This window comes from Sphingobacteriales bacterium (genome assembly GCA_016700115.1).
GTDB lineage: Bacteria > Bacteroidota > Bacteroidia > Chitinophagales > UBA2359 > UBA2359.
This window is the reverse complement of sequence record CP064999.1, coordinates 1,614,797-1,672,467: the sequence shown is the minus strand read 5'-3', so window position 1 is coordinate 1,672,467 and position 57,671 is coordinate 1,614,797. Positions and strand designations below refer to the sequence as shown.

The following is a 57,671-nucleotide window of genomic DNA, read 5'->3' as shown; positions in this document are numbered from 1 at the left end:
CAGTGTGTGGAGGTACTGTATTGCCCTATTCTCAACATTGTCAAGACGGACCGCAACTGGTACGCGAAGATGAAGATATTAAAAATATGGCAGACGGACGCGAGAAAGACGAGGAAATGATGCGCAAAATCTATTATTACACCGAAACTGGTAATGAAGATGCCGCATTCAATCTGCTTGAGGATATAGACAGCTACCTTACCAAACGTTTGCTGCTGCCTCAGTACCTGAAAGACAGTGTTTTTGAACAAGCGCAAAATCTGCTTAACGCCCTGCCCGATTCCCGCGAAGAGGAACAGCAATTTAAAGAACTGTATCAAATCTACAAAGAACTGTACGAAACAGGAAATACGGTATGGAGTTTAACTCCCGAACAGGAAAATACTGTGCGCAGTATCGCCGCTACCTATACCAAAACCTCTTTCGATGCCCGCAATCTGCTCTTGCTGCTTTATGGCGAAGAATATGTAATCCAACTGCCCTTGCTGCCCGAAGAAGCCGCTATGGAAGAACACTTGCAAAGTATAGCCATACAGTTCAAAGCTTCGGAACAAACCACGCCATTGGGCTATACCGTAAAAGTTTACCCCAATCCCGCAAAAGACCAGTTGTTCTTTCAACTGCCTTTTACACCGGATAAGAGTCCATTTAATTTGGAATTATTGGACTACACCGGAAAAATTGTAAATTCATTCAAAACAGAAGCCGGCAAAACTTTTGTGCTCGACTTACCGGCTTTATCGGGAGGTATTTACTTCTATCGTCTATACCAAAACGGAGCAGCTCTTGCTAATGGCAAATTTGTTGTAACACATTAAGTTTTGCTTTACAAACCTGTAAAAAACAATGTAAATATTTACAGGGTTACACAATCTTCAACCTTTTATAAAAAGGGTTAGCCTGCCTATACTTCATTTAATAAACTACACATGCGGACATATTGTCTGCATGTGTAGCTTAAAAAACAAAAACAATGAGAAGAATAATTTGTGTTACAATTTTAATTTTGCTTTCAGAAGTTGTAAATGCACAGAATAAGTACTTCGAAAGAAAAATCGATTGGGCAGATTTCAATAGTGGTCGAAAAGTGATAGAAAAGGATGACTTGTCATTAACCATAACCGGAAACTATCTAAATGTGAATGATTACCTATGGCACGGTTATTTTTTAAGAACCAATCAATATGGTGATACCCTGTTACTTCACATGTTTCCAGAGTTTGGCGACAGCTATTTTGGAAGTTTATTGCCAACAGAATATGGATATGCTATTAGCGGCTATATTTACCAAGATATAGCCGATGATTACTCCTACCGTGGCTTTCTATTACAATTAGACCCGGACGGAAACCAATTGCAATTTGACTACACCGGTACTCCTACTGATACTATGCCCTCCTATATTTATGACCTCATACGCACCCCCGACAACGGCTACCTGCTTGCCGGACACAAAATAAACGAATGGGTGTTTCCCTATTATTGGAAATTTTATCTAGTTAAACTCAACCAAAACGGCCAAACGGAATGGGAACGCATTTATGACAATTATACGTATAGCAATATATTCAGCAGCATAGTTCCTGCCGACGACGGGGGGTATTATTTTTGGGGCGTTGCCAATCTGGTACTTTTAGCAGGCGAGCAGGCAAGCGATTTAATACTTGCAAAAGTTGACGAACAGGGTATTATGCAATGGGATAGCATCTATAATTTAGAACCGCCTATTCATGGAACCACTACATTAACCAAATTATCTGACGGCAATTTGTTGGCCATAGCAGCTAGCGGCACGAATGGAGATACACAAAGGATTATTAAATTCTCGCTTTCCGGCGCTATTATATGGCAGGTAACATTTCCTGATTATGGATGTGGAATCAGTCAAGTTGTAGAATTACCCAACAGTGAGCTAGTGTTTACCAATTGCTATTATCCTGTCGGCATTTCACGCACAGATATGGCAATTTTCAAACTCTCTGCCAACGGTAGCCCTCGTTGGTGGCGACAATACGGCAACTCGGGTTTTCATGATTATGGCTACGATATCATACTTGCCCGCGATGGCGGTTTTGTGGTAACAGGTAGGCAAGATACCACGGGTGGATCATCTGTTTGGGTGGTACGTACCAACTGTATGGGTTTGGTCACTCCCTTACCCCAAGCCTCTTTCTCATGGCAGGCAGATGCCATAAACCCTTTTTCGTTGCAATTTACCAACCTCAGTCACTTTGTGTATGCCGACAGCATAGACGGCGGCAAATATATCTGGGATTGGGGGGACGGCAGCCCTCCCGTTACCTTCACCTCAGAATCATTTCAGGAAGTGTTTCACAACTATCCTGCCCCCGGCAGCTTCACCGTTACACTCACCGCCGTTGTTTGTCAGGATACCTCAATGGTGCAAGCCACAATCGAAACGTTATCCGGCGCAGGCGGCACAGTAGGTTTACCCACTAACCCCCAAAAGGAGGAACCGACCATCCTCATCTACCCCAACCCCGCCCAAAACACCCTAACCTTCAGCTATACCGATGTCTTAATGTCCCCTTCAGGGGATTTAGGGGTCTCAAAGGGCTGGGGGGTAAATCTAAAACTCCTCTCCCTAACCGGTCAAACCGTGCTTGAAACTACCCTTGTTTCGACAGGCTCAACAAGCCAAACCACCATTTCGGTTGCTCATTTGCCGGTGGGGGTGTATTTTTATGTGGTCGAGGATGACAGTGCAGTGTTGGCACGGGGGAAGGTGGCGGTGGTTGGGAAGTGAAAAGTGAAAAACTAAAAGTGAAAAGTGAAAAACCCTGTAAGATAGCTTTTTTTAAATCCTTATAGGTTTGCCAAACCTATAAGGATTGGCAAATACAGGCAATCAGAAAAAACATAGGATGTTTCGGAAACATCATAATGTTTAAAGAGTTTCAGGCAACCCATGTAAATTATTTTTCGTTAACAAAAGCAGGCATTTGATGCTAAAAAAACTTTTTTTCAAAAAAAATGAAAAAAAGTGCGATTTTAAGCTGATTTTTTTCTGTGAAAAGGAATAATATAAGTAAGGCACCAGATAAACTCTTTCCTGAGAGAAAGATAAACTTAAGATGATGCAGAATTTTAAACCAAAACATTTATTTTTTATGAACAAAAACAAAACTCCGTTTTTTCGCTTTTTAGCGATTGTTTGCATTAGTTTAATTTTTAATGGGGGGGGGTGAATAGCCTTTCTGCTAATAGTTGTCTTCCGGATGAAATTCCGGAATTAACAGTTATTTTAACTGTCGATAATGAGGACATACTCATAAATGAAGATTGTCCTTTAACTTGTGATTTACATGGAGATGGGTTTTTTACAACTAATTCCCTGGCAGAAACTGCTACAATAGGAAACGACCATCTTCTAGAGTTTCTTATATGTCCACAGTTTATTGTTCCAAATACCGCTTGTGATTTCTCTAATCTTGGCATTGACGGCTGCTGGCATTTTTGGGGTGGCGGTGTTACTCCACCTCAACCCCCATACCCAGTTCCCGTTAATTTAGATTGCTATTTTTCGCTTTCCGGAGATTATGTTATGTTGGTTAGAGCATGGACCGATTTTCCATTAGACGGCACACCTGATACTTTTGGTGGAGAAAGCGATACCGTTTGTATCAATGTTCAATTTAGTGAGGAATTGGAAGATTTTTCTATTTTCATAAACTCTGAAGCTCCTTATTGTATCAATGACACAATTATTTTTACTATACCCGAGTACATTGTCAATGTTGCCGATGATATAATTTGGGGAGTTTTAGAACCCGGCGCTACCATAGAAGATATTTTTAACTGTGACCCCATTGAAGACTGCGAGCAGTTTGAACTAATTCTCACAGAAGATGGCACTTATATCGTAACACTATATGTTTATTACGATGGAACAGAATGTCCTGATTCTGTTCAAATTAGTATCCCGGTAGAAGTAACAGACGACCCCTGCATTTGTATATCGCCGCAGGAGTTTTTAGTAAACCCCGATAGCCCCGGTATTCAAAATAACGAAGATACCGACTACCGCCCGGCTTATATAGCTACATCAGGTGTATGGACAGCTACCAGCAACCCTTTTATTACCGGTTATGGGTTGCCTTCCGGAGACGATTTATACCTGAATGTTGACCTCATCATTCCTGCGGGTGTAGCTCTGACAATTAGCCAAATGAACATTCATTTCGCGCCCGACCGAAGAATACTGGTGCAAAGAGGAGCTATCTTAAATTTAATAGGAACTGTCGAAAACCCTACGCGCTTATTTGGCTCCTGCGGCAGTATGTGGCAAGGCATACAAGTAGAAGGCACTCAAACACACCGGATATTTCTACCAGGCAGCTTTCCCTACAACTATGGCATACTCAATACCCGAAATGTGCATATTTATGATGCCATATTCGGCGTAACCAATACCAAACTGCCATTCATGGACGTAAATGAATTAGCCAACCAAATTACCTCACTCACTGCCAATCCCATCGTGCCGGCGGATATGTTGTTTGTACCTTCTATGGTAACATCCCTCCTTTACGTCGGCATCATATCAGATCCAGAGGCAATGGACTTTTCGGGCGGTATGCTCCAAATCAGCGATGCACAGTTTATTAACTGCCTGGAAGGCGTATTGATGCCTTGGTTTAAAGGAACCTGCAATGTAATACCCTCTGAATTCTGTGAAGGATTCATTCAATCATCTCAATTTACCTCTACCGGCAGTTTGGCTTACCCCTTTAATGACCCCGATCTTATTCAACGTACCGAAGCCGGTATTCATATATTATCCTACTTTCCACCTATAAACGAGCGGCTGAATATATCCGGCAACCGGTTTGACAACCTCAACTATGGCATCAGAATTGCCGGTACGGAAAGAACAGATATTGACCACAACCTATTTGACAATTGCTCTGTAGGTATCTCTATCCTGAACTACACCTATACCAGCCAGTACATGATTCAAGACATCAACATCACCCACAACGAGTTAGACAACTGCAATATAAACATGCAGATATCCCGAACCCAAGCACGTATTGTGGAAAATACCATCAACAACACTTATATACCTCCATCCGGTGGCTTAACAGACGCAAATAATATCGGTATATTTATTCAGGGTTCTAATGCACAAGTACTCAACAATACTATCAATTTTGTGCTTGCCGGCGTTGTTTTATTAAGCAATGATACCGATCCAATGTTGGTGAGTAACAATAGTTTCTACGCAAATGCCGTAGGTGTTTTTGCCTATGGCAATAACAGACATGTACAAATTTTATGTAACGATTTCGACATTTACGCCGTTGCAATGTATGCCCTCAACTACACCTCCTCAGTTCTGCTTTATCCCGATGAAGATGGATATTTGAGCGACCAAGGTGATTGTGATCCAGTAATACCCAGCCCTGCCGACAATTTCTTTGGGCAACTTTTAAACACAACAAGCTTGCATATTGTCGCCACCCCTTATCCTACTGCCTTTAATTTTATATATTGGTATCGAAACGAAACCGGTTTCGTGCCTACTATAACTGTGGGAGAGGTAACGCCCTTACCATGTTTTCCTTCTGGTGAACTACTACCACCCCGCGAACAATTATGCGGCATTATAGGGAGCGAAATGATAATGGAAGACGAGGAAATACGCAGCCTTAGCGATGAGGGTATCAAAAACTACGAGGCCATGAAAAAGGTATATTACTACGTATATGAGCAAAACGACACCTTAGCCGCCGAAGGGCTACTGGAAGACATACAGACCTATTTCGGCAACAGGCTGCTGCTAAACCACTACCTCATAAAAGGCAATTTTGTTGCCGCAAACAACATACTTGTCAACCTGCCCGATGAAAGAGAAGAAGAACAACGGTTTATACAACTCTACCAAATATACACGAATTGGCGACTTAGCGGACGTGATTTGTTCCAAATAACGACAACCGAAGAAGATACCATACGTCAGATAGCAGCTACCACTACACAAACCGCCACCGAAGCCCGCACCCTCTTATACCTGCTTCGAGGTGAGGAATACCCCATAGACCTGCCCCCCATAGCCGACCTTATCGACTCCACCCTGTTCCAAAATGTGCTAATCAATTTTAAAGGCAACACTACTGCCAATGCCACAGGGCAGACTAAAGTGGGTAAACCATATCCTAATCCTACAAATAGTGGTTTTAGTATAGATCACGATCTTGCCAAAGATGTTGATGCCCAACTTACCTTTTACAACCATGCCGGTAAATTGCAAGGGGTTTATACTTTAAGCGGAAACGGTGTATTTTCTGTTTCTACTACCGATTGGTTAAACGGTATGTACTTCTATCGTGTTACCACAGATAATGAGCCTCCCATTGCAGGGAAAATTGTTGTCTTGAAATAATTGTTTCACCTGCAAAAGTTCGTATTTGTTGAACAAATACGAACTTTTGCTTTAAAAAATACAACAGATGAAACAAGCAGTAGTTTTCATAGTAATATTATTGTTGCAAAGTAAGGCCTATACCCAAAGTAAATATTTTGAAAAGTTGTATAAATGGGAGGCGTTACAAGAACTAAGGAAGGTAGCATTATTTGATAACGAAATGATTTTTGCAGGGAATGCAAAGCCTGAAACAGGAGACTGGTTCGGTCAAATTTATGTAACTAATAATAATGGGGATACCCTGTTTGTGAAAAGTTTAACTAATTTGTATGGACATATTGGTTTTGTGGATTTAGTAGAGAAACAACAAGGCTGCCACAAATATAAGATAAGACGGTCGTGTTTTTTCTTCTATATTATAGATATTTAAGCGACATTGACCAAATCTGTTGGCATAAACCCGTCTGCGAATTGAGTATTAAAAATTGAATCGGGCGATTTTCGTACCAATTTAATAACTGTTTTGACCGTAAAACGCGTATTACAGAGTATTTTGAGGTCTAAAATGCTAAAGTTAGGGTTATTGTATTTAACCTGATATTGTGCCTGCAAAATTTTAGCCGTCAAGGTAGCGGTAAAGCATAGATTAACAAAATTGGTCAGATTTTTCGAGGTGTAGTTTTTGAAATCGGATAGTCCGAAAAATTGTTTGGCATCCCGAAAGTCAAACTCAATCTGAAAACGCAAACTATAATAATCTATCATAGTTTGCCAGTCGAGGTTAGGGTCGGTGGTGCAAAATTTAGAGAAGGCTACTTTTTGGGTTTTCAAATTGGTTATTTTTACTATCCCCACATTTAACAGGTTTTTGCTTAAGGATTTGTTGTAACAGGGCAGTTGCCATATCTGAGTAAGGAGACCATTTTCGGTTTTGGTGTCTTTCAGTTCTTGGTTATCAAGGTTGTTCAAATCTACTTTTTCTCCGTATTTTTTGGGTCTTCCCCGATGTTTTGGGGCTACTGGGTCTGAGTAGGCATAGACGAGGGCGGCATTTACAGGCAAACGGGTAATCAGGTGAAGTCCGGTCTTTGTTACCGCAGAGAAATAATCTGCCGAGGCATAAGCACAGTCTGCTACCATATAGGTCAGGTTGATGCCCGGTAAGCACGAAAGCAACTTGTTTAACAAGGCGGTGAATGCCCGAAAGGATGCCGTAGGATTGGGCTGCTTGGGTCGGTTTTTGCTGCCTTGCTTCCTGCCACGAACCAAACATCTGCCTTCGGCACTGCGCTGCTTGCCAGCTAATGCCTTCTTTTCCGTTCCGCTATCCGCTTCCTGTCCCCCTCTGTCTGTACGACTTGCTCTACCACCATCGGATATGATTTCCGTTTCCCCACAGCTATCAGAGAAGCACAAAAAAACAAATCCCGAATATGGGGCATTTCTGAATGCTGCTCCAAAACTTCGACAAACCATAGGTCTTGTCCCGACTTTTCCCTTCTACCACTTCGTCTATGGCTATAATATAATTCTCCTCCGGTTGATACACCCACTTCAAAAACAACTTCATACGAATGCGCTCCCACAGGTAGTCCTCTGACATAAAACGAAACCAAGTGCGAACAGAGTAGTTACTATAGCGGCATAAACTCCGTACACTTACTCCATATCGAATACACATAAAACAGTACAGAAAATCCCTTAATTGTAATATCTTTGCTACTGACAGGATGTCTTTATATAACTCTAAAGGCAGAATGTTGGGAGGCATATACTTTGATTTTGGGTTTGCAATTCGCAAAATTACAAAGATATCGCCTCCCTTCTTTTTTTTAATGTGTGGCAGCCATGTTGAGAGAAAAATAACCAATTTTTTTTTACAGGAAACATGACCCAACCTGTTGGAGGTGAAAGTCAACAAACACTCATGCTTACATGGGATAAAAATAACAATCAGGAAAGTCTATATTACATAGGCAATTCTGAGTCCAACTCTGTTGGTAGAGCAATAATTGTTGCGCCTGATAATAAAATAATTATAGTTGGTTCTTCAACTTTACAACCCTACGCTATTAAAATAGACAGTCTAGGCAATGTGGTATGGGAGCAGGTTTACGACAACTACCCGCTGCTCAACTGGCTAACCGATATTATACCCGTACCTAATGAGGCAGCCTTTTATGTATATGGTACCGTTGGCTACAATGCCTTTATGAGCGATTTGTTAGTAGCCAAGATAAGCGATGCTACCGGTGAAATGCTTTGGGACACCATATATGACTTCGGAACTACTTTTTGGGACGAAGACGGCAAAGATGTAAGTGGCAGATTGATTAGGAGTAAAATAGGAGGATACATTGCCGGCTCTGCATTAAATGGGTTTGCAAATAATTACTATAAAGGAAGTGTAATTAAATTCAATAACGATTTTACCATTGATTGGTATAACGACCAACTATTTGATGACTGTGGTGCGGCTACAATAAATGAATTACCAAATGGCGATATTATTACAAGTGGTTGTAACGACCCCTTGGGTGAGTATGCTCAAATGCAGATCATCAAATTATCGGGCGTAGATGGGGGCTTAAAATGGCGGCGCACCTACGGCGGCAGTTGGCACGACTATGCCTACGACCTTGCCCTTATGCCCGACGGCGGTTTTTTGGTAGCCGGGAGGCAGGATACCATCATACCCGGTGCTCCGGTTGGTCATGCCTCGGCTTGGTTACTCAAACTCAACTGCATGGGTCTGCTCACCGAGCCGGAGGCGGCTTTTACTTATGAGCCACAGGGTGGCAACGAAATACAGTTTACCAACCAAACCCTCTACGTCTATCCCGACAGCATAGACGGAGGCTACTACCGTTGGGATTGGGGCGACGGCAGCCCGCCTTACCTCTGTGGGCAAGGCTACGACCCTTGCTCCGGCAATATCCTGACCCACCAATACCCGGCTTCCGGCACTTATACCGCCACCCTCACTGCCATCGTCTGTTCAGACACTTCCATAGTACAGGCACAGATAGACACCGAAGGCGCAGGCGGCACGGTAGGATTGCCCCCTGACCCCCTAAAGGGGGAAAAAACCATGCTTGTTTATCCCAACCCCGCCACAAATACCCTCACCTTTCAACGGGCTTCAAAGTCCCCTTCAGGGGGCTGGGGGGTAGAGGGGGATTTAGGGGTAAAACTACTCACCCTCACAGGGCAAACCGTGCTTCAAACTACTCTCGGTGCTGGGGAAACGCATAAAACCTTTTCGGTGGCGCATCTGCCGGAGGGGGTGTATTTGTATTCCGTTGAGCAATCGGGCAGTGTGTTGGCACGGGGTAAGGTGGCGGTGGTTGGGAAGTGAAAAACTAAAAGTGAAAAGTGAAAAACCTGAAAGAGTTAATATGAATAGCCATTGCCAATTGCCAATTGCCAATTGCCAATCTGTCGTAGGCGTTGTAGATTTATGTAGTGAGTGGTTGAGTTCACCTCTTCGGAATCGTCAGGCCAAAAAAATGAACCAATCAAAAGTATGACCGTTACACTTGGCTTTCTACTTTTTTAAAAATCTGAGCATGAGCAGCCAGCCGGTCATTACACTTATTGAGGCGGCGATAATGGGCAACCGCACGTCAATAGAATCGAAAAAACCGGCAAGAATGGGTGGAACTGCCAACCCCACCGAAAGTACTGATTGGTTGATGCCCAACATTTTACCTTGCTCCCCGCGGGGGGCATTCTGAGAAACCAAAGAGGTGGAATTAGGGGCAGAAGAGCCTTGAAATAAGGCAATAAAAGGAGAAACTATATATAGTTGCCATCCATTTTGTGGGAGCAACATACAAAACAATGCGACAGCTAATCCGGGCAAACTGTAACGCAAAATTTGTTTTGAAGGAAATCGAACTGCAAGCCTGCGCACGACTATACCCTGAACCAGCGCAATACATAGCCCGATATAGGCAAAGTAGTTCCCGATTTCGGATTGGGTGTATGAGAAGCGTTTGACGAGATATACCTGAAAAAACTGGGTAAAAAAACTGAAGCCCAGATGATAGAAAAAAACGGCCGCAAACAAAGCTCGAATCCGCAAATCAGACAATGCCTGTTTCAGGTTATTGATTCCGGTAAAGGCATTGACAGGGCGGTGAACGGGCGATTCGAGTGTTTCCTCAAAGTTGCGAACCACAAGCCCGAAATTAACCAAACATAAAAAAGCAGCAAACAAAAACGGCGTATCATAATTGAACCAACTGACTAAGGAAGGGTCCGACAATTTACCGCCAATAAAAGGTCCGATGACAAACCCTACGCCAAAGGCAAGACCTATAAGTCCGAAATTCTTCGCCTTTGAAGAGTCATCGCTGATGTCGGCAATAGCAGCCTGAACAATTGAAATATTACCTCCCGAAAATCCGTCAATCAGGCGGCTTAAAAACAACAGGTATATGCTTTGCCAATAAATTCCAAGCGCGAAAATGAGATACCCGATCATTGAACCAACCAAAGACAACATGAGCAGTCGTTTTCGTCCGTATTTATCAGCCAAAGCCCCCAACATCGGACCTCCAAAAAAGGAGGCAACAGGATAGGAGGCAATTAAAAAGCCAAGCAGAATGGTTCGGAAAGATTCGCTATAATCGTAAGGTAAAACCCCCGATGCCGGGTTGAGCAACAAAGGGACCGTAACAGGCATGACAATTCCAACGCCAACGAGGTCGAGAAAAACGGTAAAAAAGATAGTCCCTAAAGATAGTTTTTTCCGGGATCTGCCATTTTCTTGCACAGGCTGCTGTATAAGGATGGTTAGAAGAGAAGCCGCACATAAAAAAAGCCTTGCAATTTTTTGGTTGCAAGGCTTTTGTGGTTGCGCCCCCTCTAGGACTTGAACCTAGGACACACGGATTAACAGTCCGTTGCTCTAACCGACTGAGCTAAGGAGGCTTGTTTTTTTGCGCTCGCAAAGGTAAATACTTCTTTTTTATGTACCAAGTTTGGGGCATAGTTTTTTTTGATTTTTTAAAAATCAGGGAAATGTCTTAATTATATACCCTTTCAGCCTGCTCAAGTTTCAAATAATAGTGCCATCTTTGCGCAAAATTTCGAAAAGTTATTCTTTAACTCCAGTAAGTCCTCTATGAGTTTATTAGTAGTAGGCTCCATGGCGTTTGATGCCATTGAAACTCCGTTTGGAAAAACCGATAAGATTATAGGTGGTGCAGCTACTTATATCAGTTTGGCGGCATCCTATTTTTGTCCCGATATTCGTATTGTTTCCGTTGTAGGAGATGATTTTCCACAAACTTTTATCAGCGATATGCAGCAAAGAGGCTGCCGTACTGACGGGCTTCAAATCAGACAAGGCGAGAAAAGTTTTTTCTGGTCGGGAAAATATCATTTAGATATGAACAGCAGGGATACCCTGATAACCGAATTGAATGTGCTGGCAGATTTCGACCCCGTTATCCCCGACAGCATCCAAAACCCCGATTATGTGATGTTGGGCAATCTGATGCCTGTGGTTCAAAGGCAGGTGATAGAACGCCTGCATAAACGCCCCAAACTCATTGCCATGGACACCATGAATTTCTGGATGGATTCAGCCATGGACGAATTGCTCAAAACACTATCTCTCGTTGACCTGCTCATTATCAATGACGAAGAAGCCCGTCAGCTTTCGGGTAGTTACTCATTGGTCAAAGGGGCTCGCAAAATTATGGAAATGGGTCCTGAATACTTAGTCATTAAAAAAGGGGAACATGGCGCTTTGCTGTTTCACCAAAACAAAGTGTTTTTTGCACCTGCCCTTCCGCTCGAAGATGTGTTTGACCCAACGGGTGCCGGTGATACCTTTGCCGGTGGATTGATGGGCTATTTGGCAAAATCGCAATATCACAATTTTGGCAACCTGAAACGCTCAATCATCTATGGCTCTGCGATGGCTTCTTTTTGTGTCGAAAAATTCGGAGCAGAGCAATTGCTTCATCTCGACAGCTCTAAAATTGAAGGACGGGTACAGGAATTTGTTGACCTGGTACAATTTGACATTGAACTGATTGCTTAAATTATTTATCCTCCCATTTTCGAAACCCGTCATTCGCATCAAAATTATGACTCTTCAGGTAAAAATAATCAATCAATCCAACAACCCGCTTCCGGCTTATGCGACTGCTGATTCGGCAGGAATGGATGTATATGCCTACCTTGTCGAACCGGTTGTCTTACAGCCATTTGACAGAGTACTTATCCCTACAGGGCTTTATATTGAACTTCCCAAAGGTTACGAGGCACAATTGCGTGCCCGAAGCGGAAATGCGCTTAAAAAAGGGCTGATATTGCCCAATGCACCGGCAACAATTGATGCCGATTACCGCGGTGAAATCGGGGTGATAATGGCTAATATTTCCCGGGAAACCCAAACCATCATGCCCGGCGACAGAATTGCACAAATGGTAATTGCCAAACATGAACAAGTTGAATGGGAACTGACTACCAATTTAAACAATACCCACCGGGGAGAGGGTGGTTTTGGAAGCACAGGGGGATAAATTCAAAGAAAAAAATTTGCTGAAACACAAATCATGTATCTTGTTTCAGAATAAAATCTGCATTTTAAAACAAACTTTATAATAAAACAGGCTAACCCGATTTAATTATCGCACAATTCAGTTACTATGAATATAATTATACCTATGGCAGGCAGAGGTACCCGATTGAGACCTCATACTATCACTATCCCAAAACCACTGATCCCTGTAGCCGGAAAACCGATGGTGCAGCGCTTGGTAGAAGATATTGTCGAAATGTGCAGTGAACCGGTTGACAATATCGGGTTTATCATTGGCGATTTTGGCACCGATGTCGAAAATCAGTTGCTGGATGTTGCTACCCGTGCAGGCGCAAAGGGACATATTTTTTATCAGGACAAACCTTTGGGAACCGCCCATGCCATTCTTTGTGCTCAAAGCATTATGAACAAAAACCTGATCGTAGCTTTTGCCGATACGTTGTTTAAGGCTAACATTAAAATAGATACAGCATCGGATGGAATTATCTGGACACACCGCGTTGAAGACCCGTCCAGGTTTGGAGTGGTTAAAATGAATAATCAAAATATCATTACCGAATTTGTTGAAAAACCCAGCACATTCGTTTCAGATATGGCCATCATCGGAATATATTATTTCAAGGACGGACAATATCTTCGAAACGAACTGCAGTATATCATTGACAACGATATTAAAGACAAAGGAGAATATCAGCTAACTTCGGCATTGGAAAACATGAAACAAAAAGGAACCCATTTTGGCATAGCATCAGTCGAAGAATGGTTAGATTGCGGCAACAAAAACGCCACTGTCCACACCAATCAGCGGATGCTGGAATTGCTCAAACTAAAAGGTGTCAACTTAATTTCACCCTCCTCTGTGTTTCACAATGCCAGTATCATTGAGCCATGTTATATCGGCAATAATGTTACCATCAACAATGCGGTAGTGGGTCCACATGTTTCAATAGGCGATGGCACTAAAATTGAACATTCAGTCATCAAAAACAGCATCATCCAAGACCAGACCACCATTAAATACAAAGTGATTGCCAATTCTATGATTGGTAATCATGTGCATCTTACCGGCCATTTTGAAGACCTGAGCATCGGCGATTATTCCACATCTGAATAATCAGATTTTTACGCGACAATATTTGTTGTATTTATATTTTTATTATCAACCGATTATTTGTAACTGAATTTTACAAGATAAGTCCAACCAAAAGGTTGATTTTCAGGATATCCGGTTCTGTTAACGGGGTAAAAAAATGCGGCCGGATAGGATTTAAGTCATAGTATCACAATAATTTAAGCATTTTTGAACCCCATAGCCTACATCCTGTTTTTATTTACGCAACAGGGGTTTTTGGGATTACCTGTGTCTTTGTACCAAGATTATGATTTTTAACGACTTTTTTCATGGATATCATCAAATCATTCCGTTTTCATTTTTACCTGTTGATGCTGCTCTCACTTGCCGTTATCGGAAGCAGCGATACTGTATTTGCTCAAAGTAAAAAAAACAAAGATAAAAAGTCGAAAACTGAAGGTGCTGACAATAAAAGCCGGCTTTCCGAAGCAGATCAACAAAAAGTGCAAAAATTGTTTTTTGACGGACTGACTGCCAATATCAAAGGAAATACCGAAGGGGCTGTACTGGCATTTAAACAATGTCTTATGCTGGACCCCAATCACGATGCAGCGATGTTTGAATTAGCGCGAATTTACTTCGAATCACAAGATCAGGAACAAACCTTGCTTTATGCCGAGAAGGCTGCAAAAACTGACCCTGACAATAAATGGTATCAAGCCCTGTATGCTGAAACCTTATCAGTTAACTCGCGGTTTGACGAAGCAGCAAAGATTTTCGAAACCCTGACACAAAAATTTCCTGCCGATTATGATTACTACTTCGACTGGGCTTATATGCTTATTCAGGCGGGAAAATATGCCGAAGCCATCAAGGTATATGATGCCTTAGAACAAAAAATCGGCACTCTTGAAGACATCAGTATTCAAAAGCAAAAACTTTATCTGCGAATTGGTCAGTTTGATAATGCAGTCCTTGAACTGCAAAAGTTGAGTAATGCTTTTCCCAATGATATGCGCTATTTGCTTACATTGGGTGAGTTGTATCTGTCAAACAATATGCCCGATAAGGCTTTAGAGGTTTATAACAACCTGCTTAAAGTATCGCCCGACAATCCCTACGCCTGTTTAGCGCTTTCCGACTATTATTATACCCAAAACAATGAGGAAAAATTTCTTGAATATCTCAACAAAGCATTAGCAAGTTCCGAGTTGCCAATAAACGCCAAGGTACAACGGTTAAGCCCGCTGGTTGAGCAGAAATCTGCCGATCCCGTCGGGAAAACACGTATTTTTAATCTCATCGAACTGGTCGTCAAAACACATGAAAGCGAGCCTTTAGCCCATATCTTATATGCAGACTTGCTCTATACCTACGACCAAAAAGCGGAAGCACTTAAAGAGTTTACCCGCGCCTCCGAATTGGACGGCAGCAATTTTGAAGTATGGTATCAAATGCTGATTCTCAACTATGAATTGCAAAATTTCACCCAATTGGCACAACTCAGCAGCGAAGTAATCGAATTGTTTCCCAATCAACCTTACCCCTATTACTTTAACGGCATAGCCAATTTGCAGGTCAAAAGTTACGAAAAAGCGGTGAAGTCGCTCAAACAGGGTACTCTGATCAGCGTAAATGACAATAACCTTACCGCTCAAATGTATTCGCTGCTCGGTTCCGTTTACAATGAAACCAAAGAATATGACAAGTCGGACAACAGTTTTGAAAAAGCGCTGAAGCTTACCCCGGACGATGCATTGATTTTAAATAACTACAGCTATTTTCTTGCCTTGCGGGGTGAACACTTGGACAAGGCTGCCGAAATGTCGGCCAAGTCTAACAAATCAGAACCTGCCAACAGCTCTTTTGAAGATACCTTCGCCTGGGTGCTTTATAAACAGAAAAAATATGCTGAAGCCCTGACATGGATAGAAAAAGCCCTGGTTAACAGTGGAACTCCCAACGCCACTTTACTGGAGCATTATGGGGATATTCTTTACCAGCTCAACGAAATCAACAAAGCAGTCGAGCAATGGAAACTGTCAAAAGATGCCGGTGGTAACTCCGGTTTTTTAGATAAAAAAATCAACGACCGCAAATTATACGAATAAGTACGCAGTAAACGTTTACAAACTTTTGAACACCATTAAAGTCTAATGTAAACGCCTTACTTTGGAGGGCGAAATCCTAACAAAATCAAATTTATGAAAACCCCTCTCCTGCCTGCCTTGATGCTATGGTTGATTGCCGCCATATTGCCGGCATGCACCCCGGCAAAAAAAATAAGCCGTATTCCGGATGTTCCTGTCGAAAATTCGGCATCCCTGGCCTTAGAGAACAAGCTGTTGGTCAATGAGCTTCAGGCAGATTGGTTTAACGCAAAAGCACAGATTGAAGCCAGACAGGGGAGTCAAACTCAGTCTTTTGGCGCAGACATCCGGCTAAAAAAAGATTCCCTGTTGTGGATGTCGGCCTATGCGAATATAGGAATTAAAATAGAGGTTGCCCGAATGTTGATTACTCCCGACTCAGTCAAGGTGATGGATAAGTTCAACAAACGGTATTATGTCAAAAGCATCGCCTATCTGGAAACACTCGTCGGGTATCCACTTGATTTTACCACACTACAACGCATCATTTTGGGCAACAAACTGCCCGTTTTACCGGAAACCCCTCAAGTAAGTACTTTGCCGGAAGGCGGATTTTGTCTGACTGACCAATCGGACAACCTGCAATATGCAGTATTTGTCGAACCTCAAAACTATACCATCACGAGGTTATTAGTTACCGACACTGCCAATAGCCGGAATTTATCTGTAGATTTGAGCAATTATCTGCCCGTCAGCAATAAACCTTTTGCCCATAACCGCACCGTAAAGATGGCTGCAACTGATATTTATGAGGCCAAAATAGAATTGTCTAAAATAAAGATCAACGAACCTCTTGATTTCCCATTTTCTATAGGCAATAACTATGAAATTATCCGGTAAAATATCTATTCCTTTTTTCTTCAGAGGCATTATATTCTTGCTGATTATTTTGTGCTTTTGCAGCTCAAACCTCCTGTTTGCTCAAAAAAACAACAAAGCATCGAGGACTGAACTGCAAAAAAAACGCAAAGTGCTTTATGAAGACATGAACAACACAAAAGATATTCTCCGGACAACGCGCTCGGAAAAGAAAGCATCCCTGAACGAGCTAATCTTAGTTCAGAAAAAAATTCAGAACAGGAATCAAATCATTTCCAATCTGGCAGAAAATTTAGATTTGCTGGACAACCGCATTGCTGACATCGAGTTTCAAATCGATTCGCTGGGAATTGCTTTAGAAGAGTTGCAGGAAGATTATGCCAAATCGGCCCGGAATGCCTATATCAACCGGAGCGATTATCATAAATTGCTCTTTCTTTTTTCGGCAAAAAACGTAAATGATGCCTACCGGCGAATGAAATATCTGGACTATTACCGCCAATTCCGGAAAGATCAGGTACTCAGTATTTACAGTACCCACGAAACCTTAAAGTTAAAATTGGCCGACCTTCAAAAAGAAAAAGATGAACATAGCCATTTGCTAAGTAGCCGGCAGAAAGAACGGGAAACTTTGGAAGCTGAAAAGGTGAATAAAGATCAACTTCTGAAATCGCTGAAAACCAAGGAAAAGCAAATGGAGCAAAAACTTCGCGAAAAGCAAAACGCCCTTGACGACCTCAATAAACAAATTAAATCGCTCATTGCTAAAGCTACTGCTACAAATCCCAAAGGGGCAACTGATGACAAAAAACTAAAATTAGACAACAGCCCAGAAGCACAAAAACTTTCGGCAACATTTGCCTCAAACAAAGGGAAACTGCCTTGGCCTGTTGAAAAGGGAGTTATCACCGCCAATTTTGGTACCAATCCACACCCCGTGCTTAAAAACATCACCACCACCAACAACGGTATAGACATTAGTACAGAGCCTAATGCTAACGTTAGGGCGGTTTTTGACGGGAAAGTTTCTAATATTTTGTTCAATCCTACTTTTCAATGGGCGGTTATCATCAAGCATGGAAACTATTTTACAGTCTATACCAACCTAAAAGAACCAACTGTCAATAAAGGCGATCTTGTAAAAACCAAGGAAACTATCGGAACGGTTTACTTTAATGAGGATGAAAACGAAGCTATAGTGCATCTGGAAGTTTGGGAAAGCAATAATAAAATGAACCCTGCTTCCTGGTTATACCGAAAATAATCCGGTGGCTTTATTACTTATCAGAGAATTGATTCTATACAAGACTTTTTATCAAAGCAACTGAAAACAGCCCTCTTTGGCTCTACACAAGACGATGGGAAACCCGTGCTAACCCCTGACTTCATAATTTTAGTTACTTTTGCACTCAATTACTATATTTCAATAAAACAAAGTTCATTAATGAAATCATTTCTTTCTTTTTCTGCCATCTTGTTCGTTGTTTCTATTCTGGCATCGTGTACTACGAAAACACCTGAAACCGAAATCAAAGATGGGAGCGATACTACAAAAACTGAAAACTCCGGTGATGCAAACAATGGCGTTCCTCCTCCGGCTGGAGTCAAATACGGTTATCTCAATTCAATACAATTGCTTTCGTTGATGCCTGAAACCGAAGCTGCTGATAAAAAAGTAGCTGATTTTACCAAAAAAAAGGAAGCTGCTTTTAAAAATCTGATTAACAAATACGAATCCCGCGCAAAAGAACTGCAATCACGTCAGGCAGATATTCCGCCAATTGAGATGGAAAAATACGGCAAAGAATTAGCCGACCTGGAAGAACAAATTCAAAGCATGCAAATGCGGGCAGAAGGGGAAATTGCCAACGAAAAAGACAAGCTATATGCCCCGATCCTGAACAAAGCCGATTCTGTCGTCAAACAAATCGGAAAAGAAAACGGCTATACTTTTATTTATGATGCCGCCGCCCTTTTGTATGCCGATACAACCCTGAATATTCTTCCTCTTGTAAAAGAAAGAATGGGCATCAAGTAATTTATGATAAATCCGGCTTCAGCCTGTAAAACGTTGTCGAATGACCAAAGACTTTATCCAAAGATAAAGATTCCCCAAATATGGAACTTTCCCGCTCCTTTTCTGTCCTGAACCGCCAGGAAACATTAACCAAAGTACAAACAACAAAGTACGATTTGTTGGTCATTGGCGGAGGCATTACCGGGGCCGGCATAGCCCTGGATGCTGCCTCGAGAGGGATGTCTGTTTTGTTGCTGGAAATGCAGGATTTTGCAGCAGGCACGAGCAGTCGCTCGACCAAGTTAATTCACGGCGGGCTGCGATATTTAAAACAATTAGAAGTAGGATTGGTGCGGGAAGTAGGACAGGAACGGGCTTTGCTTTTCCAGAAAGCCCCACATATAGTCCGGCCAAAAAAAATGCTCCTGCCCATTATCGAAAATGGCTCTTTGGGCATTAACGCTACTTCTTTCGGGCTGTATATGTATGATTGGCTGGCAGGTGTTGAAAAAGGGGAAAGGCGTAGTATGCACAACAAAGCAGAAACGCTGGAATTGGAACCCCTGTTGAACGAACATAAACTTTTGGGAAGCGGGCTATACTTTGAATACCAGACTGACGATGCCCGCCTGACTATAGAAACCCTTAAAACAGCCGTAAAATTTGGTGCTACCTGTCTGAACTACATAGAGGTAACCGGTTTTACCTACCATCCCGAATCCGGGCAGATTAACGGAGTTAAAGCCTTTGACAATTTGCGCCAACATGCCTTGACCGTTTCTGCTAAAAAGGTGGTCAATGCTGCCGGTCCTTGGGTTGATGCCGTTCGGGATAAGGACGAAAATGTTACCGGAAAACGGTTGCACCTTACCAAAGGAGTTCATCTTGTTGTACCTTATCACCGGTTGCCATTGAAACAGGCTGTTTATTTCGATGCACTTAGCGACAAGCGAATGATTTTTGCCATTCCACGAGGTAATACAACTTATATCGGTACAACCGACACCAGCTATACCGGAAACCTAACCCGACCGCAGGTCAACAAAGCAGATGTTGCATACATTCTGGAGGCAGTTAATTATATGTTTCCAACCGTACAACTTACTTTTAAAGATGTAGAGTCAACCTGGGCAGGGCTTCGACCCCTTATCCACGAAGACGGTAAATCTCCTTCGGACTTGTCCCGGAAGGATGAGATTTTTTATACCCAAAAGGGGCTGATTTCCATTGCCGGAGGCAAACTCACCGGTTTCAGAAAAATGGCAGAGCGCGTTGTTGATGTAGTAGTCAAAGAACTCTACAAAACTGAAGGCCGTTCTGTCAAAAACTGTATCACCAATACCATCACTTTGTCCGGTGGACATTTTGACCTGGCAACCAGTATTGAAATCTATTGCGACCATCTCTTTGCTGAATTTGCCTCCTCGGGCATCTCGCGCTCCCAGTTAGAATATTTGGTGGGGTTGTATGGATCCAATACTCCCATCGTATTAGATACTTTATCGTTGATTTCACGCACTAATACCAAAAGCCTTGCAGACAGGTTGCTGCTTGCTGAGTTGAATTATTGTGTGAATCATGAAATGGTAACCAATCTGAATGATTTCCTGATAAGACGGACCGGCAGGCTTTATTTTAACCGTCCTGAAACAGAAGATTCCGTTTTTATGCTGTTGGAAGAACTGGAGGACAAGCTTTTTCTTACCAAACAACAAAAACTGCGTTATTATCAGGAGTTTGAACAGGAGTTCAATGCCGTTGTTCAGTTCAAAGAAGAATCAGAAGCTCCTACAAAGCCGGTCTGAATGGCTGACCTTATATTTGGACAATGAGACTTTCAACAGCTTGTGTTAATAAATCCTTTTTGTCAAGCAGAAGTCCGCTATACCGGACGGCTTGTGTCATTGCATTTAGCAAATCGAATTTTTGTTGAGCAACACTGTAATATAAGCCTAATTCCATACTTCTACCGGCAAGATATTCCTGTTCGGTTTGACCGGGTGTGGGAACCAAAGCCGCTTTTTTACCAATTGCAGCCAAATCCATCAGCGTACTATATCCCGATCGGGCAATGACAACCTCTGACCGAAGTAACAACCGGTTAATTGCTTCCGTGGTCAAATGATCAGTCAGGTAAAGGTTGCTTTTACGATGCTCGTTGTTTGTTTCGGTCAACCCTCTGACAACTGCAATTGAATCTGTGGTTGAAGCAGCTTGTTTTAATACCATTTCTTCAAAAATTGTCCTTTGTGGTTCCGGTCCTGAAAGCACAACTGCCGCTTTAAAGATTGGCGCATCAACCGGCAAAGAAATGTCTTTCGACATACGGGAAAGCGGGCCGATAAAACGAAACCGGGCCGGTGATAAAGGGCGGGTATGTGAAAGATTGCCACTTAGATTTTGTACCGGATCCGGCAAATCAGGTATCCAGCAAGCAGAAAACCGCCGGATAAAAAACTGATTTAACTGCCACAACAAAGGAGACAAAAACCCTAAGTTGCCGGGAGTTTGTATAAATAACTGATGGGTTATAAATACAGACGGCTTACCTTTGAGGTAGCATCCGTAACGGTTATCGGATATAACCGCATCAAATCCAAACTTTAAGTCGTAGCGTTTCAGAGCATCTTGTTCGGCTTGAATCCGGGACAGTATTTTAGGTATCTGAACAGACATTGAAATAGCCATATTTCCCCCTTCAACAGGATAGGTAATGTCGTAAGACGGGAGTTCAATCACCGGTAGATGAGGAAATTCATGTCGGAGCAAAGCTAAAGACCTGCCATCGCCCCCGATGATGACCCGTACATTTCGGGACAACAATGCAGCAATGACCGGAACACATCGGGTCGCATGTCCTAATCCCCAATTGAGGGGGGCCACCAAAATAGTCGGTACCGGTTTAGTCAAAAAATGAGAATTTGAATAGGTACTGTTTAACCTCAATGACCGGACGTTTGATTGTTCGCCCTGTATAGTCTAATAAAATACCATCAGACTTGTCAATAATGGCAGTAAATTTGCAACACGCTTTAACCATTTTGTCAACTCACTTTACAATTTTTGCATGACCTTCTGCGTTACAATGCTCAAAGATAAACGGTAAAAACATTTTTATCAACCTAATAATTCTGTATATGATTTTGAAACCCAACTTTCGGTTTTGGCTATTTGTTTGCATCATTGCAATATTGGGATTGGCACAATCCTCCTGTAATGTTTTGAAAAAATCTAAATGTAAGGAATGTCCGGTTTTTTCCCAGCAAAATTCTATGCCCGAACCGAACCATACAGCAACTATATAGCCATTTTTTTACTGAGCATCCAATTACCTGTTTATATCTCCAAATCGAGCAAAACTTAACACATGAAAAACTTACGCATCCTCATAACCGCAATTTTACTCTGTAGTTTACTAAGCAGTTGTGCTGCCATGAAAAAACGCAAATGCGACTGCCCCAAATTTTCTGAACAGACTATTCCGGCTCAAAATCAGGACATTCCCTGTTAATCTCCGGCTTTGCTTCAAAATCACCTATCAAATTTTTCCCCTACTTCAATAATTTGGGGTAACCATACAATAACAGGTTTGTAGGGGCAGAGAGTGCTTTTTTCCAATCGGTTGTCTGTATTTCAAAAGCAACCACGCTGCAGGTAGGGACCTCGTCTTTAAAGGAATAGTTGGAAAACCGGCTTGCAAGTTCTGAAAAAGTGGGATTATGGCCAAACAGCATAACCGTCTGATACTGATTGGGCAATAGAAGGATAAAATCCAACAAGGGTTCGACGTGCATGGTAAAGGTATATAGCAAAGGCTGAACTTCAATGTTCTGCGAATTAAAACCCAATTCTTTTGCTATCAGTTGTGCAGTAGTCAAAGCCCGCAAAGCCGGACTGCTAATCATGGCATCAGGCATTAGGCCCTGATTGTGTAAAAACTGCCCCATTTTTGGTGCATCTCTTAATCCCTTGTCATTTAAAGGTCTTGACTCGTCTGCAAGACCGGGATGATCCCAACTTGATTTTGCATGGCGCACAAAATAGATCTGTTTCATACCAAAATGATTTAACCCGGTTAAAAACGTTGTCTGATTGCCTCAACGGGGTTCATCCTTGCGGCACTCAAAGCAGGAACAAACCCCGACAATACTCCGACAATTATGGACAACAGTAGTCCGGTTCTTACATTATTGATAGAAACGACCAACTTAAAACTTTCGATAAAACTATTGCCCACAAAACTTAGAATCCAAACCAGCAAAATTCCAAAAAGACCACCTATAATGCAAAGGAAAATGGCTTCTATCAGAAATTCAATCAAAATAAAGAAATTTTTTGCGCCAAGCGACTTTTTTATCCCGATGATACCGGTTCGCTCTTTGACCGACACAAACATAATATTGGCGATGCCAAATCCGCCTACTAAAATAGCAAAAATACCGATAAGAAAACCGGCAATGTTGATGACGGCAAAAACACTGTCAATCACCGAGGTAAGCAAACTCATTTGGTTGAGCGCAAAATTATCCTCTTCCCGCGGTTTCAGTTTTCGTTCTGCACGCAAAACGCCTCTCAAATCGTCCTTTAATTGTTCGAGAGAAACCCCTTCGGCAGCTTTTACAGCAATGAGTGGCATCATGCGCTCGTTGTTTGGGTCAACATAGCGCCGCATAAAATTGTAAGGAATAAATGCCACTTCGTCAAAACCATCTCCCAACAAACTTTTCCCTTCCCGTTTCAGAACCCCTACAACAGTCAGACGTTTGCCTTTCATTTTCACCTCCTGCCCGACAGCGTGCGCATAGTTTGGGAATAAGTTCTCGGCCAAAGTGCTTCCTAAAATAATGACATGACTTCCTTGTTGTGATTCGAAGGAAGTAAAAAAGCGCCCGTCTTCAAATTCAAGGTCGAAAATGTTGCCAAATTCATGGGTTCCGGCAGCCATAGGCACATTTTCAACAATATTATTCAGATGTTTGAGATCCTGCCCCTGAACAATTATTCTCAGGGTTACAGCTTCTGCCGAAGGCACTTTGCTTTCAATGGCCTTAAATTCATTCAGGTTAGGTATCGGTCGTCTGATATATTTCCACCAGTTCATCGAAGGGTCTTCGTCCCATGGGAAACGGTCTATAAAAACCACATCATTCCCCAGTCGCTGAAACGATTGTTTGATGTTACGCTGAACACTCTCCACCATCATTTGCACGGCAATGACACAAAAAATTCCAATAGTTATGCCTAATACCGATAAAAATGTGCGCAATCTGTTATTCCATAACTCCTGTAAGGCCTGTATAACAGCCTCGGTAAAAATTTTGAAGAAAACGAACACAGTGAAATGCTTTAATGGAAATATTAGTGTTAAAGCTGTCCAATTGTTTACAAAAATAACAGCTATTTATCTCTAATCGGCATAAAAAAGCTATTTTTGCCCTCTTTTTAAACAAGGCCATACAAATTAGAAAACCTTTGACTAAACAGAGTTGTTTTGTCCGATAGATTATTATCAAACGCAAACCAACAATATAAACTTCCTTTTTCTTAAAATATGAAACTATCCGAATTTAATTTCAATTTACCTAAAGAACTAATTGCGCAGTATCCTGCTGAAGTAAGACACGAATCACGGTTGATGGTAGTTAACCGCAAAACCGGCACCATCGAGCATCGCATATTCAAGGATGTGCTCAATTATTTTGACGACGGCGATGTCATGGTCATCAATAATACCAAAGTGTTCCCTGCCCGTCTTTACGGAAAAAAAGAAAAAACAGGTGCAAAAATCGAAGTCTTTTTACTCAGAGAACTCAGCCCTACCAATCGCCTTTGGGATGTGTTGGTTGACCCTGCCCGCAAAATCAGAGTAGGCAATAAGCTATATTTTGGTGATAATGACGAGTTGGTTGCTGAAGTGGTTGATAATACTACTTCAAGAGGCCGCACCATCCGGTTTTTATTCAACGGGACAAACGAAGAATTCAGAGCCATTTTGGGAGTTTTGGGAAGTACTCCGCTTCCAAAATATATCAAACGCAAACCCGAAGACATAGACAAAGAGCGCTATCAAACTGTTTATGCCAAAGAAGAAGGAGCAGTGGCAGCACCTACAGCAGGGTTGCACCTTAGTACCGAACTTATGAAAAGATTGGCCATTAAGGGAATTGATTTTGCAGAGGTAACCCTGCATATTGGGTTGGGTACTTTCAGACCTATTGAAGTGGAAGACCTCTCTAAACATAAAATGGAAGCAGAATACTATAGTATTCCGGATGAAACTGCTGAAATGGTTAACCGCGCCAAAGAAAAAGGGAACAAGGTTTGTGCCGTAGGTACCACCTCAGTACGAACGTTGGAATCATCGGTTTCTGCAACCAATTTACTCAAACCTTCTTCCGGCTGGACTAACCTGTTTGTCTATCCCCCTTATGAATTTAAAGTGGTGGACTGCCTGATTACCAATTTTCATTTGCCTCAAACCAGCCTTATTATTATGGTCTGTGCATACGCCGGTTTTGATTTGATTATGAAAGCTTATGAAGAGGCGGTGAAAGAAAAATACCAGTTTTTCAGCTACGGAGATGCCATGCTGATCTTGTAAACCGTAATTTCAACTTCCATACTGCCCTTAAAATAACCGGCATTTTTCAGGGCGAACTTAATACCGATTGGTAAATATCATAGGTGTTTGCTGCGGTTTTTTCTTTTGAAAACTGTTGAATATGCAATAACGCATGACGACTCAACTGTTGAGCAAATTCCGGATTTTGCAATAGCCGTTGGACGGCTAAAGTTAACGCATGACTATCGCGAGCCGGAACCAATAACCCTGTTTTTTCCGAAATTACCATTTCTCTCACCCCTCCGGCATCGGTTGCCACAACAGGGATGCCGCAAGCCATAGCATCGGCAATTGATGTGCCCAGGCCTTCTGCTATTGAGGTACTTAAAAACAGGTCAAATTCTGCCAAAACATCGGCGACATCTGAACGAAATCCGGTGAAAATGACATGGGGTAACAGCCCTTTTTCCGCTGCATATTCGTTCAGTTTCCTGAACAAATGCCCCTGTCCTACAATCACAAACCTTGCTTTTACCCCGGTATCCATCAAATTTCGGGCAGTGTCCAAAAAAGTCAAATAATCTTTTTGTTCGCTCAAAGCACCGGTGTTTCCGATGATGTACTCATTATCGGGAATTTGAAATGTTTTCCTCAAAATTCCTGAGGGTACGGGGTTTGAAAATTTGTCTAAATCAATTCCGCTATACACCCTAATCAGCTTTGAAGGGTCGGAAACTGCCTGTAACAATACCTGTTTAACTGCATCAGACACACAAATAATCCGCTTTATCAGGTGGTGATTGTATTTGTAACGGGAATAAGCCCCCTGTTTAACGGGATAATCAACTCTTCTTGAAAGTATCATCGGAATCCTGTTCCCAAACACATCAGCCGCTAAAACTCCGAATTGATGCGCATGTGGGTCGTGCAGGTGAATAAGGTTAATTTGATGCCGGCGGCAGATTTCCTTGATTCTCCATGCAAAAAAAAGGTTAAAACTGAATACTTTGGTGATTGCGCTGAATGACATTCCTTTTTCTTCACAAAAACGGTGCATGGCAGAACCACGCGTACACACTATATGTTGGGTAAGACCTGACCGTTTGCTCAGCTCATCAACAAGGTATGCAATTTGCTGCTCACCACCCCTCCAGGTTCGGGCGGTCGAAACATGTAAAAGCCGGATATTTATCGGGGTTGGTTCCACAGTTCTTTAAGTTTAGCATAGCGCAAAAAAACAGCGTAAGCAGAGTTAAAACTGATGATAAAACCAAAATAACCATCTAAAAACCCGAGTTTAACAAAATAAGACCAGATAAAACTGACCATTGGTTTACACCAAAGAAAATAAAGGGTGGGCTTTTTACCTTGTTTAAACAACTGTTCAGCTCTGATACTGCTGAATTTGTTGATTTGCCCTAAATGCTGGGCAACTGATTTAATGGTATAGTGCATTAAATCCCCATTTAGACCCGAAGTTGTTGCCCCTAAATCCATGATAAGCCGGTCGTGTGGATTTACTCCCCCCCATTGCCCTTTGGTTTTGTTCCACAAACGCAGTTTGCGGTCGGGATACCAGTTGCCATACCTGATCCAACGACCACAGTAATTGTTTAACCGGTTGAGGTAATAACCATCGTAATCCGGGTGCTGTTTTACCTCAAGAATACTCTTCCTGAGCAATTCGGAAAGTACCTCATCGGCATCTAATGACAAAATATAGGGGTATTTGGCCAAAGTCAGTGCGTAATTTTTTTGTTCAATATGCCCTTCAAATTTGTGTTGTACAAAATGAACTCCTTTTTGATGGCAAATTTCCGAGGTAGCGTCTGTAGAATACGAATCGACCACGATAATTTCATCGGCAACACCTGACAAAGAATCTATACAAGCTCCTATATTGTCTGCTTCATTAAAGGTAATGATGACCGCCGAAATGTTTACAGGATGAGGTGACATAGAAAAAGCGGTATAGGTTGTGGCGGTAAAATTACGACCTAATCCGGTACTTTTACCAACCAAACCAAACCGCTTCAAACGCAGCGCAACACCAAATACCAAATTGTCCATCTTCCGGCAATAATTCATTTTGACGTGTTGCCATGCAAATTACCATTTAATTTATCTATCTTTGTTCTATCAATTTTAAACTAAACCCCGATTTCAAACATGAAAAAATTCGCCCGGTTTTTCCTAATTCTCTTTGTATCCTTAGCCATGATCAGCATTACTTCTTGTGAAGATGACGATCCTGATGACAATAATAACAATAATAATCCGGCAAATTCGGTAGAAGCCAAAATAGCTGACGACAGCAATATCGCCAATCCTGAAGATTGGAAATCGTCTTCTGTAACCGCAAATTTAGTAAATAATATCACCACCATTACCGCAGTCGGTACCGATGGTTCGCAACTTATCATCACCATACCGGGCGATGCAACAGGAACTTACCCCTTGAATATCAGCAGTGGCAGCCATGCAACCATTGTTTTTGCCGAAGACCCGGTTGCTGCAGGTGCCAACCCCAACTTGTTGTTTTACGGCGTTGATGGTAGCGGTAGCGTAGTGATTACCAAATACGACAAAACCAATAAACAAATATCGGGCACATTTCAGTTTCAGGTCATTCGTTTGTTATCGGGGGTAAGACGTTATTTCACCCTTGGAGAAATTACAGACGTTACCTATCAATAATTAACACTTTACCTTCCGCCTTCCGGTTGAATTTCTTTTTTAAACTGCCCGCTTAACCTGAAATAAAGGATAGGTGGGCAGTTTGAATTTATATAATGACGCTTGCTGTTAAATATATCCATTACCTCCAACCCAAATGAATATGGAATATATAAAAATGGGCATCAAATCGTGGGCAGAAGAAGATCGCCCGCGCGAAAAATTGTTATTAAGGGGCAAAGAATCTCTGACCGATGCCGAGTTGTTGGCTATTTTAATCGGCTCCGGCTCAAAAAACGAAACAGCAGTAGCCCTTTGTATGAGAATTTTAAAAGATGCCGCCGAAAACAATCTGGACGAACTGGCAAAGTTAGATATTGCTGCTTTGAGAGATTTTAAAGGAATTGGCGAAGCAAAAGCCATCACGATTGTAGCCGCATTGGAACTTGGCAGACGAAGGCGACTTGCACAACTTGGCCCAAAACCGGCAATTAAAAGCAGTAATGATGCTTTTGAAGTTTTACAACCAAGACTTGGGGACTTGCTCCATGAAGAATTTTGGGTACTTTTTCTCAACCGCGCCAACATAGTAGTTGCAGCCGAATGTGTCAGTTCGGGAGGGATTGCCGGAACGGTGGCCGATTCTAAAATCATTTTCAAAAAGGCTATCACCTATCTTGCTTCCGGCATTATTGCTGCCCACAATCACCCTTCGGGAAACCTGAAACCCAGTCAGGCAGATATTCAACTGACTAACAAATTGTCTGAAACCGGTAAACTGCTCGAGATCCCTTTGTTGGACCATCTCATTATCACCAACGCAGGGTATTATAGTTTTGCAGATGAGGGTATTTTGTAGCAGGGGCTTAAATCCTGTAAACCGCCATCCCCGGCGGAGCAAATTCCTGATGAGTCGTTTGTGAGATTGGTTGAATTTGCAGGATTTGATTTTGTAATTGTCTTACTGCAAGGTTTAGTTTGGTTTTAGATATCCCAAACATCCGGGCGGATGCAAACACCCATTGACATTGAGTTTTCCATTCCTTAAGAACAACCGAATCCAACTTTAATTCTGCAAATTCATCCGCAATGAGTGTTGAAGTAATCAGATCCGGTTTATTGCTGCTTAAAGGTTGTAAAAACTGATATAATAAGCGGTATGCACTATTTATCTCTATTGCTTCAGAACAGATAAGTTCCAAAATTAACCGGTTGTCATTAGCCGACGACACCTCCAAACGGATGGAAGCGTTTGAAAATGCCTGTTTAAAGCGGGTGAAATAATTCAAATACTGTTTTAATACAAGCAACAATCCATCATCCAGTGCTTCAGAATGAAAATGCCGTATGATAGGATTGACCGTGTAATCAATTCCCTTGCTCATATATTGAAAAAGAGCATAAATACCGGCTTCTGAAAGCTTTTTGTAGGGCTCTTTCAGGGGGTTTTCTTCTGACAAAAACTCCTTCAATCCCAATAGTTGAGCCATACTGCGTGGCAGTTCGGTAAGTTGGTTTTCCGAAACATCCAAAGTTTTCAACTTGCTGAGTTGACCAATCTCATCGGGAAGTTGGGTCAGCAGGTTATCTACGATTTCCAGGGATTGTAATTCGGTTAGATATTGAATCTCTGAAGGAAGGCTGTCAATCTGATTGCTTGATAAATCAAGCGCAACCAACCTGAACAGTTGGGTGATTGAAACAGGAAAAGCTTTAAACTGATTGTAGCTAAGGTCTAAATGGGTTAGTTGTTTTAAATTGGAAATACCAAAAGGCAGGGAAGTCAGTTGATTATCAGACAAACAAAGATGCTTCAGCTTTCTGAGATGTCCCACAACAGGCGGAACAAATTCAAAAGCATTTTTTGACAAATCCAAAAAAGTCAGTTTGCTGAGTTGTCGGAGCGAAGAAGGCATTGAACTGAGATTGTTGACACATAAAATCAAGGTCTTTAGGTTTGTCAGTTCTCCGATTTCGTCCGGCAGCCCGGTGATCTTATTTCTCGAAAGGCTTAGTTCTCTCAGGTGTTCTAACCGGCAAAGTTCAACTGGAAGGCTGGAAAGTTTGTTGCCTTCGAGATTTAGTGTCCGAAGATTTTTTAGTTTGCCAATTTGCGGCGGAAGGGCAGTTAACCTGTTTTCCCGTAAATCCAAATGTTCCAAATTCTCCAAACGACCAATTTCGGGAGGCAGGTCATCCAAATATCTGCTGAACAAAGTAAGCTGTTTTTGCTTGCTTTGTTCGGCATCGCGAATAGTTTGAAGTATGGAGTATTTGCTCATATTGCGGTAAAAATACGGCCTCTCACAATACTTGATACTAACGCTCTGTCATTATTAAGTCATTTTTTTATAAACCTTTTTACAAATTCAACTTTTTTTGGGCAAGGTTTTTTCAGTCAAAATGTTGTACGCGCTTTTAAAATTGAGGGTTCAGGGTTTTATTGGTAGTTAAGGATAGCTTGATGAAGGTAAAACCCTTCAAAAAGAGCACCTTTTAAATTATTTTACTTATTTATGACAATTTTTCTTTTAATTATTTTGTCAAACAAACGTTGCTAACCTCTTAAAGGCACATTAAAGTTTACTTCGCCGCTTTTTTTCCTGAAGAATTAATCCAAGTTCCCGGCTCATTTGTCCGGTAACGGAGGTGTTTTCCTCACTTCGACGAATCAGGTAGGGTATCACTTCTCTGACCGGACCATACGGCAGATATTTGGCAACATTATATCCTGCTTTGGCTAAGTTGAAAGTGATATGATCGCCCATCCCATAAAGTTGTGCAAACCAAACATTGGGATGATTGGCTTCAACCCCTGCTTGCTGCATCACCCTGCAAAGATAATCAGCACTGTCTTCGTTGTGCGACGCATTACAAACTGCCACCCCTTCGATATGACGAATACAAAATTCAAGTGCTGCATTAAAATCGCGGTCTGATGAGGCTTTGTCCGGTTGAATTGGAGAAGGATAACCGTATTCTTTTGCGCGGGCTCTTTCTTTTTCCATATAAGCACCCCGAACTAATTTTACGGCAGCTAAAAATCCCTTTTCCTGAGCATCGGCATAGAGTTGTTTTAAAAATCCGAGCCGGTCGTGCCGGTACATTTGAAGGGTGGTAAAGGCATAGGGGAAACCTTTGTTGTATTGTTCCATCATAGTATTTACCAACAAATCAATGGCAGGCTGAACCCAACTTTCTTCTGCATCAAAATAAATGCTGATTTTGGCATTGCGGGCAGCAGTGCAAAGTTGGTGCATCCGTTTCCAAACGTTGTCCCATTCAGCTTGTTCTTCAGTTGTGAGAGAAGTGTTGTTGCTTACTTTTTCCAGCAAAGCAAACCGGGCATATCCGGTAATTTTGGTACTAATGGCTGGAACCGCGGGGTTAGTCCGGGCAAATTCAATAGATTTGAGCAGTTGTTGAATGGTTTGGTCAAAATCGGCTTCCGATTCTTTGGCCTCCACGCCATAATCTAATAAAGATTTGACTCCGTATTGATTAAGCCGCGCAATAACGGGCAGCGAACTTTGAAGAGATTCCCCGCTGCAAAACTGATTGTAAATGGTATATTTTACAAAAGGAGTTACCGGCAGGTGCCATTTGAATGACAGTCTTGCCAGCGTAGTGCTGACTTTCACCAGCGAAGAATTGTTAATCAAACGGAACAGCCAATAAGATTTGTTCAGTTCGTTGTTTGATTTGTAGGCAAATGCAGTTTGTGTATCTGTAAAGTTGATCACAGAAGGGGGCGATGTGGTTTCTTTTTCCATATTTTACCTAACGACTTTGTAGAACGTAAATAATGAGAAGAACAGACTGCAAAAATGAAATTATTTTGGGAGCAATTTAAGTGCTTTATAACAACTTTTCTATCCCGTTTAAATTTCTACCCTATATTGAAGCCTGACCTGTTTGCCAATTTTGTTCAATAAAATCAGATTATTAAACTTTCACCGTAAATTTGCATTTTATATCCGAATAATTACTGTTTTAGTTAAATTAGACTTACCATGAAAAATTTAATGTTTTTGCTTTTTGCATTGCTCGGTTGTTCCTTTTCATTTAAAGTAATGGCACAGGTGGGCGGCAGCAATAACGCCATCAGCACTCCCGATTATTTGCCGGAAGCCATTTACGAAGTCCGGTATTGGACAAATATGGCAAACCCACTCGATTCAAGAGTATATATTGATACGATGGTATTTTTTGGAAATGAAAGGGCAGCATTTGAATATACCAGCACCAATTGCAAATCTTATAGTTGCCGTCAAAACGATTCCATGATTTATGTGGTCATGCCCAAGTTTTCATCCGGTGAAAAAGAGTGGGTTTTGGGAAAAAACTTTGTACGGCGAATGTATCAGGTATCGGTGCCCTTCAGAAAATTTGACCGCGATATTTATAAAGTATTTGTCAGTGACCTCGATAACCGGGATACCGGTATTGGCGACTATGCTTTAGTTTCTAAACAGTTCGGGATAATTTACCGCTACAATCCAATGGGTGAAATCTTAATGCTCAACCGCATTGATGTCTGGAGAAACGGAAAGGTCATGGATGAAATTGACCTCTTGCCCCTTCACATTGAACTCGGCAGATCTGATATTTTTACCGGCTATGATTAAGTGAAATTATCTCTTTGTTACTCAACCCACCAATTAGACGCTGATCTAATTCTATGACGATAATGGTACTCTTATTTCCACATTCACCCCACCCGAACAAGTCTCTGATCTTTGAACACTTGCACCGATAAATGCAGCAATTCTTGCTACCTAAACTAACGATCCGAATATGAAATATATAATAATTCTTTTTGCCGCATGGATGATTGTTTCTTGTCAACCTTCCAGCAAATCTGAAAACAACGAGCAGGAAAGTGCCACTTCTTCCATTTCTCAAGCACCTACCCCCTCCCCTGTTCCAACTAAAGACACCTTATGTTATGAAAGCCGGTTTAGCAAAGAGGTATTCAGTTTGATGCTCATTATTACCAACGATAGAGAGGTTGAAGGCACCTTAAATTACGTGTTTGAGGAAAAAGACAGCGCTTATGGAACACTGAAAGGGAGGAAATCGGGAAACATTATTGATGCCGATTACACATTTACAATAGAAGGAAGCCAACAAACCGAAGTGGTAGAATTTAAAATGGAAGACGACCGGATACTCCGTAAAATCGGACCCCTGGTCGAAAAAGAAGGAAAATTGATGTTGCAAGACTCTGAAAAGTCAACTTTTGCAGAAACATTTATGCAAATAGATTGTGCCAATTCCACAATCAGTATTTCTAATTAATGTTTGACAAAGATGCGCTTTATACTTAGATAGAGAAATAAATATTCCCTGTTTTTACTACTAATGCTGAAATCAGGAAACATGAAGTTAGAATAATGTCAGCAAACAAACTAAAGGTTCTAAAATCAATTTAGAAATAGCCTATCGGGCTTAGAATATAAACGCCGGATAGTCAATAACCGATAATATAGCCTACCTTTGTCTGTTCGGTTTTGGATGTATAAACATGAAAAATAGACCGTGAAAACAAATGTTAATAACAGACCAATATGGTGTTGCAGCAATCTTTTAAATCTTGCCATCATATTTAGAACAATACTTTTATTGTCAGGCAATTGGTTTGTTTTATCACCGCTACATGCTCAAACCGGACAAGTTACCTCACATGCAGAAGTCAGTTTATTGACTTGCTCTCCGGGAAACGAAATTTATTCTTATTTCGGGCATTGCGCCATTCGGGTAAAGGATATCAATACCAACTACGACAAAGTGTATAATTACGGCACTTTCAGTTTTGATCAACCCAATTTTTATACAAAATTCATCCGGGGCAAACTGATGTATCAATTATCGGTCAATACATTTTCCCGGTTTGTTTCTGAATACGAAAGTGAAGACAGGTGGGTCATCGAACAAGTTCTTAATTTGAGCCCGGCCGACAAACAGGTTTTTATAGAAAAACTGACCATCAATGCCCGCCGCGAAAACAGACAATACCTCTACGATTTCTTTTTTGACAACTGCGCCACCCGTCCAAGAGATTTATTGGAAAACAGCCTTCCCAACCGTATTTTTTTTTCTGAAAACACAGAAGGCAGCGACCTCAGTTTCAGAGAGTTAATTGACCCTTATATTACGCGAAACGCTTGGGTTGATTTTGGAATTGACCTGATATTAGGGCTTCCCACCGACCGCAAAGCTACTGCCCGGGAATATATGTTTTTACCCGATTACCTGATGAATGCCTTTGCCAACGCACAAATAACCGATTCCTTAGGCAGAAAAATGCCTTTAGTCAAAGAAGTTCGTCAGGTGGTTGATGCAAAGCTTCCCCCTGACCCAAAAATCCTTTTTACTCCTGTTTTAATTTTCGCTTTTATTTTTATTGCCGGTGTTTTATTTTCCATTTTTCAATTAAAAAAGAAATCATTTCACCCCGCTTTCGATGTTATTTTTTTTGGTCTGTTGGGGGGGGTGGGAATTTTAATTCTTTTTTTATGGTTTGGCACCGATCATCAGGTTCTGGCTTTTAATTTGAACCTTTTTTGGGCATTTCCTTTACACCTGATTGCCGCAGCACTTTTGCTGCTCAGAAATACACCTAACTGGGTGGGTGTCTATTTCGGAGCTGTTGCCCTGATCGGTGTGCTGATTTTGTTACTATGGATTTGGTTGCCGCAACAACTTCATCATTCACTGATATTTATTGTGGCGTTGATGACACTCAGGGCTTCGGTTTTATACAAAGTGTACCGGGCATCACTAAAATCAGAAGCCATTCAAACCTGATGTTTTTTTGTCTGTTTCTGCAAAATGTTGCTGAAGCCAATTCATTTTACAGGACTGCAACTTTTTTACCAAGATTTTATACAGTTTATTTTTAAAAAATAATACAATGGGGACACAACAACAAGGAAAAATCACTAAAATCGGAGTATTCTATGACGGTGGATACTTTTCAAGAGTAACACAGTACTACCGGTATTATGAACGAAAATCGCGTATCAGCATCAAAGGGCTGCATGAATTTATACGCGGAAAAGTAATGGAATTAGAGTCGGTCGAGCAAAAGCACTATTGTCAGGTAGTAGATGCTCACTATTTCAGAGGGAGGTTTAGCGCTTACGATGCCGCAAAACGAGAAAACCAACTCCTGTATGACCGGATTTTTGATGACATTTTGATGTATGCCGGAGTGGTAACACACTATTTACCCATGTTTTCCGACAAATCTAAATTGGCAGATCGTTCAGAAAAAGGAATTGATGTTTGGTTTGCTTTAGAAGCATTCGAGCTGGCTATTCTAAAAAAGTTTGATGTAGTCGTGCTCATTACCGGTGATGGCGATTACCTCCCTTTAGTTAAAAAACTAAACACATTGGGAACTCGGGTTATGCTTCTTTACTGGGATCTGGAGTTTCCACCCGATGTAGTCATCCCTCCGGTCAGAACCAATATTGGATTGATTAACGAAGCTACCTATGAGGTAAACATGTCGGAAATTATGCGTTCTCGAAGGTCAAATCAAATCGTTGAAAGCATGTTTATTCCTATTGATGAAGAGGAAGAACTTACCAGAAAAAGAAACAATGATTTTGTCAGACAATCAGATTTCCCTTTGGAATTGCTGGAAGGTATAATTATTCATATTGATTTTGAACGAGGATTGGGTAATATAAAATCTGACGACAATTCATTTCCCAATATCATCTTTTTCCGAAGCCGTACCGAAGATTTTTTCAATCTTGAAAAAGGAGACCGCGTTGCCTTTGAAGTAGGTAAAAATGAAAGAGGCCCAATGGCCATCAATGTGCGGTGTCTGGAACATTTTTCAAGAGACCTCGATGATGATGAAATGGAAAATGAAGCTTTGTTAAGTGACGAACCTAATGGCAATACTTTTGACAATGTTCAGGACGATGACAACCTGCTTTTAAACTAATTGTCATTTGTCAAGCCTGCTATGAGCAAGTCAGGAATTAAAAATTCATGTTTAGGATATTGCTGCATGAACAGGATTCTTGTTGTAAACAACAGACAAAGATTTAACTGTCAAGCATTATAAATAAAATCCTTTGCATCATCCAATCTGTTTGCTTGTTGCTTGAGGAGCTGTTCTGAATGCATTTAATTGTGTTAAGGCCTTATGGGTTTGTCAAAAACTCATAAGGTTGAAAAACACAATCAAACATTTAACAATCAGAACTATAATTTTTGAACTTAGTAAAACTTGTTGTCAACTAACCTGACTATTATTCTCTAAAGGATAAACTATGAGGATATAGGTTATTAAATTTTTTGAGCCTTCTCCTAAAATCAACCATCACAACAGCAATTATAGGGGGGGCAAATCAAAAAAAGGACACCTAAATCGGCAAACGATACAACCTTGCGCAGGATTTAATAAAAACTGTCTTGAATTAGGGAGAAAATCTTGTTAAGTTAAACGAATAAAATTGTCATTTTATTGAAAAACAAAGTTGGTTTTGATCCAAATCTTGTTTCAAAAATGAAAGAATTATCAATTTTTAAGACCAAAATGATAATTTAAAAGTATAAAATTGCAATAGAAAAGGGCGAAATTGCAATTGAAAAGATTAAAATTGCAATTGAAAAGGGTAAAATTGCAATCTAACTCCTTAAAATGATAATTTTTTAGAAGAAAATTGATTTTTTTGAAGTAAATGAAACAAGAAATGGTTCATTTCTTATTTCATTTCTGGTTAAAATTATCATTTTTTCTGGCTTAAAGTGCACTTTTATTAAAAATTCATCTCCATTGTTTTTTTAAAAGTCTGTTTATTCCATCCGCATCCTTTAAGCTAAAGACCTGATGATGGCTTGTGCTTTTAAAAGACATTCTTCATATTCACTTTCGGCATTTGACCCAAAAGTGATGGCGCTTCCCACATGAAGAGATAAATAAGCGCCGGCTTCGTTGTAAAGCAAACTTCTGATAACCACATTAAAATCAAAATCGCCTTTTGGTGTAATATACCCAACTGCGCCTGAAAAAAGTCCGCGCGTGGTCAGTTCGTATTTCTCTATCAACTGCATCGCCATTATTTTAGGTGCGCCGGTCATCGAACCCATCGGAAAAGCATTTTTTATTGCTTCTGTCCAATGGACTTCGGGGTGCAAACGGGCGGTGATGGTTGAAATTAAATGATGAACCGTTTTAAAGGTATATGTTCCAAAAAGTTCAGGCACTTTTATCGTTCCATGAATTGCTGAACGGGTTAAATCATTTCGAACCAAATCAACAATCATTACATTTTCAGCCCTTTCCTTCGCATTTTGAAATAATTGTTCCTTTAGCTTTTGGTCTTCGTTTGCATCTTGTAAATTTCTTTTTGAAGTGCCTTTGATGGGTTGTGAAATCAGCAAACCGGACCTGTTTTTTAAAAAACGTTCCGGACTTGCACAAAGCAAATACTGTTGTTTGTATTTAACAAAAGCCGAAAAAGGAGGCAGTGCAATTTTAAGAAGCCGAGAAAACACGGAATAAGGATTGATGTTGACCTGATCTGCATACCATTCCTGACATAAATTAACCTCATACAAATCCCCTTGTCTGATATGTTCCCGTAGTTTTTCCACGCTCTCAAGGTAATCTTCTTTGTTCATACGGGGGGTTAGCACTACCGATTGATTTGCAGTTTCAAGCACTCCGGTCATTTGCTGTTCAATCTGATCAAACACTATTTCCGGTGTAAACGGACTGCTACTAACCACACTGATTGACAATTCATCAGAATTTGAAGAAAGGGTGATTAGCACTTCAGGTTCAAAAAAATATAAGTCCGGCATCATCACCCTATCCGGAAGGGAAGATTCCAATTCTTCGGTTTCGTTTTTCAAATCATATCCGAAAAATCCAAACAACCAAGAAGGTTGCTGTTCGTGCATGGCTTTTAGTTGTTCAAAACTGTTTCGCTGTTCATTTTTATAAGTAGTAATTTGTAAGGGTAAATTCCGGGCAACCGCCAACATACATTCATAGCTTGAAAATTTGTCAAAGGCATAATCGTTGCTGTCTAAATAAACTATGGTTTCAAAACTCACCGACCATGCACGCAACTTTTCTTTAAACCCATTTTTGTTGTAAATGAGAAACTGATTGGTTTTTCGGGTATTCATAAAAGTCCGGTAAATTTTAAGATTATCTGTCATCAATCCCTGTAAAGAGAAGATCACCGGTTCAGTTTAGATGGTTGTGCTGTCTTTGCCAATATGATCAGACCATGATTGCAAGGACTTGCCTCGCAACACACGGGGAAATTTGTGTTGGCCGCCCATTTTCCCTTCTTTTTCCATCCATTGATAAAAAGACTTAGTGGGTAAAATTTCTAAAAAAATTTCCTTTAAGACCCCTGCATTTCTTTCCGTCTGATAGTCGTCATTCAACTGTTTCAGATAGGTGTCTAAACGGTGTTTAATAATATTGGTTTTCAGATTGGTGGCATCTGTTCCAATAAACCATTGATGGGCATACGCATTTTCGTAGGAGATGCCTGAAACTGCAAACTCAGGAATTGAAACATTAAACTCCTCTTCAATTTTTTCAATAGCATGGTTCATGTTATCCACCGACAAATGCTCGCCGCATAAACTGATAAAATGTTTGGTGCGTCCTGTAACAACAATTTCACAGTTTTCAACATCGGTAAATTTGATGGTATCGCCAATTAAATACCGCCAGGCACCGGAACGGGTACTAAGCAATAAAGCATATTCTTTTTGAGTTTCAACTTCATGAATCAGCAAACTTTTTGCATCGGGCAACACTTCCCCTCCTGCGGTAAAGTTTTGGTCGGTAAATGGAACAAACTCAAAAAAAATACTCTGGTCTAAAATCATTCTCATGGCTCTTGAATCCGGCCTGCTTTGAAAGGCAATATCTCCTTCCGAAGCAAAATAGGTATCTATAAACACAACCGGTTTTCCAAACAAAGCCTCCAAAGATTTCCGGTAAGGCTCAAAAGCAATTCCTCCATGCACCAATACCGACAAATTTGGCCAAATATCATGAATAGTCCGCAATCCATGTTTGTCAATAATATGCTTCAGCATCAGGCATATCCAGGAAGGGATGCCGGTTATTGCTCCGATGTTCCAGCTTTTGGCATGTTTTGCAATCAAATCAAGCTTAGAGAACCAGTCGTCAGTTTGAGCAATCTGTGCTCCGGGTTTGTAATAAGATTTAAACCAAATCGGCAGTTTTGAAGCAGTAATTCCGCTTAAATCGCCCACAAAAAAATTGTTAACCTTTTTGAGGTTGGTACTACCCCCAAGCATGAAAATCTGAGTTCCCCAAAAAGAATCCGGAATTGGAAATTCCGAAAGATTTAATATCAGCCTGACCGCAGTATTCCTAAAAGACCTGAGCATGTCATAGGATTCGGGAATATATTTACTGCTGCCTGCCGTTGTACCTGAACTAAGCGCAAAATAATTGATTTTACCCGGCCAGGTAACATTCTCCTCACCTTGCTGATATTTATGCCACCACGATTTATAGATTAATTCGTAATTAAAAATCGGAACTGACTGTCTGAAATCGTCTGTAACCTGTTTTGAACGCAGCAATTTTTCAAAAGAATAATATTGCCCGAATTGCGTGTTTTTGGCAGTGGTCAACATTCGGGTAAGTACTTTTTTTTGTGCAGTTACAGGAATTGGGGCCTGTACATTCGAAATCATCCGATTAGCCCGGTATCCAATTTTTAATCCGGTTCTTATGAGTTTTCCAAATATTTCCATCATCAGGTTGTTTTAAAATAGTCTAATATGTTTAAATGGCAACAAGAACTTCATGCAGGAAAACAAAATTATTTCAATTATTGCCGTTTGTTTTCTAATTTGCATGTACATACTACCCATTTCTACAGCATAAAACATCCTAACTTATCATCAATAGAATCCGGCGTGCCGTTTTATAATCTTTTCTATCCTTTTTTCGTTTAGATAGCGATTATTGATTTATGAAGCAACAAGGTACAAAAAGCATACAATTTGCCGATATCCAAATTATAAAATCGGCATTAAAGCGCGACAGAAACCTAAAGGTCTGTTTTGGACTTTTCTTGCTTCTGCTCAGTATAGGTTTGTTGATAATTGTTGCTCGCCTTTTCCCTGCAAAATCAGTTTTTGCGCTTTCTGTCTTTCTGCTTTTATCGGGGTTTACCGGGTTATACTTTTTTTTGCAAGGCTTACTTAGATATGATACGCAAAGAAATCACCTCCTCAAATTGCTTTTGTACCAACCCGATCAAGTAGTTTGGGTCTATTACCGCAAAGTAGAAAACATCCCTTTCGGAATCCGGATTTTTAATTTAACCACCTTGTTCATTTGTTTGCGCAACCGTGATTTTATCGCATTGCCGATGTCTGAACCAAAAATTCGGCAACTCATTGATTTACTCAAATTAAGGTTGCCCAATACTGTTTTTGGTTATACTATTCAACGGGCACAATTATATGACATTTCTCCCGACTTAGTCGGCTCAGAAAAAGAATATTAGCTTTTCTTTGAGTAGTCTTCAATCTTTTATACCTGAATTTAATCGTTCTTGCAGCTTTAATGCGGGTTGTGGGGGGTTGGGTTTATAAATTGAACCCTTGATTTAAAAACCAATCGTCTAAAATCCCTCTTTTTTAATTTTTTTTAACATTCTGAAACTTTTTTAGTTAGATTTCTACTTACATTAGTATAAACAATTTAACTACATCTAAAAACCCGATTAAACGTTATGGAAGAAACACGATTGCCCATGGAACCTATCGTTCTAATTGACAAATCCAAAAGCAAAGAAGTACATATTGTTGCCGGCACAAACAATTCATTTGAAGATGTTGTACGTTCCGCCCAGCGTATCAGCACCGGTTTGTTCGAAGGTGAATGGAATCTATGTTATATTCAACCCAACACACAAGAGGTTGTACCCATAGACAAAGAACAGACTATTGGCGAACTGATCGAAAAAAACATTGACACATTCTATTGGAATTACGTAAAACCTTCGTTCAAAATACCTATCGCTTCGGATTCGAGAAGTACTCGGCGCCATGAAACTCAAACTCAATGGCAGCAAAAAACCCAAAACAAAGTTCCACACATCGGAAAAACCGTTTATGCCGATGAAGTTGCCGGTGCTATGGTAGGACAAGGTCCAAAAATTATTGAATATGCCAATGTTGGAAAACGAATCACCGCCTTCATTATTGACTGGCTCATTTTGGTCTTGTTGTTAAGGCTTTTTGGAAGTTCTAATGCCGGTGGTTTTGCCCTAATTTTTTGGTGGTTATATTTTGCTTTATTGGAAAGTTCTTCAAAACAAGCCACTTTTGGCAAACAAATCATGGGGCTGAAAGTAACCGACCAAAACGGGCGCAGAATTTCTTTCGGAAAAGCAACCGGACGATTTTTTGCGAAACTACTCAGTTGGATGACCTTGTTGATTGGGTTCTTTCTTGCTTTTTTCACCGAAAAAAAACAGGCCCTTCACGACATTATTACCAATTGTCTGGTACTCGAAGTGAAAGACTATAAGGGTTAGTCAGGTTGTTTTACTCCTATTACCAACCATGAACTTTAAGGATTATTTTTCAGCGCAATCCGATGCTTACGCCCGGTATCGTCCCGAATATCCGGAAGAATTGTACCGTTTTTTACTCGGATTAGTACCTTCAAGGCAAAAAGCCTGGGATTGCGCTACCGGAAACGGTCAGGTCGCTGTTCGTTTGGCTCAATACTTTGAAACAGTGTTTGCTACTGATGCCAGTGAAGCACAAATAAGTCATGCAAAACATTTGTCAAACATTCAATATCGGGTAGCAACAGCAGAAAACAGTGGACTACCTTCAGAAAGTGTTCAACTGATAACGGTAGGTCAGGCATTGCATTGGTTTAACTTTGATGCCTTTTATAAAGAAGCCCGCAGAGTTGCTGCCGACAACGCCCTGCTTGCAGTTTGGGGCTATGAACTTTGTGAAATTAATCCAGAGATTGATGCTGTTTTTATGCGATATTACCGGGATATTCTTTCCCCATTTTGGCCGCCTGAACGTGAGTATGTTGAAAAAAGGTATCAGACAATCCCTTTTCCTTTTACTGATCTAAAAGTGCCCGGTTTTTTCCTTTATCTGAAACATAACTTAGAAGGCTTTATGGGTTATTTGAGCAGTTGGTCTGCCACACAAAAATACCTTAAACAAGTTGGTAAAAACCCGCTGGAGTTGATTGAAAGCGATTTGATAAAAGCCTGGGGAAATCCTGAGGAGGTAAAAACACTAAAGTTTCCACTCTTTTTAAGAGCTGCGTATCTATAAAGGTTCTGTTGCCGATAATTCATCGGCAAGCACATTTTTAGCCACTTTTATAGGGATACCAATATATTTTTGTTCCAGATAGCCAACTACCTTTTGCAATATGGCTTTTGACTGTTCGTCCATCCCCGCTATCTCTTTTTGAAAAACATTGTTTAAGGCTTTGTCTTTTACTGCTTTAATTTGTTCAGGAAGTGCGGACATCGCTTTTTCAATCCTTCTTTGACGAATTAGTAGCTTAAATTCTTCCAATTTTTCGTCAACTATTAATTGTGCGTGGACTAATTCTTTTTTACGAAGTTGCAAATTCAACTGTGCCAGTTCCCTCAATTTTTCAACCTCTACATAACTGACATCAAAATTTTCCTTTACAACAGATTCAACATCATTGGGAATTGCTAAATCAACTATGATTTTATGAGAGTTGTCATTGCCAATAAGCTGACGATATACCTTTTCGGTGATGATAGCTTCAGTTGAGCCGGTACAGGCTATAAGCACATCAAACCCTCCCGTAAACGAATGTAGGCTTGACAAAGGGAATGCTACTCCTTTAAGTTTAAAAGCCAGTTGTTGGGCAGTGCTTAGGGTTCTGTTAAAAACAGTAAAGTTTTTGTAGCCGTTTTTCAGCAAAAACTTGGCAACTAAGTTATTGGTCTGTCCTGCTCCGATTAAAACAAACCGGGCTTGTTTGTCTGGATTAAGCGTCTGCAATTGTTGCATGGCAAGTGATACAACAGAGATACTGTTTTCCCCTATCTGTGTTCGGGTATAAATTTCTTTCGCTAAAGGAATAGCTGTTTTTATCGCTAATCGGATACTATCCCCGGTTAACTGATGTGCATTGCAATATTCATAAGCTTCTTTGATTTGTCTCAAAATTTCCCGCTCTCCAACGACTAAAGAGTCTATGGATGCTGCAACTTCAAAAATATGTTTCACTGCTTCTTTTCCCTGATAAACACTTACCAATTCAGCCATATCGAAAAGGCAATGTTCCGGAATGTTGGGATGTAACCGTGCAAAAAAGCGCAATAAATAAGCTCTGTCTATATTCGCTTTTTCCTGTACTATGAAAAAAGTAAGCCGGTTACAGGTTGCCAGATACATTAACTCGGCAATTCCTAAGTCTGCTTTGATTTCATGTAAGGTTTTTACTAATTCAGCCGGATCGTCGCTTACTGAGGGAATATACTTGCCAATATGATTGATATTGGCTGTTTTATGAGTTATTGTAATAACACAGAAATGATTCACTTTCTTAGCTTAGGTTTTAACCGCAAAGATAACATAGAAAACGCTAATCGCTGTCATTTTCCTGTAAAGAAGCAACCCGATTAGTTTAACTGTTGCCTAAGAAGCAATTAAAAGCTTACTTACTCAAAGTCATTGGAAAATATTGCCCATAAGCATTATAAGCTACACCGGTCATTGTGCCATTTGGGTTTAATTCTAAAGAACCGGTATATGTGCTTTGCATATCCATAGCTTCAAACTGAATATAGTTGCCACTAATAAAACCTTGCCCGCTTCCGGTATTCATCCCATTATTCATCATTGTAAAGGTAATATTACTCCCGTTTTGGCTAAAAATATACTGCATACCGGGATAACCGGCTACATTCCACCTACCACTTACTTTTACAGGTTTGTAGTAAACATCGTCTTCTCCTCCATATCCTGTTGAACCTCCGTTATTTGAACTGCCTCCGGATGAAGCATTGCCTCGTTTTTTCTGCGCTTCCAAATCTTTTTTCATTTGCTCCATTTGTTGTTCTAACTGCGCTTGTTTCTTCTTAAGTGCTTCTTTTTCTGCATCAGTTGAATTTTCAGGAACAAAGCTGCCTCCGCCCTGTCCACCCTGATTTGACGGAGTTATGTTGTTATTTTGTTGCTGTTCGTTAGATCCTTCATTAACAGTAGTTTGTATTGTTTTTTCTTTTGGTATTGAATCCAGTAGTTTTGGGACTATCCCTACAACAGCCGTCAATAATCCTATAATTGCTACAACAATGGTAGCAGTTGCTCCTAAGTTTGATTTGCCGCCTTCGCTCATTTTATAGGTTTTTAATGGATTTACTATTACAAAGTTAATTATTAAAATTTTGATTCGCAATTTTATTCTTTTTGCAAATCAACGTGTTTTGTCATTTGAGTTGTAAATAAGCCTTCCGGCTACTTTAAGATAATCCTGTTCGGTGATAATCCCTAATAGTTCTCCTTTCCTGACCACCGGTAAACATCCAATCCGGTTTTCCTGCATAATTTCGATGGCATATTTTAAGCTTGCATCAGGGTCTATCACAATTGGATTCTCTATCATCAATTCTTTTACAGTGAACTTTTTTTGGTGTTTTGGGTCTGTCAGATAATAATTTTGCAGTAAAAACCTCAAAACAAGTCTTGCCGTTACCAAGCCAATCAGCTTTCCGGAACTATTCTCTACCGGCACATACTTCAAACGTTGCCAGTCCATAATTTCTGCAACCAATTCGATTGCATCGTCTTCAAAAACAGTAAACAAGTCTGTTTGCATAAAGTCTTCTACCAACAAACTGGTCGGATTCCATCCTGCGATTTCGTCCAAGGCTGCCAGTTGCCAATCGTGTACTGCTTCGCCACTTTTTTGACGTTTTACTATTGCAGCAGTAATCGCAGATCGGGCTTCTTCACGCGAGGTGATTTTCAATAGCTTGTTATATGATTTCAATATCCATTGAGATCCGGTTTGACCGGTTCGTATTCTTTCTTCTAAAATTCCCATGTATTTCCCAATATCGTCATCGTCAATTTTTGCTTTTCTCAAACCCTCAATGGCAATTGGAATTAGTTCTTTAAGCAAGTCCGGAGCATGAACTTTTTTCCCTCCTATCCAACTAAAAGTCGTATTTAATCCATTACGGGCTGCCATGATAAAGTTGGCTTTTGCATCTTCAAAATCCAGTACTTTTGTGATGTCCGGATAATAACTATCGAGTGAATTCATCAATCCAAGCCAAAGTGCTGAGTTAGCAATTTCATCTTTAACGGTAGGTCCGGACGGGAAAACACGATTCTCAATTCTCAAGTGTGGCTTGCCATTTGTAATTCCATAACATGGTCGATTCCAACGGTAAACAGTTGAATTGTGAATTTGCAAAGCTCCTAATTTAGGTACTCCTCCTTTTTCCAACACTTCAAACGGATCTTCAACAGCCTCACTACTTGCGAGTAAAACTCTAAAACGCATGATATCTTCCCGGTAAATATCAAGAATTGAGCCTTGTACCCACGAGTTTCCAAACATGACTCTTGCGCTCCTGTTTCGCAAATTATCTCCTATTGTTCGTACATCTATTGATTGTTGAAATAAGGCGATACGTGTTTCGTGCCATAGTCTTTGTCCAAATAACAATGGAGAGTTTGTAGCAACTGACATCACCGGACCTGTAATGGCTTGAGCTATATTGTATTTTCTGACAAAATCATCAGGAGCTACTTGTAAATGTACTTGAAATCCTGTGTTGCAACCTTCAACCAGTATGCTGCCGTGTTTGGTTATTAATTCGTCTATTCCCTGAATCTTTAGTTCTACGTTTTCTCCTCTCAACTCTTTTAAAGCCTCCACTAAAGCTTTATATCTTGGTTTCGGTGTGAGGTAAACTTCGTTCAAATCGTGTTTCCTGACAGTTGGTAAAATACCTGTTAAAATAAGTTGTGCATTAAAGTTGCCGGCTGCTTTGTCTAAAAATTGAATATAACGTCCAATTTCAACTTCCATCTTGCTTAAACATCGGTCGGTAAATTCTTCAGGGTTAATGTTCATTTCAAGGTTAAACTGAGCAAGCTCTGTTGTAAATGCCGGATTATTAGCCTTTTCCAGAACCTGCATATTAAGCATGGCAGGCTTCCAGTTTTTATCTAACAAGCATAACTCTTGCTCAGCGCCAATTCTAACTATATCCGTCTCAAACATTTTATTGTCTAACATATATTCCAATGCTTTGACATCACGAAGTATATGTACTAAAAATTCCTGTAGTTTGGCTTTTTCCGCCAATTTGACTTTATCGCTTCCCATTGAACTGATTTGATTTATTAGAAATCAAATTTAGCATTTTTTCTTTTAGTACATGAAAACCTGACAAAAAGTTCAAAATTTATATTTCTCCAATATACATTATAAAAACAAAAACCCGAAAGGGGTTTTAATCCTTCCGGGCTTTTGTTTTATCAGTTCAAAGTAAGGCCTTGCTTGCGCAAGACCCTACTAATGAGGCAGAAACTATTCTACAACGAACTTAGTAGTAGCTACTTCAGAACCGTTGTTGATAGTTAAGAAGTATGTACCTACGGCATACTGTTTAACATCAACAGTTACGTTGTTTAAGCCTGTCATGGCATCAACATCTTTCGTAGCAACCAACTGACCGGTTACGTTATAGATATCCATACGTACAGAAGCGTTAGCAACTGCGTTGAAGTTTACGTTCAACGTTTCGCGTGCGGGCACTGGGAATACGTTTACGAAACCAAATCCAACCTGACCTCTAACTAAGGTAACAACACCGTGGTTTTCAACGTTGCCATTGAAGTCGGTAGTGCTGAGACGATAGTAGCTTAAACCTGCCGGAGCGTCGGTATGCAAGAAGTTGTAGTTGTTAGTCAACGAAGTAGTTCCGGCACCATCTACGTTAGCAATTACTTTGTAAGTAACGCCATCGGTTGAATGTTCGAGTGTAAAGAAGTCGTTGTCAACTTCAGAAGCAGTCGTCCATTTCAAGAAGTTACCGTTGTCCTGTACAGTTCCGGTATAGCTAACAATTGTTACAGCTACTTTAGAACAAGCTTCGGGGTTTTCATCAATAATTTTGATGTCGCCTGCTGCATCAACAACCGCTACATAGAACGGATCGCCATCTGCTTTGGTGAAGCTGAATGAAGTGTTGCTGTTGATAGTTCCGTTATAATCACCGGTTACAGTGAACGGAGCTACACCACCAAGAATGTTAACATATACAGTGTACTCGGTATTGCTGTTGATACACTCACGATCCCAAATTACGTTTAGAGGAGCACCAACTGAACCAACTGTTAATACTACAGTTGCTGAACTGGTGTATCCAAATTGGTTTTGGATTTCGTAAGTAATCACATCATTACCAATATAACCCGGGTTAGGAATATAGGTGAAGTTACCTGCAGCATCCCAAATGACAGAACCATTGAGCGGCTGGATAACATTGATAACCTGAATACCTAAACCGTAGTCGTTGCCAAGTACGTTGAATGAGATAGGCTCATCTACTAAAGTAGCAGCGAAGTCATTACCGGCACCTAAACCGCAATCAACTTCAGGAATGGTAAGGGTTACAGCAGCAGAACACAAGCTACCATCGCTGGTAACGCTTACAGCTACTACCTGACCGGCAGCAAACGGAGTGCCGCCATTGTCAATAACACCTTCTACATAACCGTTAGCAGTTGCATCGGCATCCCAGAAGAAGTCGAATGGATCGGTCGGTTGAGGAACAACACCGTAAGAACCTGCACCATTGTATTGCGGAGCACCACCGGAGATACGTACTTGAAGTACATAACCACCCAATACGTCATCGCAAACAGGAGTTACTTCGATTACGATATCGCTAACAACGTCAATTGTGATAGGACCAGCTACATCAATTGCACCTGCGGGAGCACCCATAACAATACCCATAATCTCATCAACGGTAGTAACACCGGGAACGATTGAAGGTAAGCCACCTGGGAATGCGGCAAGACAGATATTAGCATACCATACGCGATATTGACCAGATACGCTGATGAATGGGAAGTTACCACTCAAAGAGGTTTGATCAACAACACCGGTAGCATTATTGGTCAATACAAAGATACCGGCATAACCTGCATCCGTATTGTTACCACTTACAAATGCGGTCAAACCATCAGGTGCACAGAATAAACCTGATTGTAAGAGCGACAAGGTACCTGCATCGGCAGCACATTGTGCGGGGCACTCAGATGTACCCGTAGCAACTACTGAACCACAAACACTGCTGTCGTCAACAATTAAGGTATAAACGTCTCCTGAAGGATAGTTACCTACATAAGTATTACCTGCAATAGCCTGACCGTTTACAGTGTAGCTACCACTACCACCAGAGATAGTAAGTGTTACAGTGTATTGGTTATTAGCTGCGCAATCATCTTGTGAAATGCTTTCGCTAACACTGATAGGCTCAAGAACTTCAATGGTTACGCTACCGCTTACACCGCAAGCGCCTGAACCTGCACTGTAGCTAAGTGTATAAGTTCCGGCAGCAGGAGGAGTGAAGGTGTTACCACTTACACCACTACCGCTCCAAGAAGCATCAGGTAAGCTGACAGAAGACAAGCTACATACTGAAGTGGGGATACCACTTGTATTTACTGAACCGGATTGTTCAACTACGATAGTTAATACATCACTGTCAGCACATGCTGTACCACCATTAACTGTATATGTAACGGTGAATGTTCCGGCGGTAGTTGCATTGAATGAACCTGAACCGGTTGAGAATGTACCACCAGCGGGGCTAGCTAAAGCAGCCAAGTCAATCACATCACCTGTACAAGCGTTAACAGAAGAAGTTGACCATGCAGCGTTATCGCCAGGTAAGATGGTTATTTCTTGTTGACGGACAGTTTGGTTAGCAATATCCAAACAAGCTAAGTCATCTGTTACGTCATCAGCTTCAATTTGGTTGTAGTTGGTGGTGTTATAGTTCACCTCTACATCCATAATGTTGTTGTTATACAACCATTCGGGGCTTAATTGCCAGAAAGGATTATCCCAGTCTTCGGTGTTCAATGTAACCGGACCGTTGGTAATGTTTGTTCCGAACGAAGGAGCGTGTTGGTTTGCACCACCTTGATCCAAGTTAGAATAGAAGTTACCGGTAGGAGTACACTGACGATAGTTAATGATAACACGGATGCTAACATTAAAGGTAGAAGGCTCAACAATTAAGTTGCGGCAAGTATCTTCCTGGAATTGAATAACGTTACCTTCATAGATATAAGCAGACAGATCGCTAACCGTATAAGTGGTTTTAGCAGAACCGGTGCATTCACCTACATAGCAGTCATTATCCAAAGCGTCTTCACCATTACCATCGAAGAATGCAGTTTCCCACAATCCATCGTTAAGGTCTTGAATACCGGGAGCAGATAACTCGTCGGTTGGTGAAGGTTGGAATGGCTCGTTGCAATCAAAGTTGTAACCATAAGGCTGACCTGTGTAGTCAACGTTGTTGTCACCACCGTTACCGAGTTGATACGGGAATGCATCAATGAATTCACCACGGATACAAGCGTTATCCAAAACAGATGCACAGTTTTCGCAAATTTCACCCGGCTCATAAGCCCAGCTCAAATCGCCGATGTTACAAATGTTGCTGTTCCAGTTGGTATCGTCATGAATATCCCAATCGCCGGTTGAACCTGATTGAACAGTTGAAGAGTTGCAGTTACCAGAATTAACCGTATAAGTATAAACCTGGAAGTCGCCTGCATTACCGGTACCGATAGTTACAACAACCGTATGGCTGGTGATAACCGCATCGTTGGGTAATTCAGTATTACCTGTAAGGTCAAGAGTAACGGTGTAACGATCGTTAAACCAATTTTCATCTGCAGTACAGTTATAGTATCCGATTGAGTTACTGTAAGCTACATCTTCAACTACGAATGCTTCAGCTCCACAAGCAGGAACAGTAAATGCACCACCGTTGAATACGATTACCCAAATTGAACTTTCAGGAGTATCGCAACCGCAAGCTGCAGTTTGTACTTCAGAAGGAAGTTGGTTACAGTGTACTAATTGAAGTGTTCTTTGGTCACCACCGCTTTCAGAACTTTGAGTGGTGTCAATAACAGCAGAGTTTAATTGCTCGAATGGACCATAAGCCAATGAGAAACCTTCTTTGTCGTAAACGCAAAGGTCACCACCCCAGCTAATGAATTCAAGAATTTCGCCGGTACATTTGTTCCACAAACCAACACCACCAACGTTGTCGGGGACATTGACAAGCGGGAACCAACGTGAACCTGCACCTGCAGTTTGGCTACATTCTGTTGCACGTTCCCATGGGAAGTCAGTTGCATCAAGAGCAACATCACCAAGGTCATATAAGCCGTTGTTGTTAACGTCTTCGAACAGACCACCTGTAACAGGCTCATTGCCTAAACCAAACCATTGAGTTGGGTTCACACCAATAGGAGCTGGTACATAACCTGTATAGTAAGGAACACCGCTGATTGCAGCGTTATTACCACCAAATATGTAGTTGTTGAACGTAGGAGCATACAAGATTCTACCTGCTGGCGGGTTGGTGTTATCATTATCAATTGTACCATACAATTGCATGAAGTTGCCCTGAGCTACATTGGTTTGATGTAATAATCCATCAGGACCAACATAAGTAACGTTTACACCGATACCATTTGCTTCGTTATCGGGTAAGATGTTTTCTCTGAAGAACGCCAATTGATAGCAAGATAAGTCAGTTCCTACCGGAGCAGAAATTTCAATACCTTCACAAATCCACAATTGGTTGTAAGCATCGTCTGCGTTAGAAGGAGTGTTCAAACCTGCGTAGAAGTTGTAAAGGATACAGTGATCATCAGCAGCGTTGGCTGCTTCGTTGCTGGCATCAGTTCCAACTTGTGTTACACCGTACTGAGCATACCATTGATAGTGAATCTCAGACAAATAAGGAGCAGGCATGTTTTCTTCCAAAGTAGTGTCTAATGAAGCTTCGAAAGAACCTGTTCTTGTATAGGGCTGGATATAATGTACTTCGTCATTGATGAGGTCAGTCAAGCTGAATTCACCAGAGTTAGCACATACAGGGGCTTCGGGAGCACTCCATTGGTCTTCGATATCCATCAAGATGGTTAAGTAGAAGATACCTTCGGTTGAACCACAACTGGTTGAAGTAGGAGGAACCTGATAAGCGAACGGAAGGGTATAAACAGGATTTGCACAGTTGAAATGTACAATTTCCTCGTCTAAGTTTGACAATCCACCGGGTTCATTATCCACTTCAAATTCTTCGATTTCAAACGGAGTGTAACCGTTGAATTTGCAACCGTTGGGGTGGTTGGTGTTTTGACCAACGTTTTGACCAACAGCAAATAACTGCCAGCACAAACGCTCAAGTCTGAACATATCACCATTGGGTGCAATGTAGTTATAGTAGTAGTTATCACCACCTAATGCGCTAAGACCGAAGTTAATAACCCCTGCGTTACCGCCTGTTCCACCACTTTGACCGGCAGCGTTACCCTGGAAGGTGCTGTACGGCGGGGTGTCATCATAAGCTAACTGAGGATCAGTAACATTGGGAACTTGCCAGCAAGCGTTGGTGAATTGAACTGAACGGCTGTTACCGCCATTGTCAACTACACCCAAGTCAACAGATACCATAGTACCTGCAGGACCGTTACATGCAGAGAAGATACCTAAGTTGGTATTTCCTTCTAAACCGTAACCAACAAACTGAAGTACATCGTCGTTGTTTCTCCAGTCAATTTCACGGGTCAGGAAGTGTAAGAAGTCTAAAGAACCGGCAGACATTGCGTCAAACTCTTCGTTAGAGTAACCTAAACGCCATGCAGCCTGACGAATATTGACCAAAGCAAGACCGGCAGGACCAGCTTGAACATCAATAATCGGGTCGTAAGCAACAGCACCATAAGCGATACCGTTAGAAGCCGCAACAGTTACGTTGTCAGAAATAACATCAACATCGTCAATGGGTGCGCCATCAGGCTCACCATCAGGATGCCAGTTATAGCTGGGACCGCCGTTGGCAACAACAACACCTCTATAGTCGGTGTGATATAAAGGATCGGGTTGACGAACGCCATTGGGTACGTTACCAACTTCGTAGTTCAAACGCATAATACCATACAAACGACCGCTTGCTTTTCCGGTGTTTACACCACCGTCAACATCTACGTTACCATAATCGGTATTGTCGGCTGAATTGGTACGCTCATAGAAATAAATAGCATAGTCAGAAAGGTCAGTACCTTCTGCAGCCATTACCTCTACATATTCCATTGCGTTAGAAGAAGCGTCATACTCTACCTCAGAGATGAACGGAGGAACAGTACCCATTGTGAAAGTACCACCATTGATTACACCGCTTCCGCTGGGTAAATATTGAGTAAGGTTGATATGAGAACCATTGCCGGCTGATTGGCAAACGAAACCATAAGATTCAACCTGAACATCTTCGGGAGCAAATACTTGTAATGCTTCAGTATCGCTTACCTGACAAGTTCCATCACCAACAGTATAGGTAATATAAACTACCTGAGTAGTGCCGGGAGAAGTATATTGATTACCGTTAACAGTACCTGCAGAAGCCGTAAACGTACCACCGGTAGTGGTGTTGGGCGTTAAGAAAGTAGAAAGGTTAAAGGTTTGATCAGTACATACGTAGCTGGGTAAATCGAAATCGGCATTAGCCTGGCTAACAACCGTAATCGTGAAGGTAGTAGATGCAGAGCAAGTAGTACCTGCCTGACCGATTGTGTAAGTAACAGAAACAGTTCCGGGAGTACCGGTTGCTAAAAGCACACCACCTACTACCTGACCAGAAGCACTGCTACCACTGAATACGCCACCCAATGAAGATGAACCATCTACAAACTGAGTAAGGTTAGTGATAGAGCCCGTACAAACTGTACCATCATGTGAAACGGCAACAGGAGTATTAACTACTGCTACTTCCAAAGAATAGGTATCAGAGCACAAACCGTTGGTTAACGAATAAGTCAAGGTATATAAGCCTGTAGGAGTACCTGCAGTTACATCAACCTGACCTCCGTTTACAGTTACTACACCAAGTAAAGTACCTGACCATGTTCCACCTGCTTCAACAGGAGTTACTGTATAGCTTGAACCGGTACAAACAGTTTCGGGGAAACTGAAAGTTGCATCGGGTTGACGATAGATAGTCAATACATTACAATCTTGTCCACCGCCACAAGTTGGGTCAGTACCTACATTGTAGCAAATAGAAACAGGAATGAAGTCATAAGAACCATCAGCGATAGCTGTAGCAGCAGCACAATTAGCCTGAGCGGTATTGTTTGCTGAAATAGCGGCTTGCCATGCGTTGAAAGCATCAGCAGCAGCAGTAGCTAAAGCAACGTTGCCGGGATCTGCGGCAGATGCAGCAGCAGCAGCATCGTAAGCAGCTTCGGCAGCAGCCTCGTCAGCAGCAGTTCCGTCAGCAACAGCACAAACAGCAGCAGCGATGTTGGCAGCTTCTGCAATTGTAGCATCACGTACACCACAAACATCAATGATATCGCCACTTACAAATTGATTGTAATCAACTGTGGGAAGAGCAGGACCACCAGGCACCTGAGCACCACCGGGATAACCAAACGAAGCAAAGAATTCACCTGCGTTAAAGTTGAAACCGGGAGCAAATGTACCTCCAATCATAGAAGTCAAATCAAACTGACAGTCATCATCTTCTTCACAAGCCTCAGCTTCGGTTAATGCGGGATCAAAACTTTCAACAACCCAGAATGCATGGGTTTCAGTACCGTTGCAGTATTCGTCACCGATCAACTGGCAACCGTACATGATTTGAGTAATTTCGATTTCGCTGATTTCTTCCAAATCAGTGGCATCAAATGTCCAGTTACCATTACCTTGATAGTAAACACCGGCAGCAATTTCGCCGTCGCCATCCACTAAGCCGTCACCGTTTTGGTCATAAGGCAAAGGTAAGGTGTAGGGATTTGAGTTAGCATCGAAGAATTCATGTGTGTTGGCACGATATTCACCAATGGTATAAGTAACGGTTACTGAAATTGAGATATTCCAGTTAGCACTGTTTGAGTTTACAGTCAAAGTGAAGGGGAAACCTTGGCACTCATCAGAAATCAAACCACCTGCACGAACGATGTCGCACCAGTCAAGTATGGTAGAACCATCAGGAGTGATGACACCAGAAACCGGAAGACCTGTAGCAGGATCAATGAAACCAGACTCAAGACCAAAACTGTGAATAATAGTGCTGTTACCGCAAAGACCGGTACCATCGCCATCGTTGTTATCATCAGAACCATCGAATGCTGCAGCATCCTCAATGTTGTTCAAACCGAAGTGGTCATTACCACCGGCTAAACCAGAGTTGCCTACTGCATCGGGGTCATTACCGGGACCTACGTTCGGTCCGCAAGCAGCATCACTCCATGACATTACTGAAATCGCTCCACCGGGACCGGCAGTAACGTTTAATGAGTTGATATCACCTTGTGATGTAGGTTGTGTACCTTCATAAGCAATAGAGATTTCGAGGTTCTCGATAATTGCCTGATCAGGAATGCCGGTAAATGAAACAGCAACACTTTGAGTACCGGGAGCTGCAAAAGCAGGTGAGGTAAGCGATTGAGTTTGAGTTTCGATTAGCGGACCTACACATGAAAGAGCGTCCAAATCATAAGCACCATACAATTCGAGTACGGGAGTAGGTTGAACTGCACATCCGTTAGGAGTTGGCAAATCGGGACCACCGGTTACATAGAACGGGTCGTTCAAAGAAGGATCTACATTAAATGAACCATCAGTACCGGCACCTTCGCAGATAATCGGACCAAGTTCTTCGTTACAATTCCAATCAGCTTCAGGAGCTACCTGAACAGTAATAACCGCTTGATCGCAGAACTCACAACCGATAGCAGGATCACCACCGCAATAAGTAATGTTGAATACCTGAGTTCCACCGGGACCGGTAGTAACTGTAATTTCAGCACCTGCAATGGGGTTGCCGTTAACAGTGAACACACCACCGAAATCGGTAGCGGGGTCAAGTTGCGGAAGGTTGGGGAAGATGAACAAGAGGTCAATCAGGTTCAATACATCACCGGTTACCTGGCAAAGTTCCAAATCTTCGCCCAATTGCGGGTCAAAGTCAGGATATACTTCGATAGCGAAAGGATAAGTAGTGGGGCAATTGGTATAACCAACTGTTACGTTAATCACATGAGTACCTACGCCTGCAACTGCGGGATCGAAGGTAGCCTGACCTGTACCGTTGTTGAGGTCGGTTACACCGGGACCACTCCAACTGATATAGTCGTTCAATTCGTTGATTACATTACCCGGGTCAAGTCCCTGAAGACCTGCAGCGGTAAAGTCGGCATCAATATTGGCAATACCGTCAGAAACTAATGTTTGAACATCACCGCCTACGCAGATAGAAGTCAATACGTTGGTTACCTGAACATCAGCAATAGAGAATACGGGCAATACATACACTACTTTTTCAGTACAAGAAGTACAGTTACCTGCATTAAATGTAATACAATAAGTAATAGTATGACGACCGGGACCTGCTACGAAAGGATCGAAAGTAGCGGTTCCGTTAGGTCCGTTTACGATAGCACCTGCAACGGGGAACGAAGCAAACGTACCGAAAGCGGGAGCTAAGGGGTTGGTGGTGTTGGCATCGGCAAACAAGGTAAGGATAGGATCATCTTCACACAAGGTACCACCGTCAACTCCGTCAAATTCGGTATTGGGGGTATCAAAGTTGCCTTCAACAGCTACAATACAACCGCTTGCATCCTGAATAAGAACTTGCCAGGGTTGGTTGGCGTTGACTAAGAAGGGGAAGGTTCCTCCCAATACTGCCGGATCCCAGTAAAGTCCAAATGGGTCAATTCCAAAATCAAAAGCATCGCCTTGAGCAAGGAAGCCGTTAGCAATACCGGGGTAGTTGAAACCACCTACTGCATAAATGCCTACACCCAAAATTTTGTAAGGGCCAAGGCCGCCAAAAATATTTACGGAAGTAGTGGCTTGCTCAACACCGGTGAAGGGGTCGGGCGTGCCAAGACAGTTGTAGCCTAAGCCATCGGGGGCTATAGCATCCAATGTGCAGGTAGCCAATGAAGGAGCGCTTGCCTGAACTACAACGGAAAAAGTTCCGCCATAGAAGCTACCATCACCACCGGCAAAGGGTCCTGCTGTAAAATTATAAGTACCGGCAATAGGCTGACCGGCACCATCTACAGGAACAATTGCGGAGAAGTCAAGGAAAACTAAGGGGTTAGCAAACGAATCGTCGGTGTTACCAACACAAGCTATCCCTGTTTCAAACTGGAACAACTCGCCGCAGTCATTTTCCCAGGCTTCATAGCTGAAGGTGTAGCCTGTTGCCAATGCTGCACCTACGTTTTGGCCTACATTAATGAGCGTAAGCCCAATGAGGTCATTAATAGGAGTGCCCCCATTGTAGTTTGCAACATAACTACCTGTGTTAGGAAATGCACCGGGAGGCAATGGATAAGCATGTCCGGCTACAATAAATCCGAATTCACCGTTTGATTCCGATGAAAGAGGGATTCCTGCACAAACATTAATATCAATAGCACAGTCAGCTTCCGGATAATTCCACGTGAGGTTTGTGACATTCACCCCAATCGTGTAATTAGCAGTAGCCGGCTGGGCAACAAGAGTGGTAGTATAATTACTACCGATGACGAATGCAATTAGGAGGGCAAAAAGATATTTTGCCCCTGCACGCCATGTTTCCGTCCGTACTGTTTTTTTCATGTTAAACAATTTTTATTCGGGAATTAGTTAACTTTTTTTCGTAAGTTAGTGATTAATTAATAAATAATTCAAATTTGTGTCTGTAATTTGTTCATTTTTCTCATTAAACGGCGCAAAATTAAAGAACATCCTTCAATTTTCACACCAATTTTTCATCCGAAATGCAAAGTAAAGGAAGAAATTTTGATTTTGCGTCTGTCCTGCTCAAAAAATGTACAATTTACATGGTTATGGGTTAAGAAAAAAACTGGTCTGATACCGGTTTTATTTGCAGTTTTGAGTAGCTGTTCCGAACATGCTTTTTATCAGGTTCTTTTCATCATTAGTAAGCCCCATAGATGTATCATTCATCACAGCATCCAATTCTGATTGAACTTTTTCCTGACAGGCTTTAACTTCGCTGTTACTTCCTTTGCAGGCGCAATATTTTCCGGACATCATTTCAGCAAATTCCAATATTCTTTG

General features: G+C 41.4%; 41 protein-coding genes and 1 tRNA gene (2 of these 42 running past the window's edge). 24 read left to right on the top strand and 18 right to left on the bottom strand.

What is annotated here, in order from left to right; genetic code table 11:
* The 4 genes from IPM47_05905 to IPM47_05890 form a co-directional block, all read left to right on the top strand.
* A protein-coding gene (locus tag IPM47_05905) for a T9SS type A sorting domain-containing protein (GenBank protein QQS30473.1) crosses the window boundary here: on the top strand, window positions 1–818 show its 3' end. 1,477 nt of this gene lie to the left of the window's left edge; 818 of the gene's 2,295 nt are visible here — the last part of the coding sequence; the start codon falls outside the window, past its left edge; its stop codon occupies window positions 816–818.
* A gap of 155 nt (window positions 819–973) precedes the next feature.
* The gene (locus IPM47_05900) at window positions 974–2,767 is read left to right on the top strand and encodes a PKD domain-containing protein (GenBank protein QQS30472.1); all 1,794 of its coding nucleotides are present in this window, start codon (window positions 974–976) and stop codon (window positions 2,765–2,767) included.
* Window positions 2,768–3,205: 438 nt separating this feature from the next.
* Window positions 3,206–6,406, top strand: a complete 3,201-nt coding sequence (locus tag IPM47_05895; GenBank protein ID QQS30471.1) for a T9SS type A sorting domain-containing protein — start codon at window positions 3,206–3,208, stop codon at window positions 6,404–6,406.
* A gap of 67 nt (window positions 6,407–6,473) precedes the next feature.
* A complete protein-coding gene (locus IPM47_05890; protein ID QQS30470.1) occupies window positions 6,474–6,818 on the top strand; it encodes a hypothetical protein in 345 nt (114 codons plus the stop codon).
* On the opposite strand, the gene IPM47_05885 is transcribed toward IPM47_05890, so the two are convergent.
* Complete coding sequence (locus IPM47_05885) at window positions 6,815–7,864, bottom strand: transposase (GenBank protein QQS30469.1); 1,050 nt, start codon at window positions 7,862–7,864, stop codon at window positions 6,815–6,817. The two genes, IPM47_05890 and IPM47_05885, sit on opposite strands and share 4 nt — an antisense overlap.
* Window positions 7,791–8,159, bottom strand: coding sequence for a hypothetical protein (locus tag IPM47_05880; protein ID QQS30468.1), 369 nt, complete (start codon window positions 8,157–8,159; stop codon window positions 7,791–7,793). Before IPM47_05880 ends, IPM47_05885 begins: the two co-directional genes overlap by 74 nt.
* 117 nt (window positions 8,160–8,276) lie before the next feature.
* Between IPM47_05880 and IPM47_05875 the strand changes: the two genes are divergently transcribed.
* Entirely contained in the window at window positions 8,277–9,746 is a 1,470-nt protein-coding gene (locus tag IPM47_05875) for a T9SS type A sorting domain-containing protein (GenBank protein QQS30467.1), read from the top strand.
* 189 nt (window positions 9,747–9,935) lie between these two features.
* Here IPM47_05875 and IPM47_05870 read toward each other — a convergent pair whose 3' ends face one another.
* Both IPM47_05870 and IPM47_05865 read right to left on the bottom strand, forming a co-directional pair.
* The gene (locus IPM47_05870) at window positions 9,936–11,078 is read right to left on the bottom strand and encodes an MFS transporter (protein ID QQS31397.1); all 1,143 of its coding nucleotides are present in this window, start codon (window positions 11,076–11,078) and stop codon (window positions 9,936–9,938) included.
* A gap of 174 nt (window positions 11,079–11,252) precedes the next feature.
* Window positions 11,253–11,326, bottom strand: a tRNA-Asn gene (locus IPM47_05865).
* Between the two features lie 193 nt (window positions 11,327–11,519).
* Here IPM47_05865 and IPM47_05860 point away from each other — a divergent pair.
* From IPM47_05860 to IPM47_05825, 8 genes are all read left to right on the top strand, one after another.
* The gene (locus tag IPM47_05860; GenBank protein QQS30466.1) at window positions 11,520–12,446 is read left to right on the top strand and encodes a sugar kinase; all 927 of its coding nucleotides are present in this window, start codon (window positions 11,520–11,522) and stop codon (window positions 12,444–12,446) included.
* Window positions 12,447–12,492: 46 nt separating this feature from the next.
* Window positions 12,493–12,930, top strand: coding sequence for a dUTP diphosphatase (dut, locus tag IPM47_05855; protein QQS30465.1), 438 nt, complete (start codon window positions 12,493–12,495; stop codon window positions 12,928–12,930).
* 126 nt (window positions 12,931–13,056) lie between these two features.
* A complete protein-coding gene (locus tag IPM47_05850) occupies window positions 13,057–14,064 on the top strand; it encodes a nucleotidyltransferase (GenBank protein QQS30464.1) in 1,008 nt (335 codons plus the stop codon).
* A 287-nt stretch (window positions 14,065–14,351) separates the two neighbouring features.
* Window positions 14,352–16,133, top strand: coding sequence for a tetratricopeptide repeat protein (locus IPM47_05845; GenBank protein ID QQS30463.1), 1,782 nt, complete (start codon window positions 14,352–14,354; stop codon window positions 16,131–16,133).
* Between the two features lie 93 nt (window positions 16,134–16,226).
* Window positions 16,227–17,012, top strand: coding sequence for a DUF4292 domain-containing protein (locus tag IPM47_05840; protein QQS30462.1), 786 nt, complete (start codon window positions 16,227–16,229; stop codon window positions 17,010–17,012).
* Window positions 16,996–18,255, top strand: coding sequence for a peptidoglycan DD-metalloendopeptidase family protein (locus IPM47_05835; GenBank protein ID QQS30461.1), 1,260 nt, complete (start codon window positions 16,996–16,998; stop codon window positions 18,253–18,255). The genes IPM47_05840 and IPM47_05835 overlap by 17 nt, the downstream gene beginning before the upstream one ends.
* Window positions 18,256–18,435: 180 nt before the next feature.
* Window positions 18,436–19,029 carry an OmpH family outer membrane protein gene (locus IPM47_05830; GenBank protein QQS30460.1) on the top strand — a complete coding sequence of 198 codons (594 nt, stop codon included), beginning with the start codon at window positions 18,436–18,438 and terminating at the stop codon, window positions 19,027–19,029.
* An 80-nt stretch (window positions 19,030–19,109) separates the two neighbouring features.
* Window positions 19,110–20,813: a glycerol-3-phosphate dehydrogenase/oxidase gene (locus tag IPM47_05825; protein QQS30459.1), complete on the top strand. Its 1,704-nt coding sequence runs from the start codon at window positions 19,110–19,112 to the stop codon at window positions 20,811–20,813.
* A gap of 10 nt (window positions 20,814–20,823) precedes the next feature.
* On the opposite strand, the gene IPM47_05820 is transcribed toward IPM47_05825, so the two are convergent.
* Entirely contained in the window at window positions 20,824–21,918 is a 1,095-nt protein-coding gene (locus tag IPM47_05820; protein QQS30458.1) for a glycosyltransferase, read from the bottom strand.
* 457 nt (window positions 21,919–22,375) lie between these two features.
* Here IPM47_05820 and IPM47_05815 point away from each other — a divergent pair, with 457 nt between their 5' ends.
* Complete coding sequence (locus IPM47_05815) at window positions 22,376–22,519, top strand: hypothetical protein (protein ID QQS30457.1); 144 nt, start codon at window positions 22,376–22,378, stop codon at window positions 22,517–22,519.
* Between the two features lie 40 nt (window positions 22,520–22,559).
* Here IPM47_05815 and IPM47_05810 read toward each other — a convergent pair whose 3' ends face one another.
* Window positions 22,560–23,063: a histidine phosphatase family protein gene (locus IPM47_05810; protein QQS30456.1), complete on the bottom strand. Its 504-nt coding sequence runs from the start codon at window positions 23,061–23,063 to the stop codon at window positions 22,560–22,562.
* A 20-nt stretch (window positions 23,064–23,083) separates the two neighbouring features.
* Window positions 23,084–24,343 carry an ABC transporter permease gene (locus IPM47_05805; protein ID QQS30455.1) on the bottom strand — a complete coding sequence of 420 codons (1,260 nt, stop codon included), beginning with the start codon at window positions 24,341–24,343 and terminating at the stop codon, window positions 23,084–23,086.
* A gap of 216 nt (window positions 24,344–24,559) precedes the next feature.
* Here IPM47_05805 and queA point away from each other — a divergent pair, with 216 nt between their 5' ends.
* Window positions 24,560–25,609 carry a tRNA preQ1(34) S-adenosylmethionine ribosyltransferase-isomerase QueA gene (queA, locus tag IPM47_05800; GenBank protein ID QQS30454.1) on the top strand — a complete coding sequence of 350 codons (1,050 nt, stop codon included), beginning with the start codon at window positions 24,560–24,562 and terminating at the stop codon, window positions 25,607–25,609.
* A 46-nt stretch (window positions 25,610–25,655) separates the two neighbouring features.
* On the opposite strand, the gene IPM47_05795 is transcribed toward queA, so the two are convergent.
* Complete coding sequence (locus IPM47_05795) at window positions 25,656–26,777, bottom strand: glycosyltransferase family 4 protein (protein QQS30453.1); 1,122 nt, start codon at window positions 26,775–26,777, stop codon at window positions 25,656–25,658.
* On the bottom strand, window positions 26,759–27,529 hold the full coding sequence (locus IPM47_05790) for a glycosyltransferase family 2 protein (protein ID QQS31396.1): 771 nt from the start codon (window positions 27,527–27,529) through the stop codon (window positions 26,759–26,761). The genes IPM47_05795 and IPM47_05790 overlap by 19 nt, the downstream gene beginning before the upstream one ends.
* 210 nt (window positions 27,530–27,739) lie before the next feature.
* Between IPM47_05790 and IPM47_05785 the strand changes: the two genes are divergently transcribed.
* Both IPM47_05785 and radC read left to right on the top strand, forming a co-directional pair.
* Window positions 27,740–28,267 carry a hypothetical protein gene (locus IPM47_05785; protein ID QQS30452.1) on the top strand — a complete coding sequence of 176 codons (528 nt, stop codon included), beginning with the start codon at window positions 27,740–27,742 and terminating at the stop codon, window positions 28,265–28,267.
* Window positions 28,268–28,409: 142 nt separating this feature from the next.
* On the top strand, window positions 28,410–29,105 hold the full coding sequence (gene radC, locus IPM47_05780) for a DNA repair protein RadC (GenBank protein ID QQS30451.1): 696 nt from the start codon (window positions 28,410–28,412) through the stop codon (window positions 29,103–29,105).
* Window positions 29,106–29,112: 7 nt separating this feature from the next.
* On the opposite strand, the gene IPM47_05775 is transcribed toward radC, so the two are convergent.
* Together IPM47_05775 and IPM47_05770 are read right to left on the bottom strand one after the other, a co-directional pair.
* The gene (locus IPM47_05775; GenBank protein QQS30450.1) at window positions 29,113–30,528 is read right to left on the bottom strand and encodes a leucine-rich repeat domain-containing protein; all 1,416 of its coding nucleotides are present in this window, start codon (window positions 30,526–30,528) and stop codon (window positions 29,113–29,115) included.
* Window positions 30,529–30,822: 294 nt separating this feature from the next.
* Window positions 30,823–31,989 (bottom strand): proline dehydrogenase family protein, encoded by a 1,167-nt coding sequence (locus IPM47_05770; GenBank protein ID QQS31395.1) that lies wholly within the window; start codon window positions 31,987–31,989, stop codon window positions 30,823–30,825.
* A gap of 270 nt (window positions 31,990–32,259) precedes the next feature.
* On the opposite strand from IPM47_05770, the gene IPM47_05765 reads away from it, so the two are divergent.
* From IPM47_05765 to IPM47_05750, 4 genes are all read left to right on the top strand, one after another.
* A complete protein-coding gene (locus tag IPM47_05765; protein QQS30449.1) occupies window positions 32,260–32,874 on the top strand; it encodes a hypothetical protein in 615 nt (204 codons plus the stop codon).
* Between the two features lie 169 nt (window positions 32,875–33,043).
* On the top strand, window positions 33,044–33,547 hold the full coding sequence (locus tag IPM47_05760; protein ID QQS30448.1) for a hypothetical protein: 504 nt from the start codon (window positions 33,044–33,046) through the stop codon (window positions 33,545–33,547).
* A gap of 240 nt (window positions 33,548–33,787) precedes the next feature.
* Window positions 33,788–35,056 carry a DUF4105 domain-containing protein gene (locus IPM47_05755; protein ID QQS30447.1) on the top strand — a complete coding sequence of 423 codons (1,269 nt, stop codon included), beginning with the start codon at window positions 33,788–33,790 and terminating at the stop codon, window positions 35,054–35,056.
* Window positions 35,057–35,162: 106 nt separating this feature from the next.
* On the top strand, window positions 35,163–36,209 hold the full coding sequence (locus IPM47_05750) for an NYN domain-containing protein (GenBank protein QQS30446.1): 1,047 nt from the start codon (window positions 35,163–35,165) through the stop codon (window positions 36,207–36,209).
* An 875-nt stretch (window positions 36,210–37,084) separates the two neighbouring features.
* On the opposite strand, the gene IPM47_05745 is transcribed toward IPM47_05750, so the two are convergent.
* Both IPM47_05745 and IPM47_05740 read right to left on the bottom strand, forming a co-directional pair.
* A complete protein-coding gene (locus IPM47_05745; protein ID QQS30445.1) occupies window positions 37,085–38,407 on the bottom strand; it encodes an anthranilate synthase component I family protein in 1,323 nt (440 codons plus the stop codon).
* A 66-nt stretch (window positions 38,408–38,473) separates the two neighbouring features.
* On the bottom strand, window positions 38,474–40,030 hold the full coding sequence (locus tag IPM47_05740) for a GH3 auxin-responsive promoter family protein (GenBank protein QQS31394.1): 1,557 nt from the start codon (window positions 40,028–40,030) through the stop codon (window positions 38,474–38,476).
* Between the two features lie 221 nt (window positions 40,031–40,251).
* Here IPM47_05740 and IPM47_05735 point away from each other — a divergent pair, with 221 nt between their 5' ends.
* The 3 genes from IPM47_05735 to IPM47_05725 all read left to right on the top strand — a co-directional run bounded on the left by IPM47_05735 (window position 40,252) and on the right by IPM47_05725 (window position 42,598).
* The gene (locus IPM47_05735; GenBank protein ID QQS30444.1) at window positions 40,252–40,791 is read left to right on the top strand and encodes a hypothetical protein; all 540 of its coding nucleotides are present in this window, start codon (window positions 40,252–40,254) and stop codon (window positions 40,789–40,791) included.
* A gap of 228 nt (window positions 40,792–41,019) precedes the next feature.
* Window positions 41,020–41,826 carry an RDD family protein gene (locus tag IPM47_05730; GenBank protein QQS30443.1) on the top strand — a complete coding sequence of 269 codons (807 nt, stop codon included), beginning with the start codon at window positions 41,020–41,022 and terminating at the stop codon, window positions 41,824–41,826.
* Window positions 41,827–41,854: 28 nt separating this feature from the next.
* Window positions 41,855–42,598 carry a methyltransferase domain-containing protein gene (locus IPM47_05725; GenBank protein QQS30442.1) on the top strand — a complete coding sequence of 248 codons (744 nt, stop codon included), beginning with the start codon at window positions 41,855–41,857 and terminating at the stop codon, window positions 42,596–42,598.
* On the opposite strand, the gene hemA is transcribed toward IPM47_05725, so the two are convergent.
* From hemA to IPM47_05700, 5 genes are all read right to left on the bottom strand, one after another.
* Window positions 42,593–43,852, bottom strand: a complete 1,260-nt coding sequence (gene hemA / locus IPM47_05720; GenBank protein ID QQS30441.1) for a glutamyl-tRNA reductase — start codon at window positions 43,850–43,852, stop codon at window positions 42,593–42,595. The two genes, IPM47_05725 and hemA, sit on opposite strands and share 6 nt — an antisense overlap.
* 115 nt (window positions 43,853–43,967) lie before the next feature.
* The gene (locus IPM47_05715; GenBank protein ID QQS30440.1) at window positions 43,968–44,651 is read right to left on the bottom strand and encodes a hypothetical protein; all 684 of its coding nucleotides are present in this window, start codon (window positions 44,649–44,651) and stop codon (window positions 43,968–43,970) included.
* A gap of 78 nt (window positions 44,652–44,729) precedes the next feature.
* Entirely contained in the window at window positions 44,730–46,655 is a 1,926-nt protein-coding gene (locus tag IPM47_05710; protein ID QQS30439.1) for a CBS domain-containing protein, read from the bottom strand.
* A 204-nt stretch (window positions 46,656–46,859) separates the two neighbouring features.
* Window positions 46,860–57,206 carry a T9SS type A sorting domain-containing protein gene (locus IPM47_05705; protein QQS30438.1) on the bottom strand — a complete coding sequence of 3,449 codons (10,347 nt, stop codon included), beginning with the start codon at window positions 57,204–57,206 and terminating at the stop codon, window positions 46,860–46,862.
* 264 nt (window positions 57,207–57,470) lie between these two features.
* On the bottom strand, window positions 57,471–57,671 hold the 3' portion of the coding sequence (locus IPM47_05700; GenBank protein ID QQS30437.1) for a hypothetical protein. The gene runs 273 nt beyond the window's last position; 201 of the gene's 474 nt are visible here — the last part of the coding sequence; its start codon lies beyond the right edge, outside the window; the stop codon is at window positions 57,471–57,473.

Coding starts and splice junctions, on each gene's coding strand:
- IPM47_05900 (QQS30472.1), top strand. CDS start 974: ATGAGAAGAATAATTTGTGTTACAATTTTAATTTTGCTTTCAGAAGTT.
- IPM47_05890 (QQS30470.1), top strand. CDS start 6,474: ATGAAACAAGCAGTAGTTTTCATAGTAATATTATTGTTGCAAAGTAAG.
- IPM47_05885 (QQS30469.1), bottom strand. CDS start 7,864: ATGGTTTGTCGAAGTTTTGGAGCAGCATTCAGAAATGCCCCATATTCG.
- IPM47_05880 (QQS30468.1), bottom strand. CDS start 8,159: ATGCCTCCCAACATTCTGCCTTTAGAGTTATATAAAGACATCCTGTCA.
- IPM47_05875 (QQS30467.1), top strand. CDS start 8,277: ATGACCCAACCTGTTGGAGGTGAAAGTCAACAAACACTCATGCTTACA.
- IPM47_05870 (QQS31397.1), bottom strand. CDS start 11,078: ATGCCTGTTACGGTCCCTTTGTTGCTCAACCCGGCATCGGGGGTTTTA.
- IPM47_05860 (QQS30466.1), top strand. CDS start 11,520: ATGAGTTTATTAGTAGTAGGCTCCATGGCGTTTGATGCCATTGAAACT.
- dut (QQS30465.1), top strand. CDS start 12,493: ATGACTCTTCAGGTAAAAATAATCAATCAATCCAACAACCCGCTTCCG.
- IPM47_05850 (QQS30464.1), top strand. CDS start 13,057: ATGAATATAATTATACCTATGGCAGGCAGAGGTACCCGATTGAGACCT.
- IPM47_05845 (QQS30463.1), top strand. CDS start 14,352: ATGGATATCATCAAATCATTCCGTTTTCATTTTTACCTGTTGATGCTG.
- IPM47_05840 (QQS30462.1), top strand. CDS start 16,227: ATGAAAACCCCTCTCCTGCCTGCCTTGATGCTATGGTTGATTGCCGCC.
- IPM47_05835 (QQS30461.1), top strand. CDS start 16,996: ATGAAATTATCCGGTAAAATATCTATTCCTTTTTTCTTCAGAGGCATT.
- IPM47_05830 (QQS30460.1), top strand. CDS start 18,436: ATGAAATCATTTCTTTCTTTTTCTGCCATCTTGTTCGTTGTTTCTATT.
- IPM47_05825 (QQS30459.1), top strand. CDS start 19,110: ATGGAACTTTCCCGCTCCTTTTCTGTCCTGAACCGCCAGGAAACATTA.
- IPM47_05815 (QQS30457.1), top strand. CDS start 22,376: ATGAAAAACTTACGCATCCTCATAACCGCAATTTTACTCTGTAGTTTA.
- IPM47_05810 (QQS30456.1), bottom strand. CDS start 23,063: ATGAAACAGATCTATTTTGTGCGCCATGCAAAATCAAGTTGGGATCAT.
- queA (QQS30454.1), top strand. CDS start 24,560: ATGAAACTATCCGAATTTAATTTCAATTTACCTAAAGAACTAATTGCG.
- IPM47_05790 (QQS31396.1), bottom strand. CDS start 27,529: ATGTCACCTCATCCTGTAAACATTTCGGCGGTCATCATTACCTTTAAT.
- IPM47_05785 (QQS30452.1), top strand. CDS start 27,740: ATGAAAAAATTCGCCCGGTTTTTCCTAATTCTCTTTGTATCCTTAGCC.
- radC (QQS30451.1), top strand. CDS start 28,410: ATGGAATATATAAAAATGGGCATCAAATCGTGGGCAGAAGAAGATCGC.
- IPM47_05775 (QQS30450.1), bottom strand. CDS start 30,528: ATGAGCAAATACTCCATACTTCAAACTATTCGCGATGCCGAACAAAGC.
- IPM47_05765 (QQS30449.1), top strand. CDS start 32,260: ATGAAAAATTTAATGTTTTTGCTTTTTGCATTGCTCGGTTGTTCCTTT.
- IPM47_05760 (QQS30448.1), top strand. CDS start 33,044: ATGAAATATATAATAATTCTTTTTGCCGCATGGATGATTGTTTCTTGT.
- IPM47_05750 (QQS30446.1), top strand. CDS start 35,163: ATGGGGACACAACAACAAGGAAAAATCACTAAAATCGGAGTATTCTAT.
- IPM47_05745 (QQS30445.1), bottom strand. CDS start 38,407: ATGAATACCCGAAAAACCAATCAGTTTCTCATTTACAACAAAAATGGG.
- IPM47_05740 (QQS31394.1), bottom strand. CDS start 40,030: ATGGAAATATTTGGAAAACTCATAAGAACCGGATTAAAAATTGGATAC.
- IPM47_05735 (QQS30444.1), top strand. CDS start 40,252: ATGAAGCAACAAGGTACAAAAAGCATACAATTTGCCGATATCCAAATT.
- IPM47_05730 (QQS30443.1), top strand. CDS start 41,020: ATGGAAGAAACACGATTGCCCATGGAACCTATCGTTCTAATTGACAAA.
- IPM47_05725 (QQS30442.1), top strand. CDS start 41,855: ATGAACTTTAAGGATTATTTTTCAGCGCAATCCGATGCTTACGCCCGG.
- IPM47_05715 (QQS30440.1), bottom strand. CDS start 44,651: ATGAGCGAAGGCGGCAAATCAAACTTAGGAGCAACTGCTACCATTGTT.
- IPM47_05710 (QQS30439.1), bottom strand. CDS start 46,655: ATGGGAAGCGATAAAGTCAAATTGGCGGAAAAAGCCAAACTACAGGAA.
- IPM47_05705 (QQS30438.1), bottom strand. CDS start 57,206: ATGAAAAAAACAGTACGGACGGAAACATGGCGTGCAGGGGCAAAATAT.